The organism is Nocardia salmonicida (assembly GCF_036142455.1).
In the GTDB taxonomy this organism is placed as follows: domain Bacteria; phylum Actinomycetota; class Actinomycetes; order Mycobacteriales; family Mycobacteriaceae; genus Nocardia; species Nocardia salmonicida.
In genome coordinates, this window is sequence record NZ_CP108014.1 from 113,508 (window position 1) to 168,798 (window position 55,291).

The window sequence follows — 55,291 nt, forward strand, 5'->3', positions numbered from 1 at the left end:
ATCGGGTCCTCATCGAATTCCTCTCCGCCGCTCGATAACTCACGACGTCCAGCTGACGACGTGACGGGTATCTAGCCCGGCATCGTCAGTGCTGATGCCGCGGCCGCGCCGATCGCGGCCGCGACCGCGGTGAGCGCGGGGGAGTGCAGTTTCCACTGCTGCCAGTACAGCGGGACATCGATGTGGGAGTCGCCGTCGATGTTCACCAAAGTGCCTGCGGTGCGGTCTTGCTCGGTTTGCAGATCGGGCAGCATGCCCCAACCGAGTCCGAGCCGCACCGCATCGACGAACGCGCTCGACGACGGCACGTAGTGACCGGGCGGGTCGACCCGGCGACGGGTGCGGCGGCGCAGTTGGCGCAGCTGGAGGTCGTCCTTGCGGTCGAAGTGCACGACCGGCGCGTGGGTGTAGGCGGCCGGGGTCGGGCCGTCGGGGAACCAGGTGCGAACGAACTGTGGTGTCGCGGTCGGGCGGTAGCGCATCGCGCCCAGCGGGGTGACGGTGCAGCCCTGCACCGGCGTCGCGGTCGCGGTGATCGCGGCCGTCACCGTGCCGTCGCGCAGCAATCGGGTGGTGTGTTCCTCGTCTTCGCGGTGCAGGTCGAAGGTGATCCCGGCGGGCACGCGCGCGAGCGCGGGCATCACCCACGATTCGAGGGAGTCGGCGTTGACGGCGATCGGGATGCGGATCGGCCGGTCGGCGGGGCGGTCGGCATCGCCGAGTTCGCGCGCGGTGTCGCCGGCGAGCAACTCCACCTGCCTGGCCAGACGCAGCACCGCGAGCCCGGATTCGGTGGGGCGCACCGGTTTCGAGCGTTGCACGAGGACGCGCCCCGCTGATTCCTCCAGTGCCTTGATCCGCTGACTGATCGCCGACGGGGTGAGGTCGAGTCGGCGCGCGGCCGCGTCGAAGGTGCCCTCGGTGAGGACGGCGTTGAGCGCGCGCAACTGGTCCAACTGGAGATCCACCTAAGCAACTCTAATGGTTGTTAAGAATCATTAGCTGGACTGAATATTGACGGCCTCTTAGCGTCGATGGGGTGACGGCATCATCGGCGGCGCTGGCCGCCCTCTCCGGATTGGGCTTCGGGCTCTCGCTCATCGTGGCGATCGGCGCGCAGAACGCGTTCGTGCTGCGCCAAGGGGTGCGTGGGCAGCACGTGCTGCCGGTGATCGCGGTGTGCGCGGTGTCCGACATCGTGTTGATCGGCGCGGGAGTGGCCGGGTTCGGCACGGTCGTCGAGTCGTTTCCAGCGGTTGTGACCGTTGCCAAGTACGCGGGGGCGGCCTTTCTGGTCGGCTACGCGCTGCTGGCGGCTCGGCGCGCCCTCGGTTCGTCGACCCTGATCGCCGAAGCGGCGGGCGCCTCGGTGGCCGTCGGCGCCTCCGTGCTCACCTGCCTGGCGCTCACCTGGCTCAATCCGCACGTGTACCTGGACACACTGGTCCTGCTCGGCTCCTTCGCCAGCACCTACGCGACGCCCGACCGCTGGTTCCTGGCCGCGGGCGCCATGCTCGCCAGCGTCGTCTGGTTCGCCGCCCTCGGCTACGGTGCTCGCCGGCTCGGTCCGCTCTTCGCGCGCCCGATCGCGTGGCGGGTCCTGGATTCACTGATCGCCCTGGTCATGCTCGCGCTGGCCATCGGGCTGCTGCTCGCCTGAGGGGCGAGCGCTAGGACTCCCACGGCTTCACCGGTGGCTTGACCCACAGCAGTTTCTCGTCGGCATGGGTGCGCACCGCGGCGGCGTGCTCGGGGTTGCGAGCCGCCCAGGCGTCCTTCTGGTCGAGCAGGTCGGCGACCACCTGCCAGGTCTCGCCGGTACTCGGCGGGTTGGTGTCGGCGGCACGGGCCAGCTTGCGCAGGGTGGCCGTGGGCAGGGCGAGCAGTTCGGCGCTGCGGATATCGCGTGACCAGGCGTAGGCGGCCATGCGGCGGGCCTTGGCGACGCGGCTGGCGGTAGCCGCGTCGGAATGCGCGTGATCGGGTGCCTGATCGGCGCTGTCTGGCACGACGGTGATTCTACGACGAAACGCCCGCGCTCCGGTCGGCGATGACCGGGGCGCGGGCGTTCACCCGTCAGGTAGTTCAGTAGGCGCTGTCGACGTCGAGCGCCTGGTGACGGTGGATCAGTACGCGCTGTTGACGTTGTCCATCGAGCCGTAGCGGTTGGCCGCGTAGTTGCAGGCCGCGACGATGTTGGACACCGGGTTCCAGACGTCGAAGGGGGTGCCATCGACATGGAAGGAGGCGAAGGTGGGGTCGATCACCTGGAGCAGGCCCTTGGAGGGGATGCCGTTGATCGCGTTGATGTCCCACAGGTTGATCGCCTGGGGGTTACCGGTCGACTCACGCATGATGTTGCGGTGGATGCCCTCGTAGGTGCCGGGGATGCCCTTCGCCGCCATGATGTCGAGCGCCTCACGGATCCAGCCGTCGAGGTTGTTCTCGTAGGCGCGGGGGGCCGGTGCGGGCTCGGGCATCGGGGCCGGAGCGGCCTCGGGGGCCGGTGCCGGTACGGGGGCGGCTTGCGGCGCGGGCGCCGGGGCAGGGATGGCCTGGATGGCGGGTGCGGCGGCAGCGGGGATGTTCTCCGCCTGCTCGACGACCATGGCGGCACGCTCGGGAACGCTGTCGTCGGCGAACGAGACGGCGGAGGACGCGGCTACGGCGACCAGACCGACCGCGGCGACTGCCACGGTGAACGCCTCACGGCGCGAGCGACGGCCGATAACGGTGCTGAGCTTGTCTTTGTTGAGCATTGCTTCTCTGTTCCTTCATCTCTGTCTGGCGACGCAGGCCCTGATGTAGGGCGCGATGGATCGCGCAGCGCGCACGGGAGTACACGCCGGTCAGGCGATGCGTTGTTTCTGTCTGTATGGGAAGGTGCGACACTGTCGGGGGACGAACGCTCGATGGCAGTTCATCGCTGGCGCCGCACGGTGCTCCACAGCTGGCTGCGGGGAGACCACGCGCTGTTCGGTGCTATCGGAGGTTGGATACTCCCGGGCTAACCAAACCGCAGGTCCGTTTGTGACCTGATGACAGAATGGTCACGACGGGTTAACGCAAGGTGAACGAAACTTGAACGGCAAACGTTGCCGATCTTGGTTCATTGCCGAGCAGTTGCAGAATCGTTATGTATGCAGGAGGTTTGCCAGCCTGATCTGCGTGGCGGCCGTCACAGAAAAAGTTTGCCCGAATCGTGTTTCGCAGGGGTTTTCGCAGCTCGGGGGAGTTCGAATCGGGGCCTGAGCGCACTAGCACGGGTTAATCCATGGCGGTTCGATAACGAGACCGTGACCGTTGTCCGGCAGGGTGGTGGAGGGGAACGGCTGGACAACACGGAGACGGCCCCCGGCGTCCCACCTGAGCCGTATCGCCGGATGGTGCGGGCGCGCGGCTGCTCTACTGCTGGGTCTTGCTGCGTCTCGGGCTCGACTGAGCGGGCCCGTCCTGGGCGTTGAGCCTGTGGGACGGCTTCCCTGTCGACATCACCGCCATGCGCACCCGAATGGTCGGGCGGGGGTGTCGGCCTCGATGTGCGGATAGCGAACTTTCGGTAACGTCCGATCCGGCAGGGGAAACAAACAAGGCCCTTGACCGTATTACCTGGTCAAGGGCCTTGTTTGTGGTGCGCCATCAGGGACTTGAACCCCGAACCCGCTGATAAGAGCACTCGGTCAGCATTGCCGCAGGTAACGCAGCTCGATCGCTACCGGTGGGCTGCCGATGTCGCCCGCGTCGCCCGCGTGGGGCGTGCGGCATGACCGGCCGGACTGTGACTGTTGTCACACCCGAGGTTGAGCCGACAATCTCGCGAAGTGAATTGGTAATCCTCCTGCGACTCGCCGAAGCTTCCGGCCAGAACTACCTCATCCAGTTCGGGACCGACCACGCATCGCGCCATCTCGCGCTCACGGCACGTTGGGACAATCTGCTTGCCGCACTGGGGATTTCGCATTCGGAACTGGCGCTGTGATCGCGGGTCGCCTTACCACTGCAAGGTTGGTAAAAGGTAGGTCCGCCGGTCAGCAATTTGTAGGGTTCAAATCCGGAGGTTCTATGTCCGGTTGTGCGAATCTTTGCCCATGACCAGAGAGAGGGGGACCAACCGGCCAGTTCCGGCCGGTTGGGCAAATCCCATTACCGATTGGACAGCCGCGTTGCGCGCGAGTGGAGCACCTGCCACCACATGCACGACGCGGCTGTCTCATATCCGACGACTGGCGCGCGGCATGGGCGAGGACTCCTCGCCATGGAGCGTGACCACTGATCAGCTGATCGCGTGGGCCGGTGCCCAGGACTGGCAACGCGAGACGCGCCGGTCTTTCCGATCCTCGGCGCTGATGTTCTACCGGTGGGCAGTCGACGCCGGGCGCACCGAGGTCAATCCGGCCGAGAAGCTGCCGAAGGTCAAAGCGGCCGATCCGACCGCGATGCCAGCGCCCGAGGCGGTCTACGCGCGGGCGCTGGCGATAGCCCAGCCACGGGAACGGTTGATGTTGCGTCTTGCTGCGGAGTGCGGGTTGCGTCGGGGTGAGGTCGCCCGCGTCCACAGCAATGACCTAGTGCGAACGTTCGACGGCTGGACGCTGGTAGTCCACGGTAAGGGCGACAAGACACGGAACATGCCGCTGCCGGATGATCTCGCGGCCGAGGTGCGCAAGCTGCCGCCCGGCTGGGCCTTCCAAGGCGCCGATAAGGGTCACTTATCGGCGGCATGGATCGGCAAGCTGATCGCCCGAATGCTGCCGGGCGTGTGGTCGATGCACTCTCTACGGCACCGGTTCGGCACGGTGGCCTACAGCGTCGATCGGGACATCCTTGTGGTTCAGGAACTACTAGGCCACGTCTCGCCGGTCACGACTCAGCGGTACGTGCGGCTACCGGCCGAGTCCCTGCGCCGCACGGTGAACGCGGTTCAGCGCACGGCTTGATCCATCATTGACCGGGCCCATGGTGAGGTCCGGTGTTCGACGGGCAGCGCGGCCAGACCGGCGTCCGCCTCGCGGGCGGCGTCGGTCGGTCGGCCCATCGCGGCCATGACTATGCCGCGTTCCAAACCCCAGAAACCTGCGGTGTACCAGTAGCCGTACGCGGGTAGTTCGATCCCGTCGACCCGTTCGGCAGCGGTGTCGGCTTGGTGCAGGGCGCGGGCTGCGCGGCGCCGATCACCTTGCAGCGCAAGCAATTCGGCCCGTTGGTACCGGTCGTACACGCCGAGGATCGGGTGAGCGCCAGTGACCGCGATCGCGGCATCAGTGAGCGCGACGGCCATAGGCAGATTGCCGCAGTGCCGGGCGGTGTAGGCACGGAACGAATGCGCGTGCGCCAGCTGGGAATCGTCGCCCGCGTGGGTGGCCAGCTTCGCGGCGTCGGCCAGTACCTTGTCTGCCACCAGCGGCCGGTCCGTCGCGTGCTCGAGCCATCCGCGATAGCGGGCCACCTCGGACGCGAGCACGGCGCTGGCTGTGCCTCCCGCTTGGTGACCGGCCAGCGCGCGGGCGGCGGCGTCCATCCCCCGAACCATCTGGACTACCAGCGCCGAGCCCACGGCGTCTTCCAGATGGCGCGCCCGGTCGAGGATCACGGCGATATCGGCCAGCCCGCTTGTGCCTGCGGTAGATGGATCGGACAGCGTGGCCTCTAGCCGGGCGGTGTCCACGTCGGATAGGCCGAGTGCCGGATCGGACAGCACGTTGCGGTATGCGTCCCGCACGGCGGGTGTCACCGGTTTCTGTCCGGTCTCCACGAGCGACAGATAGCCGGGGGTGAATGCCACGCGGGCAGCCATGCGCCGCAATGGGAGTCCGGCCAGCTCACGCAGTTCGCGCAGCAGCTCCCCGGTTACCGGCGAATCGGTAAACACAAGGAAACAGTAACCGTCTTCCCCGGTCGCCCGCACCCAAACAGACTTCTACCAACGCCGACGCCGGGTGAACCCCAAATCCCCGGCGTCGGTGGAACTCACCACCTAGCGACAGGGCGAGACATGACGACGTACGACGCGATTGGCTATGTGCGCAAGGACATTTCGGGTTGTCGTCAACAGTGGGACGAAACCCAGCTGCGCACCCTGGCGAAGCGGCTGGGCTACAACCTGCGCAAGACGGTCGCGTTCAGCGACCGGACCGACAACCCCGTAGACCGCCTGCGCATCACGGTCGGGCGGCTGGGCGTCGACGCCGTGATCGTGCCGAGTGCGGCGCACTTCGGCGGCACGGTGCCCGCTGATCTGGTCGCGATGGTTGACGTCATCACCGTGTCACCGCACGAGACACACGCCCGGTTCGCGTTGCCTCCACACGTCCGGGTGATCACGTCGAACTAGGCGCGGTCCGTTTACGCGCCGATGATGATAAGTGCACTCGGGCGTTTGACCTGCGCTGATGCTGAGGCCGGCGCGCGCCCGCGGTGAGGCCGGCGAGCACCCTCGGTCCGCTTACGCCGGGCGCACCAGCGTGGCAGTCAGCCGCCCGCGTACGTCTGTCGCGACCACTGCGCCGCCCGCGAGCACGCCGCCGGAATCGTGGGAGACGATCAGCCGTAGAACGTCGCCCGCGACCAGTGGCCGGGTGCCCGTCACCGCCGTGTTGTCGAGCCACGAGTTTGCGTTCGTGGCAGTCGACAGGATCGCGCCACCGACGACGCTGCTGTTCTTGGTGACCTTGATGGCACGGCGCCCGGTGGCGTTGCCAGCCCATGGCCATTCCGCCTCGATCAGGTACAGGCCGGGCACGCGAATCGTGATGCCGACCGAACTGTATTGCGCCGCTTCACCTGCGGGCCGGTAGTCCCACGCGGCAGAGTTCCACGACACCACGGTGTCGGTCGCGTTGTTGATCGAGACCGACGATGTACGGATGGCGCACGCCGAGGCCGGGACGGGCGCAGCCGCACCGGCCGGGCCCGTCGCACCGGTGGCGCCGGTCGCACCGGTGGCGCCCTGGATACCTTGCGGGCCCACGGCACCGGCCGGGCCCTGGATACCCTGCGGGCCCTCGGGCCCGGCCGGGCCCTGCACTGCGCCGAGGTCGTGCCACGCGGCGCCATCCCACACGTGTAGGTGTCCGTCGTCGGTGGTGTACGCCGCGCCCGCGTCTGCGGGTGTGAGCGTCGGCAGCTGGGCGGCGGTGGCCACGGCGCCGCGCAGCTCGATGCCGTCGCCCTGCGGGCCCTCGGGACCGGTGGCGCCTTGCGCACCCTGGATGCCCTGCGGTCCGGCCGGGCCGGTGGCGCCGGTCGGGCCCTGGATACCCTGCGGGCCCTGCGGTCCCTCGGGGCCGGGCGCCTTGCTGATCTGGGTCAGCGCCGTGTCCACCTTTTCCATGCTCTGGCGATTCATGGCCGGGTAGCTGGCAACGGGATCGGTGCCGGTGGCGTAGATCAATTGGTAATTCGGTGTCTGTCCGGCCATGTTTATGCATCCCCTTGGTAGACAACTTTATCCGGCATGTCGTACATATCGAACGCGGTCAGACCGGGGTCTAGATAGGCGCCGCCCGGTGCATCGAATGGCCAGCCCGCGGGCATGTTGTTCCACGTGATCGGCGTGGTATTACCCCAGTTGCCGCACCATTTCGGATTGATCGTGATTTCCCAATGGTCTTCTAGATACCGGATCGTTCCGCCGTTGGCCTGTACTTGGTTCTTGGCGCCGAGGACAGCGGCCAGGGGGCTGCCGCCCATTGTGATTTCGCCGGGGTTCTCGTAGGCGCGGGTCATGCATTTCGCGTTGCTGATGCTGAGGAATCCGCCACCCACCGAGGTATCCCACGTGATCGGCGGCAGCTTCGGGTTCTGCATATTCGCGCCGTACATTGAGAACAGATCCTGGCAGACCTGCGTCACGTGCGATTCCGTCGACAGCCAGGAGTCGTACGTCATGGTGCGTTGGTGGCCGCCCGGCGTCATCACAAGCATCTGTTCCACGTCGGCCGGATCGTAGTAGTGACAGGCGATCGTGTTGATAGATGATGCTGTGCCACTGTCCAATTCGGCTGCGCCATCAAAGAAGCACTCGCGGCCGGGCATCACCGTCGACTGATAGGTGATCGTGTCGTAGACCACCGACAGCGGGTGATAGGTGACCATCTGCCGCCCGTCGTTGTCGACGTAGGCGCGCCAGTGCCGGGCCGTGGGATCGGTCCACCGGCGCACGCCACGAATAGCGTTCGTGTCGTGGGCGTAGGTCCACCAATTCCCGAGGCTGATATAGAACGCGTCCAGCCATTGGCGCAGGTTCGTGTTATTCGTGTCGTAGATTCCGCACGGCCAGCTAACCGTCTGCGGCTCGAAATAGACACCCTCCAGATCAATGCCGCCACCATTGGCCGCATTCTTAATCAGGTTCGCCCTGATAATCAGAGTGTCGCTATGGCTCAGTGTGTTCGGGCCGAACCCCACATTTACCACGTCGGTAATCTTGTCGCTGCCGACAAGGGTGACGATGAATCCACGCGAGAATTCTTGCGGCACATTCGGGCGCGGTCCCACTCCAATTTTGTAGGCGTTCACTCGGCCTCGGAAGAACACGAACGTTTCGCCCGCGTGGGTCCATTGCAGCGTAAGCGGTTTGCCGACAACGTCGTCGGTAAAGAACGTGTCGCCCAGGGGTACCCAGATTTTTACGGTGACGATCGCGGCTACCACGTCGGAATCCTCGGACGTGCGCCCCCACGTGAGGGCCAGGTCGTCAATCGCGACGTTGGTATTGGTGGCTGCGCCGCCCGTGGTCGGCAGCGATACGCCGTCGATCAGGATCGTTGGCTTCGGCATGATGCGGGCCATCAGCCGACCACCTGCACGCGGCGGGCCGCGATCATGCCGGACAGTCGCTGATCGTCGGCCAGCAGCTGGCGCACCTGGCGCGCGACGGCTGTTGGATCGAGGGCGCCCGTGATGCTGATGTTGATGTTCTGGACGGTGCCACCGCCACCGCTGCCGCCCGGCGTGCCCATCGCGGCGAACGCACCGGCCAGGCCGGTGCCACCGGCGAACGCTGCCACCGTGGGCGACGGCACGGCGAACGTGGCGCCGCCACCGGCAGCGCCGAAACCGGGCAGCCACGACGGCGGACTGGGCCACTTGATTCGACCTATCCAGCTGATCAGGGAACTGATCGCGTTCACTACCGCGTTGATCGCGCCGACGACTACGCCGAGGCTGGCGGACACGGCGCCGCCCATCATCGAGGCCAGCGACGCGGCGGCACCGACGACAGCAATTATCAAGGGGGACAGGGCAACTAGCAGATTGGCCAGCGGTGGCAACAGTGAGGTGATCAGAGACAGGATCGTCGGCATGATCGGCAGCAGCGCGGCCAGCAATTCTACGAACGCGCCGATCAGACCGGGCAGCACCGGGGCCAGGGTCTGTATCGCGGCGACGAGATTGGCGCCGATTTCGCCGGCTACCTGTGCGATCACCGGTGCCATCTGAACGAACAGATCAGCGATGATCGGCAGCACCGGCAGCAGAGCAGCGGCCAGCGCCTCGGCCACAGCTTGGAAGGCGGGCGCCAGGGCCTGGACTACCTGCGCCAGGCCACCGAGCAGGATCGCGGCCACCTGCGCCAGCGGCGGAATCAGGGGCGCGATCGCGGTCAGCAGTGAGGCGAACGCAGCGGCGATCGGCGGCAGCACCGGGGCCAGGGCCTCGAATACCTGCACGATGGCATTGCCGACCGTTCCGGCCATCTGCACTAGTGACGGCATCATGGCCGTAAGCGCGTTGCCGAGGATCGTAAAGGCTTGTCCCAGAACAGGACCGATCACGGCGCCGAGGCGCCCGAGCAGTTCGACCAGGGGGCCGATGAACACGGCCAGGCCGGACAGGGCTTGCGCGAACCCGTCCATCAGGCGCGTCATCGTGCCGTCCTCGGACAGCCGAGAGAACGCCTTACCGATCTCGCCGAACACCGAGCCGAACGCGGCGCCGATCTTGTCGGCCACCGGCGCGGCGGCGGCGCCCATGTCGAGAATGCCGCGCGTCATCTGCGCCAGGCCGGGCGCCATCGCGCCGATGAACTTCTGTGTGCCGACGAGTAGCTGATCGAGGGCGGCAGCGCCGGGCCCGGCCAGCTCCCCGACCACGGCGCCGAACACGGTCGACACCGACGACGCGATCCCTTGCATGGCCGGGGTGATCCGATCCATGACGCCGGACAGCTGTTGAAACGCTGGCGCCATCTCGCGCGCAAACGTTTGCGACACAGCGGATTTCAGCCGATCGAGTGCGGGCTTGGCGCCCTGCGCGGCTTGCTTGATTCCGTCCATGCCGAGGGCGATCGCGGCGACGGCGGGCCCGGCCAGCACACCGAGGCCGACCAGACCGATACCGAGTGAGCCGACCGCACCGGCAGCGGCGGCGGCTGCACCGGTGAGCGCGGCAACCTTGGTGGTCGTGCGGGCTACTTGGTCGACCGCCCGGCCAGCCGAGGCAGCCGCCCGCGCCAGCCGGTTCGCTGCGCGCTGCGCCGCGTTGAATCCGGCGCCGCCTAGCTGGCTGATGATGTGAACTGCGAGCACTGCGCTACCGGCTGCCACGGCGAACCTCCTCGGCTTGCTCTTCCAAAATGTCTAGGGCCGTTGCGATTTCCTCGGGCGACGCTTCCCACCACACCGAGGGCGCGGTGTGGGTCGCGAGCGCCAGGCCGACGACTAGACGGCCGTAGTCGTCGGGGCCGTAGGGTCCACCTCGGGCGCCTCGGCCATGTCGTACGCGCTCACTGCGTCGGCGAACGCGTCGAACCCCTGCGGGAACTTGCCCGTGCGGAACAGTGCCGCCCAGCACAGGAACATCAGCCACAGGTCGGGGTCGTCTTGCTGGCTGGGCCACTTGTGCCGCTGCGCGGTTTCGGACCACCTTTTGCGGTCGGCGCCAATGATTTCGACGGAATCGTGTTCGGTGCCGTCGACCATCAGAATGTCGATCAGCAGTCGCTGTACCTTGCCCATCAGATACCTCTCACTCGCCCGAGGGCGCGGTCTGTGTTGTCGGTGAACTGGCGTAGCCAGGTGGCTTCTACGCGGCGCATGCCGTCGTACATGAACGCCCGTGCGCGGATGTTGCGTGCGGGCCAGCCGTAGTTCTGAACGGCTGCGTAGACGATCGGGGTAGACACCGTGCGCCCGCTGGCACGGATCGACCGGGCCAGCCGCCCGGACTTTCTGGGCGCAGCTGCGCGGGCAGCGCGCGCCGCGATCTGGGCAGCCTTCTTGCTCGGCTCACCCGATCGGAGATCGCGTTGCGCGCGGTTCGTGGTCCGCTGAAAGTTGCGGTTCCCGCGCAGCTGTCCGGGCATCAGGGAACGGCCGGGACCAGGACGGGCGTGCCGACGACTTGGAACTCGAAATCCGCGGTGGCTGTCTTGCCGACCTCACCGCCGATTTTGGTCGGGTCGATCACCACCGAACCGCTGAATCCGTTGGCGCCGGACTTGGGCGAGAATCGGAACGCGACTGTGTTGCCAGCCTGCGCCAGCGTGTAGAGCGTGATTCCGGTGTCCTCGAGGGACTGCACGAGCGTGCCTTTCAGCACCCACGTGTAAGTCACGTCGCCCGGAATCTGGTCACCGCAAAGGACTTTCAGCGCGTCCTCTGAGTCCTTGGAAGGCTCGAGAGCGATATCGGTGAACTGGCACGAAAAGTCCGTGGGCGTTCCGACCTCGCCGAATGAGAGTGTGCCGGGACCGACCTTGTATGTCTGCGCGGGCATGGTGTCTCCTAACCGATCGTGGTGGTGGTGGTCATGCGGTAGGCCGGTAGCGGCTGCCCGTTGTCGGTGAGCTTCACGGCTTCATTGGTGACGGTCGGCTCTGTCGGTTCGATCACGGCCAGGGCCTTGCCGAGTAGTTCGCCGAGGGCCGCGTGTGCCAGCGCCGGGGGCCGGTCGGTCGTGATCAGCAGCACGGCCACTGTTGCCTCCACGCACCCGCCGAGGTAGGTGTGTGCCAGCTGTGTGGGCGTGACCCACGCGCACGGAGGGGTGAGCTTGACCGGATCGACGTTTGCCCGAATCCCCTGCGCTCGTAGGGCATTCACGATTTCGTCAAGCGCTCCCGCGATATCCACGGCGCTACCCGACTTTCGGAGGTAGGTGATTGCCGAGGCCCAACAGCATCGCGATATCGGGGTCTGTCCGCTGGACGTAGAACGCACCGAAATCGCCTTGGGTCTCTACGCCCGAGGGCGTGCCTCGGCGCTTCCACAGACGGGCAGCCAGCATGGTCGTGCCGTGCCGCACGTGGTCGGGCCACTCGGCGCCCTCGGCCGGTGGCTCTAGCCACGTGGCCACCCTGGACGCGACCGCCGAAACGGTCGCGGCCAGGTAGGTTTCATCGGCTGCCGGGCCGTCTTCCTCGAGCGCCAGATACGCGCGCACGAGTTCGACGGTGGTCAGTGGTCCGGCCATGACTACGGGGTCTCCGGGGTCGCCCATGCGACCTTGACGAGTCCCTTTGCATTCACGAGATGGTTTGCGGTGTAACCGAATACGGCCTCATCCACACCACCGCGCGCCAGGTCGAGCGCGTTCACCCGGATCGGACTACCGGGCAGTTCGTAGAACTCCACTGCCGGGGCAGCGCCGACGATCACGCCACCGGCCGGGACCAGATCAGACGGAACCCACGACGTCGGCTCGATACCGAGCACGCCGAGGAACGCGGGCACGTCGAGCTCTGCGAAGTCGAGCAGCGATTCGAGATCGGTGTCATTCACCAGGACGAACGACGCGCGACCGGCCTTGCCTCGCTTGATCGCCTGCGCGCCGCGCGACACTGCGCGCAGCATGTCCGGCGCGGTGCCGGGCACCACGGTGGCGCTGGTGTTGAGGAACACCGCCGCGTCGGTGTCGGTCTCCATGGCGTACGACTCGACTGCCGCGCGCATGAACGACGCCAGGAACTCGCTGTCGTTGAAGTCGATGAACTTGCGGTCCAGATCCCAGCCGCCTGCCCACCGCTCGGCTTCGAATTCGTCGGGCAGCGTGGTCGGTACGTTGGTCGGAATCGGGGTCTTGTCGCCCAGGTACTTCGCAACCTTGGGCTTGACGCCCCATTTCCAGCCGACCATCTTGTGGTGAGTCAGCGGGCGCTGTGTCATCAGCGGGATGATTTCGCGCTGGTAGGCGACGCCCTGCCACAGTTCGCCCAGCCAGCCCGGCAGGCTGATCGTGGGAGTGAACGCGGTCGAGGTGATGTCGGCCAGGGCGAACGAAGCCGCGGGCGTCTCTCCGCGCATCACGTGCTGGAGATGGGTCACCACCTGCGCGAACGTGGGCGCTCGCTCGGTCACCTGCACACCGACCGGGCGCGATGCCGAGGCAGCGAACGCAGCCGAGGCAGTCGGGGCGGGCACCGGCGCGGGCAGCGGCTCCGTGGTGCCGGGCGTGATCGGCACACCGGCGCCGGTGCCGGGCGCGACGGTGGTGGCGGCGCCCGGATTTTCGCCGGCGGATTCCGGCGACGCCGGGGCCGTGACCTGCGCGGTTTCGATTTCGGGTTGCATGATTGTGGCTCCTTCGGGAGTTTCGGAGTAGCTGACGTTGAGCACTCGCGCATCAGCGAATGCGGGCGTGGCGACCAGGGCCACGGCGGACACCTGCGCGCGCCGCACGGTGCCATCTGGCGCCCGGTCCATCTGTCCGCTGATCTCGATCGACAGCCCGTCACGGACGCCCTGCGCGTCCTGTAGGGCCTGATCGCCATCCGGGCCTACGCCGATCGCGAACGTGGCGTAGAGCCCATCAGGGCGCGATTCCGCACGGGTCATCCAGCCGACCGGGGTACCGATCCCGTACTGATCGCGGTGATCTCGGTACAACTTGACGCGCCCGAGGTCGGCGGGCAGCTCGATCGCGCCGGGCGCGAACGTGGTCGGACCGATCGAACCTCGGCCGGTGACACCGAACGGAACGATCATGCCGGTTACCGTGCGCGTCGACGCCTCGGCGAAAACCGTTGCGCCCGTGGTAATTCGGACTGTCATCGCGTCGGACCTTTCGAGGCTGCGAGCAGGGGCACGACGGCGCGTAGCCACGCCTCTACCTGCGGAATGGCCAACACTCGGGTGACGACCGCGTTACCGATCAGCGCGGCGCCGACGATCAGCGCTGCGCGCGTCTCGCCGAGGTGCATCACGAGCACCGGCACGAGCGGCCCGATACCAACCAGGGTCGCCACGCTGGATCGCGCGGTCGACCGGCCGGGGTGCGTGCACTGTGTCGGCGGATCGGTAGGCGTACTCACGGGGGACCACCTCGGCCAGCGCCGACCGTGTGCCGCCCGTCTGTCCGTGACTGGCTGTGCGCCAACGCATTGGCGAACGACATCACCAAGATGACGGCGGCACCGGCAGCGATGAATGCGCCGGTGGCGATCGCGTACGCGAGGATCAGATACCACGTCATGACTTGATCCCGTCGACAATCCCGAGGATGGCAGCGGCGTGCGGGTCGCCCGCCTCGGCGGCAGCGCGCACAAGGGCACCGGCCTCGGCGTCGCCCAGCATCGCGGTGCGCTCGGTCGCGTCCTCGTGGATGCGGGCGTCTGCGTTGAGGACCATTCCGGCCAGGGTGTCGACCGGCTTGTCGTTGGCGCGGTACCGGCTGCGCGACGGGTACGGCTGCGTGAGTTCGCGGTGTACGCGCTTCAGCAACTCGCGATCTGCGTCGGTGAATGCCATGTCATCCTCTTCTGTTGGGTTGGTCCCCGGCGCGTACAGCCCGAGGTATCCGTCACTCAGTGCCTCGGCTAGGGCCGATAGCCGTGGGTCGCCCTCGGGGTAGGCGATCTGGAAATGCATTTCGTCGGCGCGGTCCCAGTCGGCGCCCCAGAACACGCAGCCGTTGAACAGCTGTAATCCCGTGCGCACCTTGCGAATTCGCTCCACAGGCATGGTGCGGAATCCCCACGGATACGCGGGCGCGTTGATGTCGAGGGCCGTTCCGGAAAGGTGATTGCTGGTAGCCACGTCGTTCTCACGCGACCATCCCCACACCGGCGAAACGATCTGTTCGACGTTGAGGTGGTACCAGATCAGCCAGGCATTCAGGATCGTCGCGGCGACGCCGGAACGGACCGGCGCCGTGTCGCTGAACGGCACGGGATTGGCCACCACGCATTCATTGCGATCGGCCATGCGCCAACCATTTTCGGAGTGGCTGTTGCCGTAGACGGTGCGAAATGTCATGAGGCGATCCCCAATCGGGTCGGCGTAGGTGTGGGCGGCTGCGGCATGGTGGCGCCGTCGTCGGGTGCGATCGCCCGATCCGGGGGCGCCAGCGACGAGAAGCCGGTGAGGTCGATCTCTACGTGTAGGCCGGGCGCGGTGATGTCGTCCTGTCCGAGGCGCGCGCAGATCGCGGCCATGAACGGTGACAGGCCGTAGTCGATGAACTCCGCGTTTCTGCCCTGCGATGTCTCGTAGGTCAGGGCGGCCTGTGCGGCGGTCGCATCGAGCATCGCGGCGGGAATGCCGATCGCGCGGGCGATGTCGACCACGGCATCGTTGCGGGCCGGGATCAACACGTCTGCGTTCTGCTGTCCGTGCGCCCGTACTTCGATGCTCTTGTTCGTGTAGGCGACGCCACCGTTTTCGCCTCGGCGTGCAGCCGCCCACCGACCGACTAGCTTGCCGATGTCGGTGTCGTCCATCGGCCGATCCGAGGTGTCGTGCAATTCGATGTTCGGCACGGGCGTTTTGGCTGCGCGTTCGGTGGTGGTCGACAGCGAATCAGCGATGCGGATAGCGCGAGAGTTGAACCTCAGCAAACCCTCATCCGGGCCCGGCACGGCGCACACCGTGCCAGGCGCGGCCAGCTGTCCGCCGATCCTGATGCGCCCCTCGGGGTCGAACTCCCACAGATCCCACGGCACGTAATCGAGCGATTCGACCGACATATCCTCGGCGCGGGTCACAGCGAGCAGGCCCCAGCCGTAGAACAGCAAGTCGTCCACGAGCATGGACGTGCGATGGAACGGGCTCAGTGGCTGGTCGGTGCGGTCGATCCATCGCGGTTGCTGGGCGACCGGGCCAGCGGTGTCGCATACCCGCATGGGCATGCGGGAAATGGTGCCGCACAACAGCTTTCGTGCGCGGTTCACTGCCGGTACGCCTAGGGCCTCGGCGCGCGAGACGGGCCACTCGTAGCCGTCTGTCCACTCCGGAACGTCGACGTGCGCCAGGTGGCTAGGCCACTGTGCCCACGGCGACGCCGGGCCCGACAGCGTGTTATGCGCTGCCGCGATCGTCGACGGCGCGTGCGCGATCGCTCGGATTGCGTCCCTGATTCCCACGCTTCCCAGCTTCCTGCCGGTGTCCACGTTCTCTAGCAACCCACTGGCAACTCGCCTTTACGGCGCGTCGCGCGGCGTGGATATCGCGGTGAACCAACCGGAGATGTATCGCGGCAAACTTCCAGGCACCACCGCGAGTGCCCGCGATCGCGCGCCAGGTGCACGAATCACAGGTGACGAGCACGGACGAACTACTGGCATCGAGCAGCGCTTTAGGCATCAGGGGTCCATATCTTCGGCGGGGGCATGGGCACGTGCTGAGCTGCACCGTGGGCAGCGGTCGAGACAGCCTCGAGGGCGGCGATTGATCCGGCGGACGCCCGGCGCCCGAATGCCCGCGCGCCGTCGCCGAGGTTGCGCCAGGCGGCGCAGCCGACTGCCGAGGTCAGCGCGGGGTGAACGCGGCAGCGGATACGCCCGACGATCACGCGATCGGACATGTCGGCGGCAGCGGTCGCCACGTCGTAGGACGTGGCGTCACGCACTGGAACCATGAGCCGATCCAGTTGCACCGCAACGGTTCCCGAGGGTCCGCCTCGGTCGATCCAGGGCGGGCCGTCGCTGTGCCGTTCGGCCAACTCGGCAAGCCGAGGTGCCGCCCATTCGGTTCCCTCGCGCACTTCGATCACCTCGCACCACGGCACACCGTCGGCCATGATCGCGGCAGCGATCGCGGTTTCCGACCGGTCGATCGACACGGCAGCGGCGAACGTCACGGGCCCGTCTGGCAGCCGGTCCACTGTCTGGCAGGCAGCCCACGCCGAGGGCGGGAACAGCGACTCAGCGGCAGCGGTCGGCACGTTGCCGTACGCGCGCGCGAACTCGCCGGGCGACAGCTGGGCTTGCGCCGATTCCAGCGCGGCCATGTCGATGGTGTGCCCGTAGGCAGGGTGCGCAGCGGCGATCACGTCGAGGTTCTGCGGGTCGTCATCGGGGCCTATGCCGTAGTCGACCAGGCACACACCGGGCGGATTGTCCTCTAGTACGCGGTCGATCAGCCCGTGAAACCACGTGCTCGCTGCCGTGCCGCGCGTCGACAGGATGACTGTCTGGCGCATGGGGCGCGTGGCCTGCGTGGGCGTGATCGCGGCCATGAGTCCGGCTGCCTGATCTTCGCCGAACACCCACGCCTCATCGATGAGATTGAGGTCGGATTGCTTGGAGTGCAGACTGTCCTCAGTCGGCGGGTGCGGGCGTAGCTGAGACATGTTGTGCGCGAACTCAATTCGCGTATCGCCCGCGCCGCGTTTGAGGTCGAACAGCTTGCCGAACGGGGTGAGTTTGGCCGGGCGCGCCATCTCCAGAAAGCTGTCTCGGGCGTGCATGCCGGTCTGCGCGGTGAGCCACACGCGCGCATTGGGCAGCATCAGCCCGCGATGAAACGCCTTGGCCAGGACAAGCGCCGTCTTACCCGACTGCCGAGGCACGCTGATGATGACAAGCGGATACACGAAACGTCCTGTGCTCGTGTCGATTTCGGTAGCCACGTCGACTGCCTGCCGCTGCCAGGGCATCAGCGGACGCCCGAGGCCGGTAGACGTGCGGTCGATCGCACGGCCGTAGCTGGGACGATCAGGGTTCCGAGGCGTGTGATACCGAGGCGGCGGGGTCGGGATCACCGGTCGGTCCGTTTACGATCGGCCAGGAAAACGCTGTGACCGGCCAGGATGCCGAGGCCGGCGAGCTCCGCGGGAAGCGTAGCGGTCCGCTTACGCATCGGTCGGCGCGTCGGTGCTCGGCTTGCCGATGTCGTCTAGCAACTCCCTGAGTTTGTCGTCGGTTTCGTCGGCTTGCTGCGCCGGGGTGAGGTTCAATTCGCGCAGGGCTTCGACAGCGGCGGGCACGAGTTTGGCCGGGCCGTAGGGGAGGTTCGACCCCTCGAAACTGTCCAGGGCCCACGCGCAGCCGCGCACGAACGTCTGTAGGGCCTCATGCTCTGGGCGCAGTAGTCCGCCCTCGGTGGCCGAGGAGAACGCGCGGTCGACCGCTTCGGAGTGCCGCCCGCGTACGATGTGGCCGGGCTTGGCGACCGGCAGCGCGTCACCGTCGAACAGTGCGTCTTGTCCGGCGCGGGGTGCGCGGGGGTCGGGTCGAGGCATGCATACGACCATGCATGAACCCCGAATAATATGCAAGGCTGCCATGCATGGCCATGCATAAAATTCCCCCAGAAATCGTTACAAACCCGTGACTTTCTGAGATGTTCATCAACTCATACACCTTTGTACCAACCCCTGTGTCAATACAGACCGAGAGAAACAGGGGAGCTGGGCAGGGGGCTGCCGGGGGGTCTCGCCCTCAAAAGGCCGGCTGAACGCGTGTTTGTACCAAGGTACGAAGGTTGATACAGACTCGCGCAGCCGAGGGTCATGCATGGACCATGCATGGACAATGCATGACCCGCTGCATATTCATGCATGGACTATGCATGGTTTCATGCATCACCACTCGCGCGACGGTGGCACGTCACCACCTGCGCCGAGGTAGTAGCGGTCGACATGGCGCATCGCCTCGGCGGGCCGGTCGGCGCGGGCCCGTTCGACCACGATGTCGGCGCCGGGGTCGATCGTGACCACCTCGGCGCCCTGCGCGCGGTAGCCGTCCAGCTGCGCCGCAGACGGCATGGAATGGACGATCCACACGGTGACCCGTTCGGCCAGGCGCGTCGCCCTGCGGATGGCTGCCTGTCGGGCCGCGATCGCCACGTGCCGCACGTGCGACGGGTACACGTGCTGCGCGTCGTGCGTGGGCCCGCGCAGCGCCGAGGCGATCACGTCGAGGTCGATCACCACGTCGTCACCCTGCGCGCGCTGCCTGATGTAGGTCGATTTCCCTGCGGCCGGTGGGCCGGTCACGATGACGATCCGCACGCCCGGCGTGGCACCGGCCAGGCCGTTGCCTCGGCTGGAGTTGCAGGGACGGCAGGACGGGCGCCCGTTCTCCAGGTCCCATGGATCGCCACCGAGGGACCGGGGCACGATGTGATCTGCGGTAGTGGCGATATGAGTGCAGCCGGGCCGCTGGAGGACACACAACGTGCCGTCACGCTCCAGGACGGCAGCGGTGTATGCCGCTGCCTTCCTGCCGCCCCACCTAGCCGCCATATCGCCAGGTAGCCATGGCGCCGGGCGATTCTAGGCGTACGTCGACGGGCGCACTGGCCAGCATGGCGCCGGGTGGGCCGTCGTAGGTGTCGAGCCAGTCGGCACGGTTGAGGGCCAGGGCGGCGGCGCAGGCGTTCCGGATCGGCCACGTGTACGCGGTCGAGGTGTCCGGGCCTCGGTAGTCGCACGCGGGGTCTTGGCAGTCGAACACGACGATGACGGCGCCGTGGCTGATCGTGGGCGTGATGTGGTGTGTCATTTCGGGCAACCCTCCGTGGGCTTGTGGAGCTTGAACAGCGGGATCGGGCGGATACGCCGGGCCTCGGTGAGGTCGGCGCCGGACAGGACTACGGCGCGATCGCCGCGCACGCGGACCGTGCCGTCCTCGGTCGGTGCGCAGTCCAGGGGCAGCCACGCACCGCCGATCGTCTGCCGGTAGGCGATCGGTCCGAAGCACACGCGGCACACGTTCGTGTCTTCGATGCCTGTCGAGTTCGGTTCGGGCGGTTCATCTTTGGTCGTCATGTGGTTGTTGTCCTGTCTGTGAAGCGATCAGGCGGTGTTCTGGCCTAGCTCTGGGTGGTGAGGGTGGTGGTGAGAGGTGACCCTGTGTAGATGGGTCACACAATCGGCGCGCAGCTCTGGTATGGAGCCGGGCGTATGGAGCCGATATGCGACGCGCTGCGGGTATTACTCGCTTGCGCACAGGCCGGGAAATGGGCATAGATCCCCCTTCCCACCGACACAGCTGTGTCGGCCAGTTGGGCAAGTGGCGCCGTCGGGCAGTCCGTCTAGGTAAGCGGCGCGGCCTATGTCCTCGAGTGCCTTAGCGGTAGGCACGACAACCCGCCACCCTCTGACGGCCGGTGTCGTCGCCTGCTAGGCGTACGTGTGAAACGTGTTGCGTAGCAAGGGATTTAGGCGGCATCACCACCTGTGAATTCCCGACCGCGCCCAGGGGTCGACACCGGGCGCGGTCGGGCGTCTATCCGGCCACCACGGCATTCCCAGCACGGGCGCACTTCCCCCGAGGGCAACCGAGGAACTCGGGTCCGGGGGCTGTAGGGGCGCTCGCACTGCGGGCAGCGTGGCAGCGGCTCAGTACGTCGGATCATGGGCCCGGAATTTCGGGCACGGACAGAACCACGAACAGGACGGGTACGAATGCCATCCAGAACGCGACTAGGGCCAGGTCGAGCAGCAGACCGGCCAGCGATTCGGGCCTGGCGGCGCGGCGTGCGCGTTGCGCGATCACGCGGCCAGCTCCAGGCCCAGCCAGATCAGGGCGGGCCAGGCGGCGCCGAGGGCGATAGTCCACGCCCAGGCTTGCGCGCGGGCGGTCACGCTGCGGCCCGAGGGTTCAGGACGGCCAGGGCTTCGCGGCGGGCCACGGCCAGCTGTTCGACGGTCTCCGGGTCGTACAGCCAGGGGCGCATTCCGCGCTGTCCCTTTTGGGTGGAAGGCAGGTAGCCGGACAACGACCACCGGTTGACGGTGCCGAGGCCGACACCCAGGATCGCGGCAGCCTGCGCAGCCGTGATGGATAGTCGGCCCTGAGTCGAATTGCCAACGCTGGGATTCATGTTGCTCAGAGTGATGTGTTTGAATCACTCTGTCAACCACCACTACAGAGGGTGTCTTATTCTCACTCGTGGGTTTAAGATGCCCGTATGACGACAGCACATCAGCAGCGGGGCGTTATCCCCGTCCTCACGTCCGGGCAGCGACTCATGATCGCGCGGACTCACGCGGGCCTCACTCAGCGGGAAATGGCCACCATGATCGGTGTGGGATCGGCCACGGTTCAGAGGGCTGAACAGGATTCGGTTACCCCGAAGCGTGCCGTGGTGATGGCTTGGGCCATGGCCACCGGCGTCGATCTCGTCTGGCTGGAAACAGGAAATGCCCCGTCACCGAATGGTGACGGGGCATCCCGTGAGTGCGCCATCAGGGACTTGAACCCCGAACCCGCTGATTAAGAGTCAGCTGCTCTGCCAATTGAGCTAATGGCGCATGTCTTTGTTCTTTGCCCCGTCTCCGGTGCGGAACAAACATTAGCAGGCCGTGGGGCGGAAAGTGAAATCGGGCGCTGACCAGCAACAATGCCGCATACTGGGCGTTGTTAACGCCGACGACCTCCGCACGTATCTAACGATTGTGACTTGGTCGTGTCGCGGGGGCTTTCCCGTTGGAACCGGCCGGACTAGCTGGCAGAATGGGCGAGACGTCGAGTTCGTAACGCCCCCCGCCTATACGGATGGCTCTAGCGATTCGGTCGGTGGGATCTGCGGCGCACTGTAATCGCGTCGGTACGGAAACGGGGTTGGCATGGGTAAGAAGCGGGGGCGACCTCGGTCGCTACGGACGATCGTTCCGGTGGTGCTGTTGGCGGTGTTCGCGCTCGGCGCGTCGGCGTGCTCGGCCGCGGAGGGCACCGGGGTGGAGGTAGCGATCGATCGCAACCCCCTCGCCGAGCTCATCAAGCCGAAGCTGGTCTCGACCATCAAGGACGGGCAGGTCGGTGTCTCGCCCGGTATGCCGATGGCCTTCCAGGTCGAGGACGGCAAGTTCACCGACGTCACGCTGACCAATCAGCAGGGCGCCGCGGTCGCGGGTCAGCTGGCAGCGGACGGGCGTTCCTGGTCGACCGCCGAGGTGCTCGGCTACGGCAAGACCTACAAGCTCACTGCCTCGGCCATCGGGCTCGGTGGCGCGAACTCCTCGACGCTGAGCTTCACCACGAGCTCGCCGAAGAGTCAGACCAAGCCGTACATGCTGCCCGGTGAGGGTGAGGTGGTCGGTATCGGTCAGCCGGTGGCGATCCAGTTCGACGAGAACATCCCCGACCGTCGTGCCGCGCAAGAGGCCATCAAGATCACCACCGAGCCCGCTGTCGAGGGCGCCTTCTACTGGGTGAACAATCGCGAAGTGCGGTGGCGCCCAGAGCATTACTGGACACCGGGTACCAAGGTGACCATCGATGTGAACGTCTACGGCAAAGACCTGGGTAAGGGCCTGTACGGCCAGGACAACATCCATTCGTTCTTCACCATCGGTGACGCGGTGGTCTTCACCGCCGACGACAACACCAAGCAGGTGGTGGTGGAGAAGAACGGTCAGGTGATCATGACCATGCCCACCTCGATGGGTAAGGACAGCACGCCTACCGACAACGGCGTCTACATCGTCAGCGACCGGCACGAGAAGATCATCATGGACTCCTCGACCTACGGTGTGGCGGTGAACTCGTCCGACGGGTACCGCACGCCGGTCGACTACGCGACGCGAATCTCCTACAGCGGCATCTTCTTCCACTCGGCACCGTGGTCGGTGGGGCAGCAGGGCTACTCCAACTCCAGCCACGGCTGCCTGAATCTGAGTCCGGCGAACGCGCGCTGGGTGTACGAGAACGCCAAGCGCGGTGACATCACCGTCATCAAGAACACGGTCGGCGGCACGCTGTCCGGCGTCGACGGGCTGGGTGACTGGAACATCGCGTGGCCGGAATGGAAGGCGGGCAACGCCGACGCTCCGTAGTCGCGCAACGCACGAAAAACGAAGGGGCACCGGAAGTTTCCGGTGCCCCTTCGTTGTGTCTGTGACTGTCTCAGTGCGGGGTGGGGAGCTGGCTGCAGTCCATCATCGCCTCGCCCGCGACGGCGAGCGCGCTGCCGAGGGCGCCGCACAGGATGCGTCCGCCGAACAGCATTCGGTCGAGGTTGGGTAGGCCGGCCGAGCCGGTGCCGGAAGACCCGGTGGTCTCGAGGCCGGTGGTGGAGCCGCTCTGCGCCGAACCGGATTCGGGCTGATCACTCGGCAGGCCGAAGTCGCCGATGGGGGTCTCCGCCGCGAAGTCGGTGAGGGGCAGGCCGGGCGATGCCGTTGCGGTACCCGCGACGGGGCCGAGCACGGTGGCGGCGAGGATGGCGACGACGGTGGAACGCTTCATCAAGGGGTCTTTCCGGTCGAGCGCTGACGCGATGGCGAGATCTGCCCCACATCTGGGCAGCGGTCCAAAGTGTAGCGGTCAAACGTGACCTTCGTCATGGTGGTGCGGATTATCCGGCCTCGGCGAGATCGGGTTCGTCGCGATGGATCTCCGACGCGACGCTCAGGTGGTCGACGACCACCCTGCGGGCGCCGCAGCGGCAGCGTTGATAGGCCACGAGGCCCTCGCTGGTCCGGTGGCGCGACTCGATCTGCCAGGTGTGTGCGGGGTGGCTGCTCATGGTTCGAGTCTGATGTAATGGCATTGTGCATTACAACCATTACGGGCGGGAGCCGGTGCTGCTCGGCGTCGACCTGCTCAACGATCCGTGTTCAAGCGCCGCGGAGTTGGCGCGGCGCTGTGTGGGCGCCGGTTTGGTGCTGAGTGCGCCGGTGTCCGAGGGTGATCTCGTGGCGGTGACGGCCTTTCTGGGGCGTTGGCGCGGGGTGGTGGAGTGCGCGGACCGCGCCGAGCGAGCGGCGCTGCTCAATGTGTTGCTGGCCGAGTACGCGTCTCCACCCCGGCTGACCGACCATGTGGGCGACGGCTGGCATCTGCACTTCCGTGACCCCGGGGTGGCGACGGATCGTCAGATCGCCGCGTTGATCACCGTCGGTACCGCTTTGCACCTGACCGGCCTCGGGATGGACCGCCTCGGCGCCTGCGCGGCGGACGGGTGCTCGCAGGTGTACGCCGACACCTCGCGCAACGGCAGGCAACGGTTCTGCAGCCCGGCCTGTGCGAACCGGTCCGCCGTCCGAAGGCACCGAGCGAGCCGCGCGGGCGCCGGATAGCAAAGAAGGCCCGGTCCTGTGGACCGGGCCTTCTCTTCGGGGTGACCGACGGGACTCGAACCCGCGACATCCAGGATCACAACCTGGTGCTCTACCAACTGAACTACGGTCACCATCACCGGTGAATCACCGGCGCCGTCGATACTAGCGTGACTTTGGCGTCAGGCCCTAATCCGCTGGTAGAGGGCTTGAACCGGTGACATCCACGGCATCGGTGGCGGCCTGTGCGGCGGCGGCGATCTCGGTGGTGGTCGGTCCGGGCAGCGGCACGAACGCGGTACGACGGTAGTACTCGAGCTCGCGGATGGATTCCTTGATGTCGGCCAGCGCGCGGTGGGCCAGGCCCTTCTCCGGCTGACCGAAGTAGATGCGCGGGTACCAGCGCCTGCACAGTTCCTTGATCGAGCTCACGTCGACCATCCGGTAGTGCAGGTGCGCGTCGAGTTCCGGCATGTCGCGAGCGATGAAGCCGCGATCGGTGCCGATGGAGTTGCCGCACAGCGGCACCGTGCGCGCGGTGGGCGCGTACTCGCGGATGTAGTCGAGTACCTGCTGCTGGGCCTGCTCGAGGGTGACGGTGGAACGCCGAACCTCTTCGGTCAGACCGGATTTCGCGTGCATGGTGGCGACGACCGGTGGCATGCAGGCCAGGGCGGCGTCGTCGGCGTGGATGACGATGTCGACACCGTCACCGAGAATGTTGAGGTCGCTGTCGGTTACGAGCGCGGCGATCTCGATCAGCTTGTCGCTGTCGAGACGGAGCCCCGTCATTTCGCAATCCATCCAGACCAGAAGTTTGTCTGACACGGGAGTCACCCTAATGGTGGGTCCGTGAACCAGGTCGGCAGGTGTGTCGCGTGGGCGAGGCGGACGAGGTTTGCCGACGACATCAACGGATGTTTGCCACCCTGATGACCGGCCCGGATACAGTTTGCCTGGAATTGACCGCAGACGTTTCGAGCATTTCTTGCGTACGTGCCAGTGAGCAGACGGAGGACGCGCGAATGACCACCCCACAGGAGAAGGCGGCAGCGGCCCGCAAGGCGGCCGAAGACGCGGCACGGGTCGCCGCCGAGGCGATGGCAGCCGCGGAGGCCGCCGAGCGGGAAGCCGCGGCGGCGAGCACGGAATCCGCCTCGAAGCCACCGTCATCCGGCGAGCCGAGCGCATCCGGCGCGGCCGCGGCGATCGCCGAGGGCTACGCCTTCAGCGGACCTGCGTTGGAACTCGGCACGGTGATGGTCGACGGCGTCGCTGATCCTGTTGCGCGCGTGCGTATTCCGCTGCGGATGATGAACCGGCACGGCCTCGTCGCGGGTGCGACCGGCACCGGCAAGACCAAGACCCTGCAGGGCATCGCCGAACATCTGTCCCGCGCGGGCGTTCCCGTGGTGATGGCCGACGTCAAGGGCGATCTGTCGGGCCTGAGCGAGCCCGGCGCCGACACCGAGAAGATCCGGGCGCGCGCGGCCGAGACCGGCGCGACCGACTGGGCTCCTAGTACCTTCCCCACCGAGTTCGTCTCGCTCGGGACCGGGGGCATCGGGGTGCCGATCCGGGCGACGATCACCTCCTTCGGCCCGATCCTGCTCAGCAAGGTGCTCAGCCTCAACGACACTCAGGAATCCACGCTCGGCCTGATCTTCCACTGGGCCGATCAGCGCGGCCTGGTCCTGCTGGATCTGAAGGACCTGCGCGCGGTCATCACCCACCTGACCAGCCCCGAAGGCAAGGAAGACCTCAAGGGCATCGGTGGCGTGTCCTCGCAGACGGCCGGGGTGATCCTGCGGTCGCTGGTGAATCTGGAAGCAGAAGGAGGCGATACCTTCTTCGGCGAACCCGAACTCGACCCGGCCGATCTGCTGCGCACCGCGGGCGGGCTCGGCGTGATCACGCTGTTCGAGCTCGGTCAGCAGGCGGCGCGACCCGCGTTGTTCTCCACGTTCTTGATGTGGGTACTGGCCGATCTGTTCCAGACGCTGCCCGAGGTGGGTGACGTCGACAAGCCGAAGCTCGTGTTCATCTTCGACGAGGCGCATCTGCTGTTCGCCGAGGCGTCCAAGGCGTTCCTGCAGCAGGTCGAGCAGACGGTGAAGCTGATCCGCTCCAAGGGCGTCGGTGTGTTCTTCTGCACCCAGTTGCCCACCGACATCCCCAACCCCGTGCTCTCCCAGCTCGGCGCCCGTGTCCAGCACGCCTTGCGCGCCTTCACCCCCGACGATCAGAAGGCGCTGTCCAAGACGGTGCGTACCTACCCGAAGTCGTCGGTGTACGACCTGGAAGAGGCGCTGACCTCGCTCGGCACCGGCGAGGCGATCGTCACCGTGCTCTCCGAAACCGGTGCGCCCACACCTGTCGCCTGGACCAAGATCGCGCCGCCGCGCTCGCTGATGGACACCGTCGGCGACGAGGCGATCAAGTCCAAGGCGCTGTCGAGTGCGCTGCAGGGTAAGTACGGACAGAGCGTCGACCGGGAATCGGCCTACGAGATGCTGCTGGCCAGCGTGGCGGCCGCGCCGCCCGCACCCGACTCCGCGCCGCAGGCACCGGGGCGTTCGGCGCCCCAGCAGGAAGAGGACTCGGCCGCCGAGCGGATCATGGCCAACCCGGCGGTGAAGAGCTTCCTGCGTTCGGCGGCGAGTGCCGCCGGGCGTGAGATCAGTCGCAGTATTTTCGGCACCCGTCGCAGGTGACAGCGCGGGCTCGGCGGTAGCTCAGTCCACGAGCTCGCGCATCAGCAGGTCGGCGGTCGTCTCGCGGCGCAGCAACTGCCTGGTACGGCCGTCGGCGACGGCGACGAGCGGTGGCCTGCCCACGGTGCTGTAGGTCGTCGCCAGACCGTGGTGGTAAGCGCCGGTGCACGGTAGCGCGAGAACTTCGCCGGGGCGCAGATCGGCCGGTAGCCGCACCTCGGTGGCGATGAGCGCGCCGGACTCGCTGTGTTTGCCCGCGATGGACGCGGTCAGCTGCGGGCCGGTCGGGTGTCGGTTGACCACCAGCGCGCCGCCGGGTCCGCGGCCCTGCCCGCAGCCGCCGCCGTCGACGATCACGCGGGTGCCGCCGTCGGCGGTCTCGTCGACGGCGAGCACCCGATACAGGGTGACGCCCGCCCTCGCGACGATCGCGCGCCCGGGTTCCATCGCGAGCACGGGACGCGGGAAGCGGTGGCGTGCGCACCCGGCGTCCAGCGCGTCGTCGAGGATGTCGGCGAGTTCGCGCAGGTTCAGTTCCGCGTCGCCGCTCCGCAGTGCCACCGCGTGGCCGCCGCCGATGTCGAGGTGAGAGAGCAGGAGACCGTATTCGCGTTCGATCCAGGACATCTCGCCGATCATCCGGCGGATCGCCTCGCCGTAGTGGTCGGGGTTGTGGATCTGCGGGCCGAGGTGGCAGTGCAGGCCGACGAGCTGCAGGTTGCACCGGCCCGCGATGCGGGCGACCGCGGTCTCGAACGACCGACTGCCGAGTGGGAAGCCGAACTGGTCGGCACCGGGAACGTCGATGCCGGTGGCGACGCGGAGCAGCACCTGCTGCGGGTGGGTCGCCACGGCGGTGAGGAGCGTGATCTCGGTGAGCGAGCCGACCACGATCCGGCCGACGCCGCAGCGCACGGCGGTCTTCAGTTCGTCGAGGGTCTTGCCGTTGCCGCGCAACACGATCCGGCGCGGATCGATGCCGGCGGCGAGCGCGATCGACAACTCACCGCTCGACCCGACCTGCACCGACAGACCCTCGTCGGCGACCCAGTGCGCCACCGCGCCGACCATCAACGCGGTGCCCGCGTAGACGATCTCGGCCTCGGGGAAATGCTTGCGGTAGGCGCGGCAGCGCTCGCGCACCTCGGCTTCGTCCACCACCTGGACCGGAGTGCCGAACTGGTCGGCGACATCGGCGAGCGCCACCGCGCCGAGGGCGATCCGGCCGTCGTGGTCGTAGTGGGTATCGGTCGGCCAGACCGCGGGATCGAGCCGCGGCACGGTGGTCGCGCGCAACGACGGGAAGATCTCGAGCAACGTCACTGTGGTCTCCTGAGGACGCCCCCGCATTCGGACCGGCGGGGCATACTCCAGGATTACGCCCCGCGCGGGCCGCTGAACTCGGTGTTTACGAGTCCTTGACCACCTGCGAGTCCATCCTGACGGGTTGCTGACACAGGCGAGCTGTCAGGCCGTGCTCAGCTACCCAGCTTCTTGTAGAACGCGCCCGCGATCGGCGCGGTGAACGAGCGGGGGCCGTAGTTGCCCGCGACGCTCATGCCCTTGCTGATCAGGCCGGGGACGATGCGCATCTTGTTGCGGGCCAGCGCGTCGATGGAGACCTTGGCGGTGTATTCGGAGGACACCCAGAGGAAATCGGGGACCATCTTGTCGACGATCGACTGGTCCTCGGGGGCGGGGGTCTCGGTGCGGACCGGGCCAGGGGCCAGCAGGGTGACGTGCACGCCGGTGCCCTTGAGCTCGCCGCGCAGCGACTCCGAGAAGGTGTTCGCGAACGCCTTGGACGCCGCGTAGGTCGCGTTGTTCGGGATCGGCATATTGCCCGCGGCCGAACCGCTGATCAGGATCCCACCCGCCTTGCGCTCGATCATGCCGGGCAGCACGGCCAGGGACAGGTCGTGCACGGCGGTGGCGTTGAGCTCCATCTGCATGCGCTCGTAGGCGAAGTCGAGTTCGGCGACCGGGCCGAAGGTCGCGATGCCCGCGTTGTTGCAGAGGACGGCGATATCGCGGACCGCGAGCTCGCTGACGAGGCCGGCCCGCTGGGTGCGATCGGCCAGGTCGACGGCGCGGACCTCGGCGGTGATGCCGTGGGCCAGGGTCAGCCGCTGGGCCAGCTCGGTGAGGATCTCACCCCGACGCGCGACCAGGATCAGCGAATAGCCGCGCCCGGCCAGTTCGGCAGCCAGCGCCGTGCCGATGCCGGAGGACGCGCCGGTGACGACGGCACGATTGTCTGCAGTGGGGGAGGGCAAGCTCACGAGGGGGAGCTTAAGGGATCGGCTCAGGCCGCGCGGTGCCCGCGTCGACGGGTGGCAGCGCGGGAACCCGGCAATAGCATGAGTGGCGATATGGCAACCGACTCGAGCCCGCAGGTGTTCGGCATGGGTGACGACCCGCTGGCCGAGCCGACGTGGCCCGCGCTCACCGAGGACGAGATCGCTCGCGCGATCGCCGCGACCTGGGACGGATCGCCGCTCGCGGAGATCGAATGGCGTGGTGCTCGACCGCTGTCGTCCACGGTGGGGGTGCGCTCGGCCGACGGTGCGCGGCTCGTCGTGAAGCGGATGCCGGTGCGATTGCGCGACGAGGTGGCGCTGGGCGAGGAACATCGGTTCATGGCGCATCTGCGTGACCGGGGGATTCCGGTGCCCGAAGTGCTTGCCGCCGTGGGTGACTGGTCGCAGCTCTCGCACGCAGGCAATCATCCTGCGCCGGAGTTCGTATACGAGGTGCATCGCGCGGGGGCGGGGGAGGATCGGTATCGCGCGGACTTCTCGTGGTCGCCTTATCGCGACGTCGACGATGCGGTGGGCGCGGGAGTGATGCTGGGCCGGTTGCATCAGGCCGCAACGGGGTTCGACGATCCCGCTCGGCCCGCCCGGCCGTTGCTGGCGAGCATGCACGGTGACGTGGTGAGCGCGTTCGAGTGGCATATCGCCCGCCGACCGGCCGTCGCTCGGTTTCTAAGGGAAAAGGACTGGCGCGCTGAGGTTCCCCAGCTCCGGGCCGAACTCGCCGATGTCGAACCGCTGTGGACGCATGGGGATTGGCACGGAACCAACTTGCTGTGGGACGACCATGAAGTGACCTCGGTGATCGATTTCGGGCTGGCGGATCGGACGACGGCCGTCTTCGACCTCGCCACCGCCATCGAACGCGCAGCGGTCGACTGGGTTTCGCTGCGCGAGGGCGGACCCGCGCACGTCCGCGCGGACCAGATCGCCGCGCTGATCCAGGGATATCGATCGGTACGGCCCTTGACCGCCGCCGAACAGAACCTGCTTCCGGACCTGCTCCCGCTGGTCCACATCGGCTACGAACTCTCCGAAATCGACTACTTCCTCACCGTTGCCCACGACCCACGCAACGCCGAAATCTCCTATCACGACTGGCTTCTCGGACATCTTCGCTGGTACGAAGCAGGCGAAGGCCGCGAACTACGTGATGCGATACGCGACCTCTCCCTGCGCTGACCGCACTCCCGGCCCCGCACGACCCGACCTCGAGGAGGGTCCGCCGCGCAGCGGCGTAGCGGCCCGGCCGCGAGTCAGCCGCCGTTGCGTCCGCGGCGCAGCCGCCAGCAACGGTGGCTGACTCGCGGCCCTCAGGGGCCGCGCTCGAGCGCACCAGCGCTCCAAATTTACAAGCGTGCGGCTAGGCGGGTGCCTTGGTCGATCGCGCGCTTGGCGTCGAGTTCGGCGGCCAGGTCGGCGCCGCCGATGAGGTGCAGGTCGACGCCCGCCGCCCGCAGGGGCTCTTCGAGTTCGCGGACGGATTCCTGTCCGGCACAGACGATCACGTTGTCGACCTCGATCACGCGGGGGTTCTCGTGCTTCTCGCCGAAGCTGATGTGCAGGCCCGCGTCATCGATGCGGTCGTAGTTCACGCCGCCGACCTGCTCGACGCCTTTCGCCTTGAGAGCCGCGCGGTGTACCCACCCGGAGGTCTTGCCGAGGTCCTTGCCGAACGGGGTCGACTTACGTTGCAGCAGAACCACATCGCGCGCCGCGGGGGAGGGCTTGGGCTTGCGGAGCTGTCCGGGAACCTGCTCGTTCTCGGAATCGACGCCCCATTCCTCTTTCCACTCGTCGAGCTTGAGCGTGGGATGTCCTTCGACCGTGAGGTATTCGCTCACGTCGTAGCCGATGCCGCCCGCGCCGATCACCGCGACCTTCTTGCCGACCGGCTTCTCCTGCTTCACCAGTTCGGCGTAGGACAGCACCATCGGGTGGTCGATACCGGGGATGTTGGGGATGCGCGGGCGCACGCCAGTGGCCAGGATCACCGAGTCGTACTTGCCCGCGATCAATTCCTCGGCGCTGACCCGCTTTTCGAGATGCAGGGTGACGCCGGTGAGGTCGATCTTGCGGCGGAAGTAGCGGATCGACTCGTCGAACTCCTCCTTGCCGGGGATACGGCGGGCGATGTCGAACTGGCCGCCGATCTTGTCGTCGGACTCGAACAGGTCGACATGGTGGCCACGCTCGGCCAGGCTCACCGCGGCCGACAGCCCGGCCGGACCCGCACCGACGACGGCGACCCGCTTGGCGCGCCGAGTCGGCAGCAAGTTCAACGTGGTCTCGCTGCCCGCACGCGGGTTGACCAGGCACGACACCTTCTTGTTGCCGAAGGCGTGGTCGAGGCAGGCCTGGTTGCAGGCGATGCAGGTGTTGATCTCGTCGGCCCGATCCTGCTCGGCCTTGTTGGCCCATTCGGCGTCGGCCAGCAGCGGGCGGGCCATGGAGATCAGCGCCGCGTCGCCGCGGGTCAGGATCTCCTCGGCGATCTCGGGCATGTTGATCCGGTTGGAGGCGCAGACCGGGATGTTCACCTGGCGCGCGATCTTCGCGGTGAACTCCACGAACGCCGCGCGCGGCACCGAGGTGACGATGGTGGGTACCCGCGCCTCGTGCCAGCCGATGTCGGTGTTGAGGATGTCGACACCGACAGCCTCCAATTCCTGTGCCAGAGCGACGATTTCGTCGAACGTCTGCCCCTTCTCGACGAGTTCGGCCATCGACAACCGGAACACGATGATGAAATCGGGACCAACCTCGGCCCGGATGCGCCGGGCGATCTCGACGGGCAGCCGACGCCGGTTCTCCGGTGAGCCGCCCCACTTGTCGGTGCGCTTGTTCACCCGCGGCGCCAGGAACTGGTTGAGGAAATAGCCCTCACCGCCCATGATCTCGCAGCCGTCGTATCCGGCGAACTTGGCCAGGCCCGCGCAGCGCGCGTAGTCGTCGATGGTGCGTTCGACACCCTTCGACGACAGCGCCCGGGGCTTGAACGGGTTGATCGCGGACTTGATCGCCGACGCCGAAACGCTGGTCGGCATGTAGGAGTAACGCCCCGCGTGCAGGATCTGGATGGCGATCTTGCCGCCCTCCGCGTGCACCGCCTTGGTGATCGTGCGATGCCGGTACGCCTCGGTCTTGTTGGTGAGTTTGCCGCCGAGCGGCAGCAGCCACCCGGTGCGGTTGGGGGCGTAGCCGCCGGTGATGATCAGGCCGACGCCGCCGCGGGCGCGTTCGGCGAAGTAGGCGGCGAGCTTGTTGGTGTCCCAGGCGCGGTCTTCCAGACCGGTGTGCATGGAGCCCATGACCACGCGGTTGCGCAGCGTGGTGTGGCCGAGATCGAGTGGCTCGAACAGATGGGGATAGGCAGTCATGGGCGGTCGTCACCTTTTCGCGGTCGCAGGGCCTGCAGTACTTCGTCGCACCATTCGAGGTAGCCGGACTCCGCGCGGATGCCCGCGCGAAGCACCAGATACTGGTGCAGAGCGGTGCCGGAGAGCTGGTCCGGCACCGGGAAGAATTTCTTTTCGCTGAGGCGGTACTCGTCGAGGCGCTGGGCGTGCTGGCCTCGATGGCGCTCCACCTCGGCGCAGATGGCATCGATGTCGCCGTACGCGGCCGCGCGGATCTTCACGCCGAGTTCGTCGCGAGCGGGGGTGGCGTCGGTGGGCTCGGCGAGCCAGCGGGCTATCTCGGCCTGACCGGCCGGAGCCACCGAGTACACCTTCTTGTCGGGTTTTCCCTGCTGGTTCACCGATTCGACGGTGACCCAGCCGGAGGACTCCATCCGCTTGAGAACCCGGTAGATCTGCTGGTGGGTGGCACTCCAGAAGTAGCCGATCGATTTGTCGAATCGGCGTGCGAGCTCATACCCCGAGCCGGCCCGCTCGGTGAGCGAAACCAGTAGCGCGTGCTCCAGTGCCATGGGACGAGAGTATCCGGAACGCTGGGTACTATGCAACCAGGTTCATATGAGTTGACGGCGCCGATGCGGTAGACGGCGTGGGGCGGTTACCGCATCGGCGGAAACACGGGTGCACGCGTTATAGGCGGCGTGGATGTTCGTTCGCCGATAGTCTTCGGCCTATGACCGAGGTGAACGCGGCCGAGACCGTCGGCGAGGCGGCCGGACGCGGGCAGGTACTGGCGTGGGGCCTGTGGGACTGGGGGTCGTCGGCGTTCCAGGCCGTGACGCTGACCTTCGTGTTCTCGGTGTATCTCACCGACAAGGTGGGCAAGGATCTGCCGGGTACGACACCGGCGAGTGCGTGGCTGGGCTGGGCGCTGGCGGGGGCAGGTTTGGTCGTGGCGCTGACGGCGCCGGTCTGCGGGCAGTACTTCGACGCGGTCGGCTCGCGTAAACGGGCCTTGGCGACCTTGACGGCGCTGACGGTCGGCGCGATGTCGCTGATGTTCTTCGTCCGCGACGACTACAACGATCTCTGGCTCGGTCTGGCGCTGCTCGCGTTCGCCTCGGCCACCTTCGAGCTCGCCGGCGTGCCCTACAACGCGATGATGCGGCAGGTGTCGACACCGGCCACGGTCGGCCGGGTCTCCGGATTGGGCTGGGCGATGGGCTATTTCGGCGGCATCGTGCTGCTGCTGATCTGCTATGTGGGATTCCTCGCCGGTGACGGCGACACCCGCGGATTGCTCGCGATGCCCACCGATCAGGGACTCAATGTCCGGCTCGTCATCGTGCTCGCGGCGGTGTGGTTCACCGTGTTCGCGCTGCCGGTGCTGTTCGCGGTGCCCGAGATGCCACGCACCGGCGCCGACCCGGGGGCGGCGAAGGTCGGCTTCCTCGGTTCCTACCGGGTGTTGTGGCGTGACGTGCGGGAACTGTGGGGCCAGGATCGGCACACGGTGTACTTCCTGCTGGCCAGTGCGGTGTTCCGGGACGGGCTGGCGGGCGTGTTCACCTTCGGCGGGGTGCTCGCGGTGACGGTGTACGGGTTCGCCGACGCCGATGTGCTGCTGTTCGGGATCGCCGCGAATGTCGTGGCCGGGCTGGCCGCGGTGGTGGCCGGACGGTTCGACGACCGGATCGGGCCCAAGCGGGTGATCGTGTCGTCGCTGGTCGGAATGCTCGTCTGCGGCGTCGCGCTGCTGCTGGTGTCGGGCTCGACGATGTTCTGGATCTTCGGGCTCTCGCTCACCGTGTTCGTCGGTCCCGCGCAGGCCTCGGCTCGGTCGTTCCTGGCGCGCCTGGCGCCGCCGGGACGGGAGGGTCAGTTGTTCGGCCTGTACACCACGACCGGTCGGGCCGTGTCGTTCCTGGCGCCCGCCCTGTTCGGCGTTTTCGTCTCCGTCTTCCACAGCGACCGCGCCGGAATCGCCGGACTTCTGGTCGTGCTGGCGGTGGGCCTACTGGTCCTGCTCCCGGTACGCGCGCCGGCGCGCGCGGTATCCGCCGATATGTGACGTATCACCGGCGGGGGTGCCGCCGAGTTGTGTGAACGCCCGTGCTCTGAGTTCAGTCCGCGTTTTTGGGTACCCAGCCCGCGATGCCCAACGCGATCAGGCGCATCTGCATGACGGTGCGCTCCACGATCGCCGATTCCTCACGGGAGGTGGACGCGACGAAAGCGGCAATACCGTCGGTAACAGTGGTAACGAGCAGATCTGCGGCGATCTCCAGCTCGGTGGTGCTCCACGAATCGAGCGCGCGCAGGCGAGAGAGATCGGCGACGATCTCGCGCACGATCAGCTGCATCTCCATCGCGATCGCCTGACGCAGTGGGGCAGGCCCACCGTGACGCTCGCGAATGAGGAACCCGAACAGTGCGCGTTTGACGCGGACCTGCTCGAAGACGAAGCGGACCGTATCGGCCAGATGGGCGTCGGGCTTGCGCCTGACCTCTCGCAATGCCAAACGCAATGCGGTGACACCCTCATCGACGATCGTCGCGCCCAGGTCGTCGAGCGAGGCGAAGTGGCGGTAGAAGGCCGTCGGCACGATGCCGGCCGAACGGGCGATCTCACGCAGGCTCAATGCCGCGAATCCGCGCTCCGAGGCCAAGGCCAAGGTGCCGTCGAGGAGGGCTGCCCGGGTATGCGCTTTGCGCTCGTTGCGGGTTCCTGCCTGCTCAGTCACATCGGTGAGCATACATCCGTTCACCATAGCGGCCTTTGTCATTATGTTGTCCGCCTCACATTATTGCCGGTTGACAGTGGCCCGGGGTCATCGGGCACACTAGTGAGTGTACAGACGTGCACTGAAATTTGGAGCGCACGTCGAAGGACTTCTCAAAGGGGCAACGCGACATGGTGGGACTGATCGACCTGGTGCAGACGTTGACGACGCCGCATCCGCTGGACCGGTACCTGGAACTCGTCAACCCCGGGCTCACCGCTCGGGAGCTGCGCGCCGAAGTCACCCATGTCTCGCACGCGGTGCCGGGCTCGGTGACCCTCACCCTGCGCGCCTCGCGGCAGTGGCGCGGCCATGCCGCCGGTCAGTACGTGCAGATCGGCGTCTCGATCAACGGCGTGCGCCACACCCGCTGCTACTCGCCGATCGACCCCGAGAGCCGGGGCGAGCGCTACCTGCAGCTCACCGTCAAGGCGCACCCGGGCGGGCTGGTGTCGAACTATCTGCACGCCAATGCCGAGCCCGGCATGGTCGTCGACCTGGCGCCTGCCTCCGGTGTGTTCCACCTACCGCAGCAGCGGCCCGACAAGGTGCTGCTGGTCAGCGGCGGCAGCGGCATCACGCCGGTACTGTCGATGTTGCGGACCCTCGACGCCGAGGGGTACACCGGGCAGGTCACCTTCCTGCACTACGCCCGTCAGCCCGAGATGGTGCCGCATCGGGCCGAGCTGTCCTCGATCGCGCAGCGTCGCGCCAACTTCCGTATCGAGTACCGCTACCCGGTCGAGCCGGGCACGGTGATCGACGGTGAGACCTCCACCGGCAGTGGTTTCTTCGACTACGAGGAGCTCGAGCGGGTCGCACCCTGGTACGCCGACGCGCAGACCTTCGTGTGCGGGCCGCCGCCGCTGATGCGGGCGGTCAAGACGATCTTCGAAGCCGAGGGTCTCGAAGATCGGGTGCTCAGTGAGGAATTCACGCTCACCACGGTCCCGACCGATCCGTCCGAGGCCACCGGCACCATCACCTTCTCCGGCAGCGACGTCGCCGCCGACAACACCGGAGCAACGCTGCTCGAGCAGGCCGAAGCATCCGGCCTGACCCCGGAATACGGCTGCCGCATGGGGATCTGCTTCTCCTGCACCGCGACCAAGGTCTCCGGCTGCACCCGCAACGTCCGTACCGGCGAGCTCGACGCCGACCCCGACAAGCCCATCCAGATCTGCATCAACGCCCCTGTCGGCGACGTCGACATCGCGCTCTAGACAACCGATACCCAGAACCAACTAAGGGGAGATACAGCTATGACGATCCTCACCGAAGGCAAAGACGGTCCGGTCATCCTGAGCCCGGATCAGGTCGAAGAGCTCGGCGCCGCGCTCGACGCGCTGCGCGCCCGCGTCGTCGACGACCTCGGCGAACGCGACCGTGACTACATCTACAACATCATCAAGACCCAGCGTGGCTTCGAGATCGCCGGCCGCGGTCTGATGTACCTGGGCTTCCTGCCGCCGTTCTGGCTGGCCGGCGTCGCCGCGCTCGGTGTGTCGAAGATCCTCGACAACATGGAGATCGGCCACAACGTCATGCACGGCCAGTACGACTGGATGCGTGAGCGCGGCATCAACTCCCGCGAATTCGACTGGGACACGGTCTGCCCGGCCGACCAGTGGAAGCACTCGCACAACTACATGCACCACACCTACACCAACATCGTCGACATGGACCGCGACATCGGTTACGGCGTCCTGCGCATCGACGAGGCGCAGAAGTGGAACCCGTACTACCTGGGCAACCCGCTCTACGCGTTCCTGCTGATGACGTTCTTCGAGTGGGGCGTGATGCTGCACGACCTCGAGGCCGACAACATCATCAAGGGCAAGCGCAAGTGGTCCGACATCAAGCCCCTGCTCAAGGGCCAGGGCAAGAAGGCGGGCAAGCAGGTCCTCAAGGACTATGTGATGTTCCCGGCGCTGACCGGTCCGCTGTTCGTCTCCACCCTGGCGGGCAACGCGGCGGCCAACCTGGTGCGCAACGTGTGGACCTACTCGATCATCTTCTGCGGGCACTTCCCCTCGGGCGTGCAGACGTTCACCAAGGAGGAGACCGAGGTCGAGACCCGCGGTGAGTGGTACGTGCGCCAGATGCTCGGTTCGGCCAACATCACCGGCTCGCGGCTGTTCCACATCATGTCGGGCAACCTCTCGCACCAGATCGAGCATCACCTGTTCCCCGATATCCCGGCCAACCGGTACCCGGAAATCGCGCCCGAGGTGAAGGCGCTGGCCGAGAAGTACGGCCTGCCTTACAACACCGGTCGTTTCTCCAAGCAGATCGGCTCGGTCTGGGGCAAGATCTTCAAGCTCGCGCTGCCCGATCGTTTGACGAAGAGTGACCCCAAGCCCGGTGTTATCGTTATGCGAAATCAGCCGGAAACCTCCACTGTGAGCGGGTAAATGGTCGGGAAATTCGAAAGCAACAAGGATCTGGTCCAGGACTTGACGGCTTCCGGTGCGCAGCGGGTCGGCAAAATCGCTTCGCTGATCACCGGGACCGTCGCCGAGGTCGCTCGTGAGATCGGTGAATTCGTCACCGATGTGATCGAGATGCGCGAAGCCGCGGCGGCCGCTCGTCGAGATGCCGAGCGGGATGCGGCTTTCGTCGACACCGAGACCGAGTTCGTCGACCTCGACGCTCCGGTAGCGGACGACTTCGGCGCGCGGGCCTCGTTCGCGGAGCCGGTCGTGGGCGACAAAGCCCCGGCTGACGACGACAAAGCCCCGGCGACAGACAACAAGGCCCCGGTTACGGGCGAGCAGGCCTGATCCTCACCACACCGGGAACCGCCTGCGGTGCTCGGTGACATCGGTGATCAGATCTCGATAGCCGTCGGTCAGTTCGGCAAGACGACACCATTGCAGATGGGTGCGAGCCTCCCGCTGCCGTGGTGTCGTCTTCGTTGGTGCCGGTCCGGCCATGGCCTGCTGGGCGGCGATCCATTTCGCGGCCATCCGGTCGATCACCGCGCCGAGGGTCTCGGTGTGCAGCGAGGCGCCGACGCGGTGTTCCACATGGGTGGCGACCCACTCGTCGATGTGGGCGATCAGCGCGACGCGGTCGTTGTCGATGTCGTCGACGAGGCGTCCGCACGCCGCGCCGGTGCTGGTCGACGCGGCGGGGTCGCGTGCCTGCTCCAGGGCTCTGCGGCGGCGATCGTGGCAGCTCGCGAGGTCTCGGGCGGCGTCGAGAACGCGGTGTCGCGTCGGGTCGGGGTGGTCGGTTCCGAGGAAAGCCCGCAACAGTGCCGAGGGTGTCGGTAACTGCGCGGCGTCCAGACGGTGGCCGTGATCGATCGGCATGGTGGCCCCTGACAACGCTGTGTACATGGATACGCCAGGGCCGAGGAGGAGGTGTTGGGGTGCGCTCCCCGGCACCGGCGTAGCCCCGCCCGGACGTCGACAAATGTCCGCGACGCTGCGGGTGGAGAAGACGGCCCGGGGAAAATCGGGACCCTCCCAGGAAAGCGCGATCCGGCGGCGACGCGCAATAGCACGGTGGACAAACCCGGGTGTCGGCAGAAATTGTTATCCACCATTACGGCCGTGTCTCCCCGTGAGTACTCCCCGATAACCCCGGGCACATTTCCGGCAATCATTTCGGCGCCGAATGCACTAACCTCGATAATTGTGCCCGCCTACGTGTCCTCGCCTGAGCTGACCTTCGGGTTCCTGTTCGCCCTGGAATCCCCGGAGCGCATCGCCGATGTCGTGCGCGGCCTCATGGAACGTCGTGCGGTATCGGTGTTCCGGCTCGCTCGCCTGTCCGACGACGAGGGCCCACCCGAGCGCTACGTCGTGAACTGGGCGGCCATCCCGCAGATTTCGATCACCACCGGAGCCCCCGCCGACGAGGAACTGCGCGCGCAGCGGATCATGCTGGTCAACGCCTTCCTGGGGGAGGGCGGCGAGGTGAGCATGTACGCGGGAAACCCGGACGGGCCGAGCTGAATTCAGCGGGTCGACTCGTAGATCCGGCGGACCACGTCCTCTATATCGGGTTCCTCGATCGACAGATCGCGCACCTGCGCCCGGTCCGACACCGCCGCCAGTAAAGCCGCCGCGGTGGTCTTCTCGGCGTCGAAGGCGAGGCGCTGGCGCATGCCGCCCGCCTCGCTGGACAGCAACTGTGCCCCGCACGGCAGGTCATCGAGATCCGGTGTGGGAGCGGCCAGGTCGACCACCAGTACCCGGCGCGCGCCGACGGTGGCGCCGAGCCCGGCCAGTGAACCGTCGTACACCAACCTGCCGTAGTCGACGACGAGCACCCGATCGCAGAGTCGTTCGATATCGCCCATATCGTGGGTGGTGAGCAGCAGCGTGGTGCCGCGCTCGATCCGTTCGGCGCGCAGGAACTCACGTAATCGCTGTTTGGACAGCACATCGAGGCCGATCGTCGGCTCGTCCAGGATCACCAGCTCGGGCGAATGCAACAGTGCGGCCGCCACTTCCGCGCGCATCCGCTGACCGAGCGAGAGCTGGCGGACCGGGGTGTCGAGGGTGTCGGCCATTTCCAGCTGTTCGACCAGTTCGTGGGTCCGCTTGTCGGCGATATCGGGATCGAGGCGGTGGATCGCCGCCAGGATCGAAAACGACTCGTGCAGTGGCAGATCCCACCACAGTTGCGAACGCTGCCCGAACACGACCCCGATGCGCGAGGCGAGTTCCTTTCGCTGACGCACCGGCTCGAGGCCGCAGGTGCGCACGGTTCCGGTGGTCGGCACGAGGATGCCGGTGAGCATCTTGATGGTCGTCGACTTGCCCGCGCCGTTGGCGCCGATATAGCCGACCGCGGAGCCGCGTTCGATCCGGAAACTCATGCGGTCGACGGCGGTGATGGTGTCGCGATGTCTGCGCCAGCGTCGGCCGTTCTTGCGGTAGACGGTGAATTGCCGGGTGAGGTCATCGATGTCGATGATCGGGTCCCGGTTCTCGTGCTCGTCCATCATCTATCCCCCTCCTCCCTGATAGTGCCTCGTACCGATCCGCCATGCCGCCGATGCGAGTAGCCACACCCATGCCGCGGCGAGTGGCGTGAGCCACGCCGACCACGCGGGCAGCAGCGGTGGCCCCGGCAGTCCGAGTAGGGCGATGGTCGGCACGTACGCCGTGAACGCGACGGGAATCGCGAACCCGAACAACAGTTTCAGCGGTGTCGGGAACACAGAGGCCGGCTGCATCGCGGCGAAGGACCCGCCGTAGGTGAAGCTGTTGGTGAGCTCGGCACCGTCTATCAAGAAGAACTGTAGTCCGGCTGCGCATACGAAAAGGCCACAGAACAGCGCAATTCCACTGAGCAGGGTGATCACGATCAAGGTAACCGGGGCGATGCCCCAGTCGATATCGTTGCGCCACAGCCCGATCCCGAGCACGATCACCGCGACCGCGGCCCGTGCGAGTCTGCGTAACGAGATGTCACTGGTCACCAGCTGCAACAGCAATGGTTGCGGGCGAAGGTGATACGCGTCGAGGGTGCCCATCCGAATCATCGACGGCAGCGAGTCCAGGTGCCCGACCGCGACCTGGGCCAGCGCGAACGAGGTATTGGACAACCCGAACAGCAGCAGCGCCGCGTCGACATCGAGGCCGCCGAGGGTGCCGACATTGTGGAAGATCACCCACACCTCACCGAACTCCACCAGCCCGATCAGGAAGGCGCTGAACACCTCGGTGGCGAACGAGAGTCGGTACACCTGCTGGGCTTTCACACGCGAACGCAATACTGCGAGATAGGGAGTCAACCAGGTCCCGGCAACAACGCGCACGGAATCCGGTTCAGCCACCCTGTACCTCCAGCCTGCGTTGTCCCGCCCGCAGCAACACCCTGCCGAGCAGTCCGATCGCCAGCACCCAGAAGCCTTGTATCGCAACGATGATCATGGCCTCCGACCCAGCGGCCCGCCCTGACAGCGTATCGATCGGAGCCTGCAGGATGGAGGGAAACGGCGTAGCCATGGCCACGACACGCAGCCAGTCGGGGAACATGTGCACCGGGACGAAAAGCCCGGCCAGGAACGTTCCGACGATCTGATACAGCACCCGGATACCGCGGATCTCGACCACCCAGAACCCGATCAGCGCCACTGCGAACAGGCACAGGAACGACAACGCCACCGCCAGCAGCACACTGATCAGGCCGAGTACGTAGGCCACCGGCGTGCTCGGCATCGACAGGCCGAAGGTGGCAGCGCCGATGACGATGCTCGGCACCCCACGCGGCAGGATCGTGCAGGCGGCGCGGCCCATATCGGTGGCCAGGTAGCCGAGTTGGACGTCGATCGGGCGCAGGAAATCGATCGCCACGTCACCGGACTTGATCCGGTCGACCAGATCGATCTGCGGCCCCATGAACTGGGTGGCGCCCAACAGCGCCTGCGACAACCACACGTAGGCGCCGATGGTTCCCTCGTCGTACCCGCCGAAATCACCGGCGGCACGCACCGCCGCGACCATCACGGCCGCACGAACGAACCCGAACACACAGTTGGTGAACAGCCCGGCGAACATCGCCAGCTTGTATTGCGCCTGCCGCTTGAACCCCGCCCGCGCCAACGTCCAATACACCCGGAAAGCCCCAGGCTTGCGACGACGCCGCACTGCGAAAGCAAGCCCACCATCCCCCACCACATTGCCCCGCACAATCAGTCAACTCTATGCCGATCGCCCAGAATCAGGACGGAAACGGCACGTATCGCTGGTGCTCGCCGCGCGCGGGGCTATCGGGACATGCTCAGTCCTTGGGGAAGCCCGTCGCGAACAAGATCGCGATGGCGACCGAGCTGACCACGGAGATGGCAAGGATGATCCACATGGGGCGAAAGATTACCCGGCCCCGGACCCTGTCCCGGCATCGCATCACCGTGGTCAGCATCGGTGCAGGTCACGACTATATGTGCGGGTGGTGGCGACGACCGGTTATTTGTCGACCACCGTGATCGTGGCCTCGTTGGCGTCGACCTCCGGGTCGGAGGGATTCGCGTCGGACTTCACCGTGATGCGCGACTTGTCGACGCCGGCGCCCTCGAGCGCGGCCGCGATGTTGTCACCGCGGGCCTCGGCCAGGGTTTTGGCCTCGGCGACATTCGAATCCTGGGCGTAGGTCGTGATCTGGATCTCGGTGTCGTTGCCTTTCAACGGGAGCGCTACCGCTTGGAGGGTCGCGGCGGCGACGGCGCCGAGGTCGGAACTGCCCTCGTCGAAGGTGATCGGTGCGGCGGACAAGACCGTGTTGATCGCGTCTTGAACCGCTTGTTGCGCGGTGGCGCGCACGGAGCTGACGACCGAGGACGCCGTCGAGGCGACGCTGCTGCGCATGGGGTCGGTGTCGGTCGTCGTCGAGGTGACGGTCGAGGTGACCGCCGGGGCGGATGCGTCATCGTCGGAGCTGCACGCCGCGGTCAGCAGCACGACCACCGCGATCGATGCGATCCCACAGATGCTGTTTCTGACGTTCATCGGAGTCTCCTGGTCTGTCGAATGGGCGGACAAGTGGGCCTTGCGTGCGTGGTGCTTCGATCAGTCGCCCGGAGCAGGCGGCTTCGAACTCGTTGGAGCGGATCCGACCTGCGAGTGCCGGGGGATCCGCCCGGTGCCGAACAGTGCCGCGATGGCGAGAAGGGCGGTCAGGGAGAACGCGACTCGCAGCGCGTCCAGGCGGGCCTCCTCGTTGACCTCGAGGATCTCGGTGGCCTGCGGCTCGGGAATTGCGTTGTCGCGCAATGCCTCCCGCAGTTGGGTATCGGACAGGAAGGGGACGCCCGCGGCCAATTCGGTGGTGGCTTGTTGTTTCACCGCGGGCGGCACATCGGGGTCGTCGTTGATCCCGGCGACGACCGAGGTACTCAGCGTCGCGATGAGTACCGATCCGACCAACGCCGTTCCCAGGGACGCACCGAGATTGGACGCCGTGTTCTGCAGCCCGCCCACCTCGGCGCTCTGCTCGTTCGGCACGGCCGACACGGTGACCGCGCCGAGCTGGGATGCCAAGGCCCCCAACCCCACTCCCATCAACAACATGGGAATGGCGACCACACCCGCGTCGGCGCCTGGATCCATGCCTGCCACGAGGAAGAGGATGCCGACGATCATGGCCGCCATTCCGGCCCGGACGACGCGGCGAGGATTGGCGCGCGGCCAGATCTTCGGTATTCCGACGGCGGACAGCAGCAATGCCACCGACAGCGGTACCAGGCGCAGTCCGGTCTGCAAAGCGCTGAGTTCCAGGACAACGGTCAAGAACAGCGGAACGGTGAAGAACACCCCGGCTTGCACTGTGAACTGGCCGAGGAACATCGTGAGCCCGCCGGTGAGCTGCCGATTGCGGAACAGCGCGGGGTCGACCAACGGCTCGCCGCCGGTATCGGCGAGGTGGTTCTGCCAGCGCGCGAAGACATAGAGCAGCAGCATTCCGCTCAGCAGCAGCCACACGACCGGCGAGAGCCCGACGATAGCGGCGCCGCCGGGTTTGGGTTGGACCCAACCCCACTCACTCGACCGCAGCACGCCGTAGACGATCATGCCGAGACTGAGTACGGAGAGCGCCGAACCGATCAGGTCGATCCGGACCTTCGCCGGTGCGACGTCGTTGATCCGGCGTAGTGCGAAAAGGATGATCACGACCAGGACCGACTCGCCGGCGAACACATACCGCCACGACGCGAACGTCGTCACCGCGCCACCGATCAGCGGCCCCGCGGCGACGGCCATCGCACCGGCCGCCGCGACCAGACCGTAGGCGGCGCTGCGGCGCTCGGGCGGAAAGTTGGCCGCGACCAGGGCGACGATCGCGGGCATGATCAAGGCGGCGCCGATGCCTTCCAGCAGTGACCAGCCCAGCAGCAACACGGGCAGGCTCGGCGCCAACGAGGTGGTCAGCGAACCCGCCCCGTAGATGACGAGACCGATCGCGAACGCTCGACGTCGGCCGATGATGGTGCCCACCTTGCCGCCGGTGATCATCAAGGTCGCCATGACGAGCGTGTACAAGGTCATGGCCGTCTGGATGCCGGTGATGGTGGTGTCGAGGTCCTCGGCGACCTGCGCCATCGACACGTTCATCACCGAGGTGTCCAGCGTCATCAGGAACTGACCGGACGCCAGCACCAGCAGCACCACCCCGGATCCGGCGGCCACCGCACGCGACGGGCCGCTCGAACTCATGAGCCAGGGCTCTCGGGCATCGGGGCCTCGCTTCTGTGACCAGAGGGACGATGCTCAGATTCACACACCGACAGCGTGCGCGGCTCACCCGAAAAGGATGAGTCGGCAGAACCCGACGTCAACGCCTCGCTAATTCACGGCTATTCCGCGGCGGTCCGGTCGGAGGTAGATTCGATGTGCGGCGGAGGCCGAATTTTGAGCGTGTGGTCGGAGCCGCGACGGCATCGAACAGCCGTCACGTGAACGCGTCCGAACCACACTGCGAGGTGCAATGTCCGATGACACCGGATCAACTCATGGAAGAGGCCTGCAGACTGGCCAAAGAGTCTGTCGACAACGATTGGGGCGGACCGTTCGGCGCCGTCATCGCGAAGGATGGAGAGATCGTCGCGCGAGGGCAGAATCGAGTGCTACTCACTGGTGACGCCACCGCGCACGCCGAGATAGAAACCATCCGCAAGGCTGCCCTGGTACTCAACGGCGAGGCACCGACCATTGCCAAGGAGCACCAGAACGAGGCGACGCTCGAATTGGTCCCGCGACCCGAAGGATCGGCCGACAAGGTCCCGGAACGCGCGAAAATGTTGATGGGGATGGAGATATTCATCAGCGGCGCACCCTGTCCCATGTGTATGAGCGCAATCTATTGGGCGCGACTCGATGCCGTGCATTTCGCGAGCGATCTGGCCGACACCAGCGAAATCGGCTTCGACGACGCGTATCAATACGAGGACTTCACGAGGCCGCTGCCCGAACGGTCCGTGAAAATCGAGCAGTTCCGCAGGGATCTGGGCGCCGAAGCGTACAAGACCTGGGCCGAAAAACCCGATAAGCACCCGTACTGACATGTCGGCATCGAAAGCGCTGCCGCCGAGGGCCGCCTCAGCGACGGTGGTCATCACGCAGCAGCCTCGAGCCGGCCGCGAGGTCGAGTTCCGTCGGTGGCAGGCGGAGGTCAACGACGCGGCGGGGGCGTTCCCGGGATTCCTCGGCGCCGAGGTGACGCCGCCGGGTGACGCTCAGTCCGACTGGTCGGTCGTGTATCGGTTCGACAGCATCGTCAACCTCGAGCGCTGGCTCGCCAGCGATACGCGCGACGAACTCATCACGAGAGGAAAGGCGCTGTTCGAGCAACCGTCGACGCAGCATGTGCTGGTCGACGAACCGGACGAAGAGGTGGTGACCGTCGTCGTCTCGCATCCTGTGGCGCCCGAACGTGAGACGGAATTCATCGCCTGGCAGGACCGCGTGACCGAGGTCGAGCGGACCTTTCGAGGCTTTCGCGGATCCGGGCTGCATCGGCCGATTCCCGGTGTCCAGAGTGACTGGACGATCATCTATTCCTTCGCCTCGGCCGAGCATCTCGACCATTGGCTCGAATCGCCCCAGCGCAAGGCGCTGCTCGAAGAAGCGCCGGACTTCAGCGAGTTCGAGGTTCACCGCATCGCCAACCCCTACGGGTCGTGGTTTCCGCCGAGCCAGACCGGCGCGGAAGGCGGTCCCGCGGCGTGGAAGACGGCACTGTCGGTCCTGGTAGGGCTGTATCCGACGGTCGTGATCCTGACTGTGGTCATCGCCGAGATCTGGCCGGGCGCGCAGCTGTGGATCAGCCTGTTGGTCGGGAACATCCTGTCGGTCAGCCTGCTGACCTGGGTGGTGATGCCGATCGTCACCCGCGCGCTGGGATTCTGGATGCGATCGGGCCCACGCCCCGATCCCCGCACCGACCTGGTCGGACTCGCCTGCTCGGTGGGTTTCCTGACCTTCGCCGCGCTCTTCTTCTACCTGGTGACAAGGGTGTTCTGGACGCTTCCGTGACGTGTACCCGCTGGTGCGGAAGTCCCTGGCTGGTAGAGCGTCGCGCTCGGAACCCGCAGCGGCCCTGACCCCATGTTCATGCAGGTCAGGGCCGCTGTGCGCCCCCGGCAGGAATCGAACCTGCGACCTAGGGATTAGAAGGCCCTTGCTCTATCCAACTGAGCTACGGAGGCAGTCGCATCCACCTTGGCCGAAGTCGGCCGTGCTGTCCAGCTCGAAAAGTATAGCGACTGACCGGATCGTCGAGCGGGGGCTCGGGTGTGACGCCCCATGAGGGCGTGGCCGGGCACGCCGAACTACCCTCGTTGTCATGTCGTTATCGCAGGACTCCACCGCGGGACCCGCCGTCGACGGCGGACCACCGGCGGAATCGGGTCCGGCGGCGTCGTTCGGTGTGCTCAGTGTCGTGGCCGGGTGTATCGCCGCGGTGGTCGCGGCCATGGTGGTCGGGTTGTCGGCGGCGCACGCGCTCAGTTTGCTCGGTATACCCGATCCGGGGGCATTGACAACATATGGATTGCCCGCGTTGCGCGCGGTGGCCGATCTGGCTGCCGCGGTGACCGTCGGGTCCCTGTTGTTCGCGGCGTTTCTGCTGCCCCCGCGGGGCGGGGGTCTGCTCGACGTCGGTGGCTATCGGGCGGTTCGGCGGGCCTCGGACGCCGCGCTGGTGTGGGCCGTGAGTGCTGCGCTGCTGGTGCCGTTGACGGTGTCGGATACGACCGGTCAGCCGGTGAGCGCCCTGTGGCGACCCGAAGTGTTGTGGCCGGTGATCACGCAGGTCGAGGTGGCGGGCGCCTGGCGGACAACGGTGTTGTTCGCGCTGATCGTGGCGATCGGCTGCCGCTGCGCACTGCGGTGGGGCTGGACGCCGGTGCTGCTGGTCGGCGCGTTCGTGACCATGATGCCGCTGGCGCTGACCGGGCATTCGTCCTCGGGTGGGTCCCACGATGTGGCGACCAATTCGCTGATCCTGCACATGGTGTCGGCCTCGGTCTGGGTGGGCGGCCTGGTCGCGGTCCTGGCGCACGCGATGCGCGGCGGCGCGAATACCGATATCGCCGCCCGGCGATTCTCGGTGGCCGCGACCATCTCGATCGTGGTGATCGGCATCAGCGGCGTGGTCAACGCCTGGGTGCGAGTGCCGGTGTCGGACCTCTTCACCACCACCTACGGCAGACTCGTCCTCGCGAAAGCGGCCGCGCTGGTGGTGCTCGGCGCCATCGGCTACCTGCAGCGCCGAGCCTCGCTGCCCGCGCTGGCCGCCGACCCGCGCGACCGCGGCGCGCTCATCCGTTTCGCGGGCGTGGAGATGCTGATCTTCGCCGCGACCATCGGGCTGGCCGTCGGCCTCGGCCGTACTCCGCCGCCGCCACCGACCACGGTGCCGACGCCGGTCGAAGTGGAACTCGGCTACAACCTCGCGGGCCCGCCCACGGTGAGCCGCCTGCTGTTCGACTGGCGCTTCGACCTGATCTTCGGAACCCTGGCGATCGTGCTCGCCGCGCTCTACCTGCTCGGTGTCCATCGACTGCGCAAGCGCGGGGACTCCTGGCCGGTCGGCCGCACCATCGCCTGGTGCAGCGGCTGCCTGGTGCTGTTGCTGGCCACGTCGTCGGGGGTCGGGCGCTACTCACCGGCGATGTTCAGCGTGCACATGGGCGCGCACATGGCGCTGTCGATGCTGGGACCGATCCTGCTCGCCCTCGGTGGGGCGGTGACCTTGGCCTTGCGCGCGCTCCCACCCGCCGGACGCGGCGGTGTGCCGGGCCCGCGCGAGTGGATTCTGGCGGCCGTGCACAACCCGGTCTCACGCTTCCTCACCCAGCCCGTGGTGGCGTCGGTGATCTTCGTCGCCGGGTTCTACGCGCTGTACCTGGGCGGCATCTTCGACACCTACGTCGACTCGCACGCCGCCCATCTGATGATGAACACGCACTTCCTGCTCAGCGGCTACCTGTTCTACTGGGTGGTGATCGGCATCGATCCCAAGCCGCGCGAGGTGGCGCCCCTGACCAAGCTCGCGATGGTGTTCGGCACGCTGCCGTTCCACGCGTTCTTCGGCATCGCGCTGATGAGCATGACGACCGTGCTCGGCGACTGGTTCTATCGCACCCTCGACCTGGGCTGGAACATCGACCTGCTCGCCGATCAGCGCAACGGCGGCAGTTTCGCCTGGGCCAGCGGTGAGGTTCCGCTGGTAGTGGTGATGCTCGCGCTGCTGATCCAGTGGTCACGCAGCGACAGCAAGCTGGCCAAGCGCACCGACCGGGCCGCCGACCGCGACAACGACGCCGACCTGACCGCCTACAACGCGATGTACGCCGAACTGGCGCGTCGGGACGGCGAGGTCCGCCGGTGAGCCGATCCGGTGTGTCGGCGAGTGAATCGACCGAGCGAGCCGAGCCGGAGCGGGTGCTGCGCACCGATGTGCGAGCGGCGCGACGGCGGTTGGCCGGGCGGGTGCGAAAGACGCCGGTATTCCACACGAGTGTGGAGGGGCCGAACGGGCCGGTGCCGGTCTCACTGAAAATGGAATTCCTGCAGCACGGCGGCACATTCACGGTGCGTGGCGCGCTCAATGCCCTGCTGACCACCGAGAGCGGCGTCGACCATGTGGTTGTCGCCTCGGCGGGCAATGCGGGCATAGCGGTCGCGTTGGCCGCCGCGCAGCTGGGCAAGGAATGCACGATCGTAGTGCCGGAGTCCGCGCCGCACACCAAGGTGGCCGCGATGTGGGCGCACGGCGCCGAAGTGCTGTGGCACGGAACGAGCTATGCCGAGGCGCAACGTCGGGCCCTCACCTTGGCCGCCGAGCGCGGGGCCGACCACCTGCACGCCTACGACATGCCTGCTGTGGTGGCCGGCGCCGGTGTCATCGGGCTGGAGCTGGAAGAACAGGTACGCGGCAGGCCGCCGGTGCTGGCCGCGGTCGGTGGGGGAGGGCTGATCGCGGGCCTCGGCGCCGCGTTGGGCAAGCGCAGGGAGATCGTCGGCATCGAATCCGAGCACATCCCGGTGCTGTCGGCTGCCCTCGCGGCAGGAAGACCGGTCGATATCGACGTGCCGCCGCGGGCTACCGAGCTGCTGTGCGCGACGCGGGTCGGCGATATCGCCTTCGATATCGCCCGGCGACACCAGATGCCCGCTCTCGCGGTCGCCGACGACGCGGTCACCGCCGCTCGCGAATACCTCTGGCGTGAATTCCGCGTGGTGGTCGAACTCGAAGGCGCCGCCGCGCTGGCCGCTGTGCAGAGCGGCGTGTACCTGCCGGAGCCCGGCGTACGCCCGATTGTGGTCCTGTGCGGGGCGAATACCGAGCTTCCCGTCCTCTGACACGGTCGATATCCACACCCGCCCGATTCATCCACAGATTCACTCCGCGCCTCCCACACCCCCGTTCGCCACGTCATTGTTGAGTGGTCAGAGCAACAACGGTGGATTCGAGCGGGGGCGAACACGATGTACGAGGCACACGCGACGGTGGTCGGGACCGTCATCACCCATCCGATGCGGCGCGATCTCCGGAACGGCGAGCAGATGCTGACCTTCCGGATGGCGAGCAATTCGCGCCGCTTCGACGCCGAAACAGGGGAGTGGACCGACAGCGGCACGCTGTATCTCACGGTTTCGTGCTGGCGCAGGCTGGTGGCAGGGGTGGATCGATCGTTGCACCGTGGCGACCCGGTCATCGCCTACGGGCAACTCCGCTCGCACGAGTACCGCGGCAAGGACGGCACCGAGCGGCGGGATCTGGAGATGCGCGCGATCGCGGTCGGACCGGATCTGGCGCGATGCCACGCGAGCGTTGTTCGCCGGTCCGAAGGCATGCGATCGCTGCCGCACGCGGCGGTGCGGAATATTTCCGACCCTCGCGGCGCTGCCCTACCGAAGGCCGACGACGCTGCCACCGGGTATGCGTCGACCGAAGCCGTTGCCGTAGCCTGTACGACCGTGGCGGATGCTGTCCCCGCGCGATCGCCGGACGTGGTGTCCAGCACCAACGGTGCCGAGCAGGTCGACGCATGAGGGTCGTTTCCGCGGCACTCGACCCTTCCGTATCCCGTCCCCGTTTCTCCCACCGATAGGCTTCCGCGTATGGCTGAGTTCATTTATCAGATGATCAAGGTTCGCAAAGCACACGGCGACAAAGTCATCCTCGACGACGTGTACTTGAACTTCCTTCCCGGCGCCAAGATCGGTGTGGTGGGGCCCAACGGCGCGGGTAAATCCAGCGTGCTGAAGATCATGGCGGGAATCGACCGGCCGAACAACGGTGAGGCGTTCCTCGGCGCGGGCGCCACGGTCGGCATCCTCATGCAGGAACCGGACCTGAACGAGGAGAAGACCGTCCGCGGCAACGTGGAGGAGGGCCTCGGTGAGGTCAAGGTCAAGCTGGATCGGTTCAACGAGATCGCTGAACTGATGGCCACCGACTACTCCGACGAGCTCATGGACGAGATGGGCAAGCTCCAGGAGTTCCTCGACCACGCCGACGCCTGGGATGTCGACTCCCAGCTCGAGCAGGCCATGGACGCGCTGCGCTGCCCGCCGCCGGACGAGCCGGTCACCAACCTCTCCGGTGGCGAGCGTCGCCGTGTCGCGCTGTGCAAGTTGCTGCTGAGCAAGCCCGATCTGCTGCTGCTCGACGAACCGACCAACCACCTCGACGCCGAGAGTGTGCTCTGGCTCGAGAAGCATCTCGCCGATTACCCGGGCGCCGTGCTGGCCGTCACCCACGACCGGTACTTCCTCGACAATGTCGCCGAGTGGATCCTGGAGCTGGACCGCGGTCGCGCGATCGGCTACGAGGGCAACTACTCCACCTATCTGGAGAAGAAGGCGCAGCGCCTCGAGGTCCAGGGCAAGAAGGACCAGAAGCTGCAGAAGCGCCTCAAGGACGAGCTGGCCTGGGTCCGCTCCGGCGCCAAGGCCCGTCAGGCCAAGAACAAGGCTCGACTCGGTCGCTACGAGGAGATGGCGGCCGAGGCCGAGCAGCACCGCAAGTTGGACTTCGAGGAGATTCAGATCCCCGCGGGTCCGCGACTGGGTGACATCGTGGTCAACGTATCGCACCTGGACAAAGGCTACGGCGATCGTCAGCTCATCAAGGATCTGTCGTTCACGTTGCCGCGCAACGGTATCGTCGGCGTCATCGGACCCAACGGTGTCGGCAAGACCACGCTGTTCAAGACCATCGTCGGTCTCGAATCGCCCGACAGCGGTGAGGTGAAGGTCGGCGAGACGGTCAAGCTGAGCTATGTCGACCAGAACCGCGGAGGCATCGACCCGAAGAAGAACGTCTGGCAGGTCGTCTCCGATGGCCTGGACTTCATCCAGGTCGGCAACCAGGAGATGCCCTCGCGCGCCTACGTCAGCGCGTTCGGCTTCAAAGGACCGGATCAGCAGAAGCCGGCCGGTGTGCTCTCCGGTGGTGAGCGCAACCGCCTGAACTTGGCGCTGACTCTCAAGGAGGGCGGCAACCTGATCCTGCTCGACGAACCGACCAACGACCTCGACGTCGAAACCCTCGGTTCGCTCGAGAACGCGCTCGACCAGTTCCCCGGCTGCGCCGTCGTGATCTCCCACGACCGGTGGTTCCTCGATCGCACCTGCACCCACATCCTGGCGTGGGAAGGCGACAACGACAACGACGCCAAGTGGTACTGGTTCGAGGGCAACTTCGAAGCCTATGAGGCGAACAAGATCGAGCGTATGGGCGCCGAAGCCGCTCGCCCACACCGTGTTACGCACCGCAAGCTGACGCGCGACTGATTCGCGCGGCCCGCGTGACGGCCCGGTGGAACGATCTGTGAACGGTCGCTCCGCCGGGCCGTCGGCGTTGTGCCGATCGGAGCCCCTGGCGTTCACCCAGCATTCCGCAAGTTACCGGCGCGGCAAGCCCGAATTCCCTCAGCATGTTCGACTAGCCGGAGCTAGTCTCGAAAATGCGTCACCTGAGTTGCGAAATCGAAGCGAACCACAATCCATGGGAGTGGGCTAAACGATGACGGTCTCGTCGGAAATCTCCAGCGCGGCGTGGGCTGCGGGGATGCCGCAGAGTTTGCGCGGCGATCTCGCGACTCTCGAGGAGGCGTATTTCCGACACGTCGACGCCGGTGACGTGGACTTCCCGATCCCCGGAATCACCCAGATCTTCCGGCACCACATGGAATTGGCCGCCGTTCGTCGGCCCGGCAAGGCCACGGTGCGAGTGCATCACCCCGACGACGGGACCGGGATGGGCGCGGCGGTACAGGTCGTCACCGACGACATGCCCCTGCTGGTGGAGTCGATCACCGCGGCGCTGGGCCGGATGCAGGTGAGTGTTTCCGAGGTGATCCACCCGATCTTCGAGGTCACCCGCGACGAGAACGGCCATCTCACCGGCGCCGCGGCGCACGAGGTGGACGGCCACGGCGCGACCGGGCTGACCGAATCGTGGATGCACCTGCAGCTGCACCCGTCGACGAGCAGGGCCCAGCTCGATCACATCGAACGCACCATGCCCGAGGTGATCGACGACGTCCGCCAGGTGATCGACGACACCGAAGCCATGGCCGCGGTGCAGAGCTCGCTCGCCGACGAGCTCGACCGTGCCGCCGCCGCGGGCTCCACGCCGTTCCCCGGCGTCGATGTGGCCGATTGCGCTCAGCTGCTGCGCTGGCTGGCCGCGGGCAACTTCACCCTGCTCGGTTATGCCCGCTATCAGCGCGGCGTCGAGGCAGGCCACACAGTGTCCACCTCGGTGCCCGGCGCGAGTCTCGGCGTCCTTCGCCCCGATGTCGGTACCGATTTCCAGGTGCCCATCAACGGTGAAGACCGCCCGCTGCTGCTGCTCACGCAGGGCCTGGTGCGCGCGACCGTGCACCGCTCGGTGTACCCGTACTTCGTCGGTGTCGCCGATATCGACGACGCGGGCGTCGAGGTGGGTGTGCACCTGTTCATCGGGGTGTTCACCGTGAGCGCGGTGCACGAGAACGTACTCGACATCCCAGTGATCAACCGCCGGGTGCGCACGGCGATCGAGGGGGCGGGGTTCGACAAGGATTCGTACTCCGGGCAGGCGATGCTCGAGGTGATCGAGTCCTTCCCGCGCACCGAACTGTTCTCCGCGGACACCGAGACCATGCGCCGCACCGCCGTCGCGGTGCTCGGCGTCGGATTGCGCAGGCAGGTCCGGCTTTTCCTGCGCAGCGACGCCTACGGCCGCTTCGTGGCCTGCATGGTGTACCTGCCGCGCGATCGCTACACCACCGCGGTGCGTCTGGAGATGCAGGAGATCCTGGTCGCCGAGCTCGGCGGTGTCGATATCGACTACTCGGCGCGGGTGAGCGAAAGCGAGCTCGCCAGTGTGTATTTCACGGTGATGCTGCCCGGCGAAGCCACCGGCGAGGCCGCTCCCGACACCTCCGAGGACAACCGGCTGCGCCTGCAGAACCTGCTCAACGCGGCCAGCCACACCTGGGACGACCGGATCGGTGACGCGGTCGCCTCCTCCACCGTGCTCGATCCCGCTGTGGTGAAACGGTATTCGGACGCACTGCCCGAAAGCTACAAGGAGGACTTCGCGCCCGCTCGCGCGCTGGCCGACATCGGTCGCCTCGAACAGCTCACCGACGGCGGCATCGACCAGTACCTGTACCGCAGGCCCGAAGCGGAGCCCGGTTCATGGCGGTTCAGCCTCTACATCGCCGGCTCCGGCGTATCGCTGAGCCAGGTGCTCCCGGTGCTGCAGAGCCTGGGTGTCGAGGTGGTCGACGAACGGCCCTACCAGCTCGAATACGAGGGCGGCACCGAGCGCTGGATCTACGATTTCGGCCTGCAAGCCCGTCCCGAACTGGTGCGCAACGCACTCGGCGGTGACCTCGACGCCGCACTGCTCGAAGCTCCGAGTCAGGTCGACGCCTTGCGCACCCGGTTCACCGATGCCTTCGAAGCGGTCTGGTACGACCGGGCCGAAGCCGACGGTCTCAACGAACTCGTGCTGCGTGCCGGCCTGCCGTGGCGGTCGGTCGCGATCCTGCGTGCGTACGCGAAGTACCTGCAGCAGGCCGGGTTCCCGTACTCGCAGGTCAATATCGCGCGGGTGCTGCTGGCTCATCCCGAGGTCGCGCGCGATTTCGTCGACCTGTTCGCCGCCCGATTCGACCCGGAAACGGTTTCCGCCGACGCCGCCGTCGAGCTCGAGACACGGGTACGGGCCGGGATCGACGAAGTGGTCAGCATGGACGCCGACCGCATCCTGCGCGCCATGCTCGGGCTGATCAAGGCCACGCTGCGAACCAACAACTACGTCCTCGACGCCGAAGGTCGCCCGCGTGAATACCTGGCGCTGAAGGTGGAGCCGCGCGAGATCGTCGAATTGCCCAAGCCGCGGCCGCAATTCGAGATCTTCGTGTACTCGCCCCGCGTCGAGGGCGTGCACCTGCGCTTCGGCTCGGTGGCGCGTGGCGGTCTGCGCTGGTCGGACCGGCTCGAAGACTTCCGCACCGAGATTCTCGGGCTGGTCAAGGCGCAGGCGGTGAAGAACGCGGTGATCGTGCCGGTCGGCGCCAAGGGTGGTTTCGTCGTGAAGCGTCCGCCCGCTCCGGTTGGTGACCCGGCCGTCGACCGCCAGGCGAGCATCGCCGAGGGCGTGGCCTGCTACCGCACCTTCATCTCCGGACTGCTCGATGTCACCGACAATGTCGACCTGGCCACCGGCGCGGTGCTGCCGCCCGATCGGGTGGTGCGCCGCGACGGCGACGACACCTACCTGGTGGTCGCCGCCGACAAGGGCACCGCCAGCTTCTCCGACATCGCCAACGATGTGGCCATGCGCTACGGCTTCTGGCTCGGCGACGCCTTCGCCTCCGGCGGCTCCGCAGGCTACGACCACAAGGCGATGGGCATCACCGCCAAGGGTGCGTGGGAAGCGGTCAAACGCCACTTCCGTGAGATGGACATCGACACCCAGAGCCAGGA

At 66.7% G+C, this 55,291-nt stretch carries 60 protein-coding genes and 3 tRNA genes (2 of these 63 only partly in view); 22 read left to right on the forward strand and 41 right to left on the reverse strand.

The window, feature by feature from the left end; genetic code table 11:
• On the forward strand, positions 1 to 38 hold the 3' portion of the coding sequence (locus OHS03_RS00535) for an alpha/beta fold hydrolase (RefSeq protein ID WP_328659882.1). The gene continues 769 nt to the left of window position 1, outside the view; the window shows 38 of its 807 coding nt (coding positions 770-807); the start codon falls outside the window, past its left edge; its stop codon occupies positions 36 to 38.
• A gap of 33 nt (positions 39 to 71) precedes the next feature.
• Here OHS03_RS00535 and OHS03_RS00540 read toward each other — a convergent pair whose 3' ends face one another.
• Positions 72 to 968, reverse strand: a complete 897-nt coding sequence (locus OHS03_RS00540) for a LysR family transcriptional regulator ArgP (RefSeq protein WP_056821607.1) — start codon at positions 966 to 968, stop codon at positions 72 to 74.
• 71 nt (positions 969 to 1,039) lie between these two features.
• Between OHS03_RS00540 and OHS03_RS00545 the strand changes: the two genes are divergently transcribed.
• Entirely contained in the window at positions 1,040 to 1,660 is a 621-nt protein-coding gene (locus OHS03_RS00545; protein ID WP_235569839.1) for a LysE/ArgO family amino acid transporter, read from the forward strand.
• A 10-nt stretch (positions 1,661 to 1,670) separates the two neighbouring features.
• Here OHS03_RS00545 and OHS03_RS00550 read toward each other — a convergent pair whose 3' ends face one another.
• Positions 1,671 to 2,009 (reverse strand): hypothetical protein, encoded by a 339-nt coding sequence (locus tag OHS03_RS00550; RefSeq protein WP_056821605.1) that lies wholly within the window; start codon positions 2,007 to 2,009, stop codon positions 1,671 to 1,673.
• Between the two features lie 117 nt (positions 2,010 to 2,126).
• Positions 2,127 to 2,759 carry a transglycosylase SLT domain-containing protein gene (locus tag OHS03_RS00555; RefSeq protein WP_328659884.1) on the reverse strand — a complete coding sequence of 211 codons (633 nt, stop codon included), beginning with the start codon at positions 2,757 to 2,759 and terminating at the stop codon, positions 2,127 to 2,129.
• A 1,004-nt stretch (positions 2,760 to 3,763) separates the two neighbouring features.
• Here OHS03_RS00555 and OHS03_RS00560 point away from each other — a divergent pair.
• Entirely contained in the window at positions 3,764 to 3,979 is a 216-nt protein-coding gene (locus tag OHS03_RS00560; RefSeq protein ID WP_328659886.1) for a hypothetical protein, read from the forward strand.
• Positions 3,980 to 4,262: 283 nt separating this feature from the next.
• Positions 4,263 to 4,937 (forward strand): tyrosine-type recombinase/integrase, encoded by a 675-nt coding sequence (locus tag OHS03_RS00565; RefSeq protein WP_328659888.1) that lies wholly within the window; start codon positions 4,263 to 4,265, stop codon positions 4,935 to 4,937.
• Here OHS03_RS00565 and OHS03_RS00570 read toward each other — a convergent pair.
• Positions 4,922 to 5,869 carry a helix-turn-helix domain-containing protein gene (locus tag OHS03_RS00570; RefSeq protein ID WP_328659890.1) on the reverse strand — a complete coding sequence of 316 codons (948 nt, stop codon included), beginning with the start codon at positions 5,867 to 5,869 and terminating at the stop codon, positions 4,922 to 4,924. The two genes, OHS03_RS00565 and OHS03_RS00570, sit on opposite strands and share 16 nt — an antisense overlap.
• A 123-nt stretch (positions 5,870 to 5,992) precedes the next feature.
• Here OHS03_RS00570 and OHS03_RS00575 point away from each other — a divergent pair, with 123 nt between their 5' ends.
• Entirely contained in the window at positions 5,993 to 6,331 is a 339-nt protein-coding gene (locus OHS03_RS00575; RefSeq protein WP_328659892.1) for a hypothetical protein, read from the forward strand.
• Positions 6,332 to 6,442: 111 nt separating this feature from the next.
• Here the strand turns inward: OHS03_RS00575 and OHS03_RS00580 are convergent, their stop codons facing one another.
• From OHS03_RS00580 to OHS03_RS00675, 20 genes are all read right to left on the reverse strand, one after another.
• The gene (locus OHS03_RS00580) at positions 6,443 to 7,417 is read right to left on the reverse strand and encodes a collagen-like domain-containing protein (RefSeq protein ID WP_328659893.1); all 975 of its coding nucleotides are present in this window, start codon (positions 7,415 to 7,417) and stop codon (positions 6,443 to 6,445) included.
• 2 nt (positions 7,418 to 7,419) lie between these two features.
• Positions 7,420 to 8,790: a hypothetical protein gene (locus tag OHS03_RS00585; protein WP_328659896.1), complete on the reverse strand. Its 1,371-nt coding sequence runs from the start codon at positions 8,788 to 8,790 to the stop codon at positions 7,420 to 7,422.
• Positions 8,790 to 10,547: a phage tail tape measure protein gene (locus tag OHS03_RS00590; protein ID WP_328659898.1), complete on the reverse strand. Its 1,758-nt coding sequence runs from the start codon at positions 10,545 to 10,547 to the stop codon at positions 8,790 to 8,792. Before OHS03_RS00590 ends, OHS03_RS00585 begins: the two co-directional genes overlap by 1 nt.
• Before the next feature lie 114 nt (positions 10,548 to 10,661).
• Positions 10,662 to 10,958: a hypothetical protein gene (locus OHS03_RS00595; protein WP_328659899.1), complete on the reverse strand. Its 297-nt coding sequence runs from the start codon at positions 10,956 to 10,958 to the stop codon at positions 10,662 to 10,664.
• Positions 10,958 to 11,305, reverse strand: a complete 348-nt coding sequence (locus tag OHS03_RS00600) for a hypothetical protein (RefSeq protein ID WP_328659901.1) — start codon at positions 11,303 to 11,305, stop codon at positions 10,958 to 10,960. The genes OHS03_RS00595 and OHS03_RS00600 overlap by 1 nt, the downstream gene beginning before the upstream one ends.
• On the reverse strand, positions 11,305 to 11,718 hold the full coding sequence (locus tag OHS03_RS00605) for a hypothetical protein (RefSeq protein WP_328659903.1): 414 nt from the start codon (positions 11,716 to 11,718) through the stop codon (positions 11,305 to 11,307). The genes OHS03_RS00600 and OHS03_RS00605 overlap by 1 nt, the downstream gene beginning before the upstream one ends.
• 8 nt (positions 11,719 to 11,726) lie before the next feature.
• Entirely contained in the window at positions 11,727 to 12,044 is a 318-nt protein-coding gene (locus OHS03_RS00610; RefSeq protein ID WP_328659905.1) for a hypothetical protein, read from the reverse strand.
• A 34-nt stretch (positions 12,045 to 12,078) separates the two neighbouring features.
• The gene (locus tag OHS03_RS00615; RefSeq protein ID WP_328659907.1) at positions 12,079 to 12,441 is read right to left on the reverse strand and encodes a hypothetical protein; all 363 of its coding nucleotides are present in this window, start codon (positions 12,439 to 12,441) and stop codon (positions 12,079 to 12,081) included.
• Positions 12,417 to 13,991 (reverse strand): phage major capsid protein, encoded by a 1,575-nt coding sequence (locus tag OHS03_RS00620; protein WP_328659909.1) that lies wholly within the window; start codon positions 13,989 to 13,991, stop codon positions 12,417 to 12,419. Before OHS03_RS00620 ends, OHS03_RS00615 begins: the two co-directional genes overlap by 25 nt.
• Positions 13,988 to 14,251, reverse strand: coding sequence for a hypothetical protein (locus OHS03_RS00625; protein WP_328659911.1), 264 nt, complete (start codon positions 14,249 to 14,251; stop codon positions 13,988 to 13,990). The genes OHS03_RS00620 and OHS03_RS00625 overlap by 4 nt, the downstream gene beginning before the upstream one ends.
• Entirely contained in the window at positions 14,248 to 14,412 is a 165-nt protein-coding gene (locus OHS03_RS00630; RefSeq protein WP_328659913.1) for a hypothetical protein, read from the reverse strand. Before OHS03_RS00630 ends, OHS03_RS00625 begins: the two co-directional genes overlap by 4 nt.
• Entirely contained in the window at positions 14,409 to 15,194 is a 786-nt protein-coding gene (locus tag OHS03_RS34650) for a M15 family metallopeptidase (RefSeq protein ID WP_407942443.1), read from the reverse strand. The genes OHS03_RS00630 and OHS03_RS34650 overlap by 4 nt, the downstream gene beginning before the upstream one ends.
• Positions 15,191 to 16,327: a phage portal protein gene (locus OHS03_RS00640; protein WP_328659915.1), complete on the reverse strand. Its 1,137-nt coding sequence runs from the start codon at positions 16,325 to 16,327 to the stop codon at positions 15,191 to 15,193. The genes OHS03_RS34650 and OHS03_RS00640 overlap by 4 nt, the downstream gene beginning before the upstream one ends.
• A gap of 185 nt (positions 16,328 to 16,512) precedes the next feature.
• Positions 16,513 to 17,751: a terminase large subunit domain-containing protein gene (locus OHS03_RS00645; RefSeq protein ID WP_328659917.1), complete on the reverse strand. Its 1,239-nt coding sequence runs from the start codon at positions 17,749 to 17,751 to the stop codon at positions 16,513 to 16,515.
• A 258-nt stretch (positions 17,752 to 18,009) separates the two neighbouring features.
• Positions 18,010 to 18,399 carry a hypothetical protein gene (locus tag OHS03_RS00650; protein WP_328659919.1) on the reverse strand — a complete coding sequence of 130 codons (390 nt, stop codon included), beginning with the start codon at positions 18,397 to 18,399 and terminating at the stop codon, positions 18,010 to 18,012.
• Between the two features lie 342 nt (positions 18,400 to 18,741).
• On the reverse strand, positions 18,742 to 19,404 hold the full coding sequence (locus OHS03_RS00655) for an AAA family ATPase (protein ID WP_328659921.1): 663 nt from the start codon (positions 19,402 to 19,404) through the stop codon (positions 18,742 to 18,744).
• Positions 19,394 to 19,663, reverse strand: a complete 270-nt coding sequence (locus OHS03_RS00660; RefSeq protein WP_328659923.1) for a hypothetical protein — start codon at positions 19,661 to 19,663, stop codon at positions 19,394 to 19,396. Before OHS03_RS00660 ends, OHS03_RS00655 begins: the two co-directional genes overlap by 11 nt.
• A complete protein-coding gene (locus OHS03_RS00665; protein ID WP_328659924.1) occupies positions 19,660 to 19,929 on the reverse strand; it encodes a hypothetical protein in 270 nt (89 codons plus the stop codon). Before OHS03_RS00665 ends, OHS03_RS00660 begins: the two co-directional genes overlap by 4 nt.
• A gap of 586 nt (positions 19,930 to 20,515) precedes the next feature.
• Entirely contained in the window at positions 20,516 to 20,659 is a 144-nt protein-coding gene (locus tag OHS03_RS00670) for a hypothetical protein (RefSeq protein ID WP_328659926.1), read from the reverse strand.
• A gap of 85 nt (positions 20,660 to 20,744) precedes the next feature.
• Positions 20,745 to 20,987: a helix-turn-helix domain-containing protein gene (locus OHS03_RS00675; protein ID WP_328659927.1), complete on the reverse strand. Its 243-nt coding sequence runs from the start codon at positions 20,985 to 20,987 to the stop codon at positions 20,745 to 20,747.
• Positions 20,988 to 21,182: 195 nt separating this feature from the next.
• Between OHS03_RS00675 and OHS03_RS00680 the strand changes: the two genes are divergently transcribed.
• A complete protein-coding gene (locus OHS03_RS00680; protein WP_328664032.1) occupies positions 21,183 to 21,383 on the forward strand; it encodes a hypothetical protein in 201 nt (66 codons plus the stop codon).
• Here the strand turns inward: OHS03_RS00680 and OHS03_RS00685 are convergent.
• Positions 21,345 to 21,417, reverse strand: a tRNA-Lys gene (locus OHS03_RS00685). The genes OHS03_RS00680 and OHS03_RS00685 overlap by 39 nt on opposite strands.
• 315 nt (positions 21,418 to 21,732) lie before the next feature.
• On the opposite strand from OHS03_RS00685, the gene OHS03_RS00690 reads away from it, so the two are divergent.
• The gene (locus OHS03_RS00690) at positions 21,733 to 22,941 is read left to right on the forward strand and encodes a L,D-transpeptidase (protein WP_328659929.1); all 1,209 of its coding nucleotides are present in this window, start codon (positions 21,733 to 21,735) and stop codon (positions 22,939 to 22,941) included.
• Between the two features lie 70 nt (positions 22,942 to 23,011).
• Here OHS03_RS00690 and OHS03_RS00695 read toward each other — a convergent pair whose 3' ends face one another.
• Entirely contained in the window at positions 23,012 to 23,353 is a 342-nt protein-coding gene (locus tag OHS03_RS00695; protein ID WP_062985148.1) for a hypothetical protein, read from the reverse strand.
• 109 nt (positions 23,354 to 23,462) lie between these two features.
• Positions 23,463 to 23,633 carry a hypothetical protein gene (locus tag OHS03_RS00700; RefSeq protein WP_165610186.1) on the reverse strand — a complete coding sequence of 57 codons (171 nt, stop codon included), beginning with the start codon at positions 23,631 to 23,633 and terminating at the stop codon, positions 23,463 to 23,465.
• 25 nt (positions 23,634 to 23,658) lie between these two features.
• Here OHS03_RS00700 and OHS03_RS00705 point away from each other — a divergent pair, with 25 nt between their 5' ends.
• Entirely contained in the window at positions 23,659 to 24,186 is a 528-nt protein-coding gene (locus tag OHS03_RS00705) for a CGNR zinc finger domain-containing protein (RefSeq protein WP_328659931.1), read from the forward strand.
• Positions 24,187 to 24,226: 40 nt separating this feature from the next.
• Here OHS03_RS00705 and OHS03_RS00710 read toward each other — a convergent pair.
• Together OHS03_RS00710 and orn are read right to left on the reverse strand one after the other, a co-directional pair.
• Positions 24,227 to 24,299: transfer RNA gene (locus OHS03_RS00710), tRNA-His, on the reverse strand.
• Between the two features lie 55 nt (positions 24,300 to 24,354).
• Entirely contained in the window at positions 24,355 to 24,993 is a 639-nt protein-coding gene (gene orn / locus OHS03_RS00715) for an oligoribonuclease (protein WP_063056000.1), read from the reverse strand.
• A 197-nt stretch (positions 24,994 to 25,190) separates the two neighbouring features.
• On the opposite strand from orn, the gene OHS03_RS00720 reads away from it, so the two are divergent.
• Positions 25,191 to 26,879 carry a helicase HerA-like domain-containing protein gene (locus OHS03_RS00720; protein WP_328659933.1) on the forward strand — a complete coding sequence of 563 codons (1,689 nt, stop codon included), beginning with the start codon at positions 25,191 to 25,193 and terminating at the stop codon, positions 26,877 to 26,879.
• 21 nt (positions 26,880 to 26,900) lie between these two features.
• Here the strand turns inward: OHS03_RS00720 and OHS03_RS00725 are convergent, their stop codons facing one another.
• Entirely contained in the window at positions 26,901 to 28,202 is a 1,302-nt protein-coding gene (locus OHS03_RS00725; protein ID WP_328659935.1) for a diaminopimelate decarboxylase family protein, read from the reverse strand.
• Positions 28,203 to 28,357: 155 nt separating this feature from the next.
• Complete coding sequence (cmrA, locus tag OHS03_RS00730) at positions 28,358 to 29,161, reverse strand: mycolate reductase (RefSeq protein ID WP_328659937.1); 804 nt, start codon at positions 29,159 to 29,161, stop codon at positions 28,358 to 28,360.
• A gap of 90 nt (positions 29,162 to 29,251) precedes the next feature.
• Between cmrA and OHS03_RS00735 the strand changes: the two genes are divergently transcribed.
• Positions 29,252 to 30,376, forward strand: a complete 1,125-nt coding sequence (locus tag OHS03_RS00735; RefSeq protein WP_328659939.1) for a phosphotransferase enzyme family protein — start codon at positions 29,252 to 29,254, stop codon at positions 30,374 to 30,376.
• 167 nt (positions 30,377 to 30,543) lie between these two features.
• On the opposite strand, the gene OHS03_RS00740 is transcribed toward OHS03_RS00735, so the two are convergent.
• Together OHS03_RS00740 and OHS03_RS00745 are read right to left on the reverse strand one after the other, a co-directional pair.
• On the reverse strand, positions 30,544 to 32,574 hold the full coding sequence (locus OHS03_RS00740) for an FAD-dependent oxidoreductase (RefSeq protein WP_328659940.1): 2,031 nt from the start codon (positions 32,572 to 32,574) through the stop codon (positions 30,544 to 30,546).
• Entirely contained in the window at positions 32,571 to 33,125 is a 555-nt protein-coding gene (locus tag OHS03_RS00745) for a PadR family transcriptional regulator (protein WP_056821580.1), read from the reverse strand. The genes OHS03_RS00740 and OHS03_RS00745 overlap by 4 nt, the downstream gene beginning before the upstream one ends.
• A gap of 161 nt (positions 33,126 to 33,286) precedes the next feature.
• On the opposite strand from OHS03_RS00745, the gene OHS03_RS00750 reads away from it, so the two are divergent.
• Positions 33,287 to 34,624 (forward strand): MFS transporter, encoded by a 1,338-nt coding sequence (locus OHS03_RS00750; RefSeq protein ID WP_328659942.1) that lies wholly within the window; start codon positions 33,287 to 33,289, stop codon positions 34,622 to 34,624.
• Between the two features lie 52 nt (positions 34,625 to 34,676).
• Here OHS03_RS00750 and OHS03_RS00755 read toward each other — a convergent pair whose 3' ends face one another.
• The gene (locus tag OHS03_RS00755) at positions 34,677 to 35,324 is read right to left on the reverse strand and encodes a TetR family transcriptional regulator (protein ID WP_056821578.1); all 648 of its coding nucleotides are present in this window, start codon (positions 35,322 to 35,324) and stop codon (positions 34,677 to 34,679) included.
• A gap of 143 nt (positions 35,325 to 35,467) precedes the next feature.
• Between OHS03_RS00755 and OHS03_RS00760 the strand changes: the two genes are divergently transcribed.
• From OHS03_RS00760 to OHS03_RS00770, 3 genes are read left to right on the forward strand one after another with little or no spacing between them, the layout of a single operon-like run.
• Positions 35,468 to 36,559 carry a ferredoxin reductase gene (locus OHS03_RS00760; protein ID WP_328659944.1) on the forward strand — a complete coding sequence of 364 codons (1,092 nt, stop codon included), beginning with the start codon at positions 35,468 to 35,470 and terminating at the stop codon, positions 36,557 to 36,559.
• Between the two features lie 39 nt (positions 36,560 to 36,598).
• Complete coding sequence (locus OHS03_RS00765; RefSeq protein ID WP_328659946.1) at positions 36,599 to 37,750, forward strand: fatty acid desaturase family protein; 1,152 nt, start codon at positions 36,599 to 36,601, stop codon at positions 37,748 to 37,750.
• The gene (locus OHS03_RS00770) at positions 37,751 to 38,119 is read left to right on the forward strand and encodes a hypothetical protein (RefSeq protein WP_328659947.1); all 369 of its coding nucleotides are present in this window, start codon (positions 37,751 to 37,753) and stop codon (positions 38,117 to 38,119) included.
• A 3-nt stretch (positions 38,120 to 38,122) separates the two neighbouring features.
• On the opposite strand, the gene OHS03_RS00775 is transcribed toward OHS03_RS00770, so the two are convergent.
• The gene (locus OHS03_RS00775) at positions 38,123 to 38,653 is read right to left on the reverse strand and encodes a DUF4254 domain-containing protein (RefSeq protein ID WP_328659950.1); all 531 of its coding nucleotides are present in this window, start codon (positions 38,651 to 38,653) and stop codon (positions 38,123 to 38,125) included.
• A 327-nt stretch (positions 38,654 to 38,980) separates the two neighbouring features.
• On the opposite strand from OHS03_RS00775, the gene OHS03_RS00780 reads away from it, so the two are divergent.
• Positions 38,981 to 39,301, forward strand: a complete 321-nt coding sequence (locus OHS03_RS00780) for a hypothetical protein (RefSeq protein WP_056821573.1) — start codon at positions 38,981 to 38,983, stop codon at positions 39,299 to 39,301.
• Between the two features lie 2 nt (positions 39,302 to 39,303).
• Here the strand turns inward: OHS03_RS00780 and OHS03_RS00785 are convergent, their stop codons facing one another.
• From OHS03_RS00785 to OHS03_RS00805, 5 genes are all read right to left on the reverse strand, one after another.
• Positions 39,304 to 40,296, reverse strand: a complete 993-nt coding sequence (locus OHS03_RS00785) for an ABC transporter ATP-binding protein (protein WP_405151531.1) — start codon at positions 40,294 to 40,296, stop codon at positions 39,304 to 39,306.
• Positions 40,297 to 40,299: 3 nt separating this feature from the next.
• A complete protein-coding gene (locus OHS03_RS00790) occupies positions 40,300 to 41,133 on the reverse strand; it encodes an ABC transporter permease (RefSeq protein WP_328659954.1) in 834 nt (277 codons plus the stop codon).
• Positions 41,126 to 41,914, reverse strand: a complete 789-nt coding sequence (locus tag OHS03_RS00795; RefSeq protein WP_328659956.1) for an ABC transporter permease — start codon at positions 41,912 to 41,914, stop codon at positions 41,126 to 41,128. The genes OHS03_RS00790 and OHS03_RS00795 overlap by 8 nt, the downstream gene beginning before the upstream one ends.
• Before the next feature lie 351 nt (positions 41,915 to 42,265).
• Positions 42,266 to 42,805, reverse strand: coding sequence for an OmpA family protein (locus OHS03_RS00800; protein ID WP_328659959.1), 540 nt, complete (start codon positions 42,803 to 42,805; stop codon positions 42,266 to 42,268).
• Positions 42,806 to 42,865: 60 nt separating this feature from the next.
• Positions 42,866 to 44,509 carry an MFS transporter gene (locus tag OHS03_RS00805; protein WP_328659961.1) on the reverse strand — a complete coding sequence of 548 codons (1,644 nt, stop codon included), beginning with the start codon at positions 44,507 to 44,509 and terminating at the stop codon, positions 42,866 to 42,868.
• Between the two features lie 278 nt (positions 44,510 to 44,787).
• On the opposite strand from OHS03_RS00805, the gene OHS03_RS00810 reads away from it, so the two are divergent.
• A complete protein-coding gene (locus OHS03_RS00810; RefSeq protein WP_062985340.1) occupies positions 44,788 to 45,354 on the forward strand; it encodes a nucleoside deaminase in 567 nt (188 codons plus the stop codon).
• 1 nt (position 45,355) lies between these two features.
• On the forward strand, positions 45,356 to 46,327 hold the full coding sequence (locus OHS03_RS00815) for an antibiotic biosynthesis monooxygenase (RefSeq protein ID WP_328659962.1): 972 nt from the start codon (positions 45,356 to 45,358) through the stop codon (positions 46,325 to 46,327).
• 99 nt (positions 46,328 to 46,426) lie between these two features.
• On the opposite strand, the gene OHS03_RS00820 is transcribed toward OHS03_RS00815, so the two are convergent.
• Positions 46,427 to 46,500, reverse strand: a tRNA-Arg gene (locus OHS03_RS00820).
• 137 nt (positions 46,501 to 46,637) lie between these two features.
• On the opposite strand from OHS03_RS00820, the gene OHS03_RS00825 reads away from it, so the two are divergent.
• The 5 genes from OHS03_RS00825 to OHS03_RS00845 all read left to right on the forward strand — a co-directional run.
• Positions 46,638 to 48,686 carry a bifunctional copper resistance protein CopD/cytochrome c oxidase assembly protein gene (locus OHS03_RS00825; protein WP_328659964.1) on the forward strand — a complete coding sequence of 683 codons (2,049 nt, stop codon included), beginning with the start codon at positions 46,638 to 46,640 and terminating at the stop codon, positions 48,684 to 48,686.
• On the forward strand, positions 48,683 to 49,660 hold the full coding sequence (locus OHS03_RS00830; protein ID WP_328659966.1) for a serine/threonine dehydratase: 978 nt from the start codon (positions 48,683 to 48,685) through the stop codon (positions 49,658 to 49,660). The genes OHS03_RS00825 and OHS03_RS00830 overlap by 4 nt, the downstream gene beginning before the upstream one ends.
• Positions 49,661 to 49,786: 126 nt before the next feature.
• On the forward strand, positions 49,787 to 50,353 hold the full coding sequence (locus OHS03_RS00835; protein WP_328659968.1) for a single-stranded DNA-binding protein: 567 nt from the start codon (positions 49,787 to 49,789) through the stop codon (positions 50,351 to 50,353).
• Positions 50,354 to 50,422: 69 nt separating this feature from the next.
• The gene (gene ettA / locus OHS03_RS00840; RefSeq protein ID WP_056821564.1) at positions 50,423 to 52,099 is read left to right on the forward strand and encodes an energy-dependent translational throttle protein EttA; all 1,677 of its coding nucleotides are present in this window, start codon (positions 50,423 to 50,425) and stop codon (positions 52,097 to 52,099) included.
• Positions 52,100 to 52,331: 232 nt separating this feature from the next.
• Positions 52,332 to 55,291: the 5' portion of an NAD-glutamate dehydrogenase gene (locus OHS03_RS00845; protein WP_328659970.1), read on the forward strand. It continues 1,927 nt past the right edge of the window; 2,960 of the gene's 4,887 nt are visible here — the first part of the coding sequence; the start codon lies at positions 52,332 to 52,334; its stop codon lies beyond the right edge, outside the window.

Bases quoted from the DNA above. Each gene is read 5' to 3' on its own strand.
- OHS03_RS00555 (WP_328659884.1), bottom strand. From the start codon at position 2,759: ATGCTCAACAAAGACAAGCTCAGCACCGTTATCGGCCGTCGCTCGCGC.
- OHS03_RS00560 (WP_328659886.1), top strand. From the start codon at position 3,764: ATGACCGGCCGGACTGTGACTGTTGTCACACCCGAGGTTGAGCCGACA.
- OHS03_RS00575 (WP_328659892.1), top strand. From the start codon at position 5,993: ATGACGACGTACGACGCGATTGGCTATGTGCGCAAGGACATTTCGGGT.
- OHS03_RS00580 (WP_328659893.1), bottom strand. From the start codon at position 7,417: ATGGCCGGACAGACACCGAATTACCAATTGATCTACGCCACCGGCACC.
- OHS03_RS00585 (WP_328659896.1), bottom strand. From the start codon at position 8,790: ATGGCCCGCATCATGCCGAAGCCAACGATCCTGATCGACGGCGTATCG.
- OHS03_RS00595 (WP_328659899.1), bottom strand. From the start codon at position 10,958: ATGGGCAAGGTACAGCGACTGCTGATCGACATTCTGATGGTCGACGGC.
- OHS03_RS00600 (WP_328659901.1), bottom strand. From the start codon at position 11,305: ATGCCCGGACAGCTGCGCGGGAACCGCAACTTTCAGCGGACCACGAAC.
- OHS03_RS00605 (WP_328659903.1), bottom strand. From the start codon at position 11,718: ATGCCCGCGCAGACATACAAGGTCGGTCCCGGCACACTCTCATTCGGC.
- OHS03_RS00615 (WP_328659907.1), bottom strand. From the start codon at position 12,441: ATGGGCGACCCCGGAGACCCCGTAGTCATGGCCGGACCACTGACCACC.
- OHS03_RS00620 (WP_328659909.1), bottom strand. From the start codon at position 13,991: ATGACAGTCCGAATTACCACGGGCGCAACGGTTTTCGCCGAGGCGTCG.
- OHS03_RS00630 (WP_328659913.1), bottom strand. From the start codon at position 14,412: ATGACGTGGTATCTGATCCTCGCGTACGCGATCGCCACCGGCGCATTC.
- OHS03_RS34650 (WP_407942443.1), bottom strand. From the start codon at position 15,194: ATGACATTTCGCACCGTCTACGGCAACAGCCACTCCGAAAATGGTTGG.
- OHS03_RS00650 (WP_328659919.1), bottom strand. From the start codon at position 18,399: ATGCCTCGACCCGACCCCCGCGCACCCCGCGCCGGACAAGACGCACTG.
- OHS03_RS00655 (WP_328659921.1), bottom strand. From the start codon at position 19,404: ATGGCGGCTAGGTGGGGCGGCAGGAAGGCAGCGGCATACACCGCTGCC.
- OHS03_RS00660 (WP_328659923.1), bottom strand. From the start codon at position 19,663: ATGACACACCACATCACGCCCACGATCAGCCACGGCGCCGTCATCGTC.
- OHS03_RS00665 (WP_328659924.1), bottom strand. From the start codon at position 19,929: ATGACGACCAAAGATGAACCGCCCGAACCGAACTCGACAGGCATCGAA.
- OHS03_RS00675 (WP_328659927.1), bottom strand. From the start codon at position 20,987: ATGAATCCCAGCGTTGGCAATTCGACTCAGGGCCGACTATCCATCACG.
- OHS03_RS00680 (WP_328664032.1), top strand. From the start codon at position 21,183: ATGATCGGTGTGGGATCGGCCACGGTTCAGAGGGCTGAACAGGATTCG.
- OHS03_RS00690 (WP_328659929.1), top strand. From the start codon at position 21,733: ATGGGTAAGAAGCGGGGGCGACCTCGGTCGCTACGGACGATCGTTCCG.
- OHS03_RS00695 (WP_062985148.1), bottom strand. From the start codon at position 23,353: ATGAAGCGTTCCACCGTCGTCGCCATCCTCGCCGCCACCGTGCTCGGC.
- OHS03_RS00700 (WP_165610186.1), bottom strand. From the start codon at position 23,633: ATGAGCAGCCACCCCGCACACACCTGGCAGATCGAGTCGCGCCACCGG.
- OHS03_RS00720 (WP_328659933.1), top strand. From the start codon at position 25,191: ATGACCACCCCACAGGAGAAGGCGGCAGCGGCCCGCAAGGCGGCCGAA.
- OHS03_RS00735 (WP_328659939.1), top strand. From the start codon at position 29,252: ATGGCAACCGACTCGAGCCCGCAGGTGTTCGGCATGGGTGACGACCCG.
- OHS03_RS00740 (WP_328659940.1), bottom strand. From the start codon at position 32,574: ATGACTGCCTATCCCCATCTGTTCGAGCCACTCGATCTCGGCCACACC.
- OHS03_RS00745 (WP_056821580.1), bottom strand. From the start codon at position 33,125: ATGGCACTGGAGCACGCGCTACTGGTTTCGCTCACCGAGCGGGCCGGC.
- OHS03_RS00750 (WP_328659942.1), top strand. From the start codon at position 33,287: ATGACCGAGGTGAACGCGGCCGAGACCGTCGGCGAGGCGGCCGGACGC.
- OHS03_RS00755 (WP_056821578.1), bottom strand. From the start codon at position 35,324: ATGGTGAACGGATGTATGCTCACCGATGTGACTGAGCAGGCAGGAACC.
- OHS03_RS00760 (WP_328659944.1), top strand. From the start codon at position 35,468: ATGGTGGGACTGATCGACCTGGTGCAGACGTTGACGACGCCGCATCCG.
- OHS03_RS00765 (WP_328659946.1), top strand. From the start codon at position 36,599: ATGACGATCCTCACCGAAGGCAAAGACGGTCCGGTCATCCTGAGCCCG.
- OHS03_RS00770 (WP_328659947.1), top strand. From the start codon at position 37,751: ATGGTCGGGAAATTCGAAAGCAACAAGGATCTGGTCCAGGACTTGACG.
- OHS03_RS00775 (WP_328659950.1), bottom strand. From the start codon at position 38,653: ATGCCGATCGATCACGGCCACCGTCTGGACGCCGCGCAGTTACCGACA.
- OHS03_RS00785 (WP_405151531.1), bottom strand. From the start codon at position 40,296: ATGGACGAGCACGAGAACCGGGACCCGATCATCGACATCGATGACCTC.
- OHS03_RS00800 (WP_328659959.1), bottom strand. From the start codon at position 42,805: ATGAACGTCAGAAACAGCATCTGTGGGATCGCATCGATCGCGGTGGTC.
- OHS03_RS00805 (WP_328659961.1), bottom strand. From the start codon at position 44,509: ATGAGTTCGAGCGGCCCGTCGCGTGCGGTGGCCGCCGGATCCGGGGTG.
- OHS03_RS00810 (WP_062985340.1), top strand. From the start codon at position 44,788: ATGACACCGGATCAACTCATGGAAGAGGCCTGCAGACTGGCCAAAGAG.
- OHS03_RS00815 (WP_328659962.1), top strand. From the start codon at position 45,356: ATGTCGGCATCGAAAGCGCTGCCGCCGAGGGCCGCCTCAGCGACGGTG.
- OHS03_RS00825 (WP_328659964.1), top strand. From the start codon at position 46,638: ATGTCGTTATCGCAGGACTCCACCGCGGGACCCGCCGTCGACGGCGGA.
- OHS03_RS00835 (WP_328659968.1), top strand. From the start codon at position 49,787: ATGTACGAGGCACACGCGACGGTGGTCGGGACCGTCATCACCCATCCG.
- ettA (WP_056821564.1), top strand. From the start codon at position 50,423: ATGGCTGAGTTCATTTATCAGATGATCAAGGTTCGCAAAGCACACGGC.